This window comes from Actinoplanes couchii (genome assembly GCF_016862075.1).
Lineage (GTDB): Bacteria > Actinomycetota > Actinomycetes > Mycobacteriales > Micromonosporaceae > Actinoplanes > Actinoplanes couchii.
Map to the genome: position 1 here is coordinate 114,224 of NZ_BOMG01000023.1, position 57,671 is coordinate 171,894.

A 57,671-nucleotide genomic window follows, 5' to 3' on the forward strand; every position below is an offset into this window, starting at 1 on the left:
GGCGACAAGCTGCGCGGCCTCGCTCTCGCCTCGCTGATCGCCAACATCGGGATCATCGTCACCGGCGCCGCGGTCCGCCTGACCGCCTCCGGTCTCGGCTGCCCCACCTGGCCCCGGTGCACCGACGAGTCCTACACGACCACCCCCGAGATGGGCATCAACGGCGCCATCGAATTCGGCAACCGGCTGCTCACCTTCGTGCTCATCGCGATCGCGGTGCTCTGTTTCCTGGGCGCGCTGGCCCGCCGCCGCCGCTCGCTGATCGTGCTCACCGTCGCGATCGGGCTCGGCATCCCCGGGCAGGGTGTCATCGGTGGCATCACGGTGCTCACCAACCTCAACCCGTGGGTCGTCGGCCTGCACTTCATCCTGTCCGTCGGGCTGATCGCCTGGGCCTTCGCGCTGTGGCGCCGGGTCGACCAGGGCGACGGCGAGCCGATCACACTGGTCCCGGCCCCGATCCGGCAGCTCGCGCTGGTCAACGTCGCGGTCAGCTTCGCGGTCATCGCCGCCGGGGTGGTCGTCACCGGCAGCGGGCCGCACTCCGGCGACCACGGGGCCAAGCGCAACGGGCTCGACCCGGACCGGCTCTCCCAGCTGCACGCCGACCTGGTGTTCCTGCTGATCGGGCTGACCGTGGCGCTGTGGTTCGCGCTGCGCGCGGTGGACGCGCCGCCGGCCGCGGTCAAGGCCGCCGCGACGCTGTTCTGGGTGGAGATGGCGCAGGGCCTGATCGGCTTCGTGCAGTACTTCACGCATCTGCCGGTCGCGCTGGTGGCCGCGCACATGCTCGGTTCCGGTCTGGTCTGGACCGCCACCCTGGCCGTCCTCTGGTCGCTGCGCACCCGCCCGGTCGTCCCCGCCCCGGCGACTCCGGCTCCCGAGGAGATCCCGGTCTCCGCCTAGCAAGCAAAAAGGCCGCCCCGGTTCGGGGCGGCCTTTTTCGTGGATCAGAGACGGGCGAGGATCGCGTCGGCGAGACGGTCGGCGGAGCCCGGAGCGGTTCGCAGGAACAGCGAGGGCTCGGTCAGCTCCAGCTCGATCAGTGTCGGAGCGCCGTCCGGTCCCGGAATCATGTCGACCCGGGCGTACAACAACTGCTTGGTCCCTCCGGGGATCGCGGCGAGAACCCGGACGGCGAGGTCCAGCTCGGCGATCGACGGCTGCCGTGGGGTGATCTGCTCGGAGCCGACGTCGACCCGGCCGCCGCCGGGGACGGTGAGCATCGCCGACTTGCGGATGCCGTGGCTGAAGGTGAGTTCACCGGTGGCGTCCGGGGTGCAGAGCACCGCGGTCTCCCCCTCGGTGTCCACCGCGGACAGGTACGGCTGGATCATCGCGGTCCGCCCGGCGGCGGTGAGCCGCTCCACGTGCGCCACGGCCTGCTCGGTGTGCCCGGGCAGCTGATAACGGCCGGTGTCCCGGCTGCCGGCGCTGACGGTCGGCTTGACCACCCATTCGCCGTCGGCCGCCGGGGTCCAGGTCTCCCCCGGGCCGACGAACTCGGTCGGGATGATCGGGACGCCGGCCTCGGCGAGTTCACCGAGGTACCGCTTGTCGGTGTTCCACACGACGATGTCGGCGGGGTTGGCCAGCCGGGGCACCGACCGGGCCCACGTCACGAACTCCTCGCGGCGGCCCGGGTAGTCCCACGGCGAGCGGAGGACGACGAGGTCGTAGGCGGCCCACTCGGCCACCGGGTCGTCCCACCGGACCGCGTCGGCGACCACCCCGCGCTGCCGCAGGGCGTCCCGCAGAGGGTGGTCGTCGAGCCAGAGGTCGGGCAGGTCCGCCGAGGTCACCAGGGCGACCCGGGTCTCGGCCGCCATCAGCGGGCCATGCTCCGGCGCGACATCGACCGCCAGAGGTCGTTGCTGGGGCGCATCTGCTCCATCAGCTCGCGCTCCCATTCGTTCTCCACCTTGACTCCCGCGTGGTCACAGGCCTCACGGGCGACACCGGTGTCCGGGGCGAACTGGTCGGACCACTCGCCGTCCTCTCCGACGAGGACGATGCGGGCGCCGCGCTTACCGACGTACTCGATCACCGCCTTGGCACCGCCGTGTCCGGCGGCGAAGGACTTGATGTCGGAAGTCAGTGTCGTAACGGAACCTTCTGCCATGGTCCGCAGCCTAAGCACCCGAAGACGCCGCCGGGGGCATGCCGACCCGCTTTTGTGACTCCAATTACCAGCAGGTTTCAAACTCCGGCGCATTGTTTTGCGGTGATTTCGCCGCCTTTGTCCCCCGGCCGATTATCCGCCCATCGAGTGACGGACAGTAACCGACACTACCGGCAATCCGGGCATCCTGTGCGATCGGCCGGATCAGCGCACGACGGCTCAGATCAGCGCGTCGGCCGCGACGGCCATGAAGAGGATCGTCAGGTACGTGATCGAGAGGTGGAACAGGCGCATCGGTTTGACCGCCGCCCCACCACCGCTCTGGCGCACCAGCCGGATCGACTCCCCGAGGAACACCGCGCCCATCACGACCGCCGTCACGCCGTAGATCGGCCCGAGGCCGAGCGGCCACGCGGCGAGCGAGGACACCACGGTGAGTACGGAGTAGAGGATGATCTCGAAGTTGACCCGCTTCATCGAGCGGACCACCGGAAGCATCGGGATGCCGGCGCGCGCGTAATCGTCCCGGTATTTGATCGCGAGCGCATAGAAATGCGGCATCTGCCAAAAGAAGACAACCGCGAAAAGCGCCCACGACATCGGCGGCAGGGAGTCGGTGACCGCGGCCCAGCCGATCAGCACCGGCGCCGCGCCGCACACCCCGCCCCAGAACGTGTTCGCCGGGGTACGCCGCTTCAGCCAGAGCGTGTAGATCACGTCGTAGTAGAAGATCGACGCGGCGGTGAGCACAGTGGCCAACCAGTTGGTGAGAACCGCCATCAGCGCGACCGAGATCACAGCCAGGGTCAGGCCAAAGATCAGCACGGCCCGCGGGGTGATCTGGTTCGCCGGGATCGGGCGCCGCTTGGTGCGCCGCATCAACTGGTCGATGTCGCGATCGATGTAGCAGTTCAGCGCACTCGCCGCGCCACCCGCCATCGAGCCCCCGACCAGCACCGCGGCGAACGTGACCGGGTCCGGCCAGCCCTGCGCCGCCAGCATCATGGTGGGCACCGTGGTGACCAGCAGCAGTTCCACGATCTGCGGTTTGGTGAGCGAGAGATAGGCCCGGAACACCGCGGCCCAGCGCTGGAAGCGTGACTCCCGGACAGGCTGCTCAGCCACTCCGGACGTCCGCCGTTGCAGGGGACGCTCGGTGATCATGCTCACGGACAGCCACCTTCCGGCTTCAGCTTTATTACGCGGCCGTTGCCGGGCAGCAACCCGTCGGCTCGCCGGGACAGCCTACGCGCCGCCGTCTCCGCTGCTCGGGGCACCCGGCGCAGGTGCAGGCGATCACACCCCTTGAACCGGCATGTCCGCTCACAGCGTATGTGCCTAGGGCGTTCGCTGCGCGGACGTTTAGCCCTACTGGATAGGGTCAAGCCGAAAAGGGTTCCATAATTTTGCCCGAGGAGCACAACCGACGTGGCTGCCACAGATCCCGCTCTCAACTGGTCCGACCTCGACCGCAAGGCGGTGGACACCACCCGCGTGCTTGCCATGGACGCCGTGGAGAAGGCCGGTAACGGCCACCCCGGCACCGCCATGAGCCTGGCCCCGGCCGCCTACCTTCTGTTCAACCGCGTGCTGCGGCACGACCCCACGGACCCGGAGTGGGCGGGGCGCGACCGCTTCGTTCTCTCCTGCGGTCACTCCAGCCTCACCCTCTACATTCAGCTGTTCCTCAATGGCTACAGCCTGTCACTCGATGACCTGAAGGCGCTGCGCCAGTGGGACTCGCTGACCCCCGGTCACCCGGAGTACGGCCACACCCCCGGTGTCGAGATCACCACCGGCCCGCTGGGCCAGGGCATCGGCAACGCGGTCGGCATGGCCATGTCGGCCCGCCGTGAGCGCGGCCTGTTCGACCCGGACACCGCGGCCGGCGAGTCGCCGTTCGATCACTTCGTCTACTCGATCGCCTCCGACGGCGACATCGAGGAGGGCGTCAGCCACGAGTCCAGCGCCATCGCGTCGGTGCAGAAGCTCGGCAACCTCGTGGTGATCTACGACGACAACGAGATCTCCATCGAGGACGACACCCGGATCGCCAAGAACGAGGACGTCGGCGCCCGCTACGAGGCGTACGGCTGGCACGTCCAGACCGTGAACTGGCGCAAGGGCGAGACGTACACCGAGGACGTCGAAGAGCTCTGGAACGCGATCCAGACCGCGAAGTCGGTGACCGACAAGCCGTCCTTCATCGTCCTCAAGACGATCATCGGCTTCCCCGCGCCGAAGAAGAAGGACACCGGCAAGATCCACGGCTCCGCCCTGGGCGCCGCCGAGATCACCGCCACCAAGGAGCTGCTCGGCTTCGCCGACGAGCCGTTCGCCATCGACGACGAGGTCGTCAAGCACGCCCAGCAGGTCGTGGAGCGGGGCAAGGCGGCCCGCGCCGAGTGGCAGAAGGCGTTCGACGCCTGGGCCGCCGGCAACGCCGAGGGCAAGGCGCTGTTCGAGCGTCTCGCCACCCGGACCCTGCCGGAGGGCTGGCACGCGGCCCTGCCCGAGTTCCCCGCGGACGAGAAGGGCCTGGCCACCCGCGCCGCGTCCGGCAAGATCCTGAAGGCGCTCGCGCCGGTCCTGCCCGAGCTGTGGGGCGGTTCCGCCGACCTGGCGGAGAGCAACAACACCACCATGGAGGGCGAGCCGTCCTTCATCCCGTCGGAGTACGCCACCAAGGCGTTCCCCGGCAACGAGTACGGCCGCACGCTGCACTTCGGCATCCGTGAGCACGGCATGGGCTCGATCCTGAACGGCATCGCCGTGCACGGTGGCACCCGGCCGTACGGCGGCACCTTCCTGGTGTTCTCCGACTACATGCGGGGTTCGGTCCGCCTCTCCGCGCTGATGAAGCTGCCGGTCACCTTCGTGTGGACGCACGACTCGATCGGTCTCGGCGAGGACGGCCCGACGCACCAGCCGATCGAGACGCTGACCGCGCTGCGTGCCATCGTCGGCCTCGACGTGGTCCGCCCGGCCGACGCCAACGAGACCGCGTACGCGTGGCGGGGCGCCCTGGAGCACACCGACCGCCCGACCGCGCTCGCGCTGTCCCGGCAGAACCTGCCGACCCTGGACCGCTCGAAGTACGCGTCGGCCGAGGGCACCCTCAAGGGCGGCTACATCCTCTCCGAGGCGTCGAACAGCGCTCCGCAGGTGATCCTGATCGCCAGTGGCTCCGAGGTCGCGATCGCGCTCACCGCGCAGGAGCGCCTGGAGGCCGACGGCACCCCCACCCGGGTCGTGTCGATGCCCTGCCAGGAGTGGTTCTTCCAGCAGGACACGGCGTACCAGCAGCAGGTCCTGCCGCACGGCGTGAAGGCCCGCGTCTCGGTCGAGGCCGGCATCCGGATGAGCTGGGACCGTCTGATCGGCGACGCCGGCGAGGCCGTCAGCATCGAGCACTACGGCGCCAGCGCCCCGGCGAAGGTCCTGTTCGAGCAGTTCGGCTTCACCGCTGACAACGTCGTCGCGAAGGCCCACGCCTCCCTCGCCAAGGTCGGCGAGATCACCGGTCACAAGACCGGCAACTGACTCTTTTCGTTCCGCCACTTTCAGGAGTTGAGGGAAATGACCGACAGACTGGCCGAGTTGTCCGCGCAAGGTGTCGCGGTGTGGCTCGACGACCTGTCCCGGGTGCGCCTGACCAGCGGTTCGCTGGACAAGCTGCGCACCGAGCAGCACGTGGTCGGCGTGACCACGAACCCGAGCATCTTCCAGAAGGCGCTGTCCGACGCGGACGCGTACGACGAGCAGCTGCGTGACCTCGCGGTCCAGGGCGTGACCGTCGAAGAGGCGATCCGCCTGATGACCGCCAAGGACGTGCGCTGGGCGACGGACATCTTCCGTCCGGCGTACGACGCGTCGAACGGTGTCGACGGCCGGGTGTCCATCGAGGTGGACCCGCGCAAGGCGCACGAGACCGAGTCCACCATCGCCGAGGCGAAGACGCTGTGGTGGCTGGTCGACCGGCCGAACCTGTACATCAAGATCCCGGCCACCCTGGCCGGCCTGCCCGCCATCACCGAGGTGCTCGGCGCCGGCATCAGCGTCAACGTCACGCTGATCTTCTCGGTCGAGCGGTACCAGGCCGTGATGGAGGCGTTCCTGGCGGGTCTGGAGCTGGCCAAGGCCAACGGTCACGACCTCGCCAAGATCGGTTCGGTGGCGTCGTTCTTCGTCTCCCGCGTGGACAGCGAGATCGACAAGCGCCTGGACAAGATCGGTTCGGACTCGGCGAAGGCGCTCAAGGGCAAGGCGGCCATCGCCAACGCCCGCCTGGCGTACGAGGCCTACACCGAGGTCTTCGGCGGCGAGCGCTGGAAGGCCCTGGCCTCGGCCGGCGCCCACCCGCAGCGCCCGCTCTGGGCGTCGACCGGCACCAAGAACCCGGACTTCCTGGACACCATCTACGTCGAGGAGCTGATCGCGCACGGCACGGTGAACACCATGCCGGAGCCGGTGATCTTCGCGTACGAGGACCACGGCACCACCCGTGGTGACACCATCACCGGCAACTTCGCCGACGCCCACCAGGTCTTCACCGACCTGGCGGCGGCCGGCATCGACTTCGCCGACGTCTTCAAGGTCCTCGAGGACGAGGGCGTGGAGAAGTTCGAGCAGAGCTGGACCGAACTGCTCGAGGGTGTCTCCAAGTCCCTCAAGGCCGCCGGCTCCGGGGCGAAGAACCCCAGCGACGCTGCCTGACGCGCACCATCAGCGGCCTGTCACGGGGAGTCCCGTGACAGGCCGCTCCGTCATCAAAAAACCTGGCAGGATGACATCGTGGGTAATCCGCTGCGTACCGCACAGGACCGTCGGCTTCCACGGATCCCGGAGCCCTGTGCTCTGGTGATCTTCGGGGTCACCGGTGACCTGTCCCGAAAGAAGCTCATCCCGGCCGTGTACGACCTGGCCAACCGCGGTCTGCTTCCCCCCGGTTTCGTGGTGGTGGGCTTCGCCCGCGCCGACTGGGGCGACGGCAGCTTCGAGTCCCTGGCCTACGCGGCAGCCAAGAAGGGCGCCCGCACGCCCTGGCGTGACGACGTCTGGCAACGGCTCTCCGAGCGTTTCCACTTCATTCCCGGCTCGTTCGACGACGACGACGCCTTCGACAAACTCGCCGAGACCCTGGACGAGCTGAAGGAGCGCAACGGCATCGCCGGCAACGCGGCCTTCTACTTCTCCATCCCGCCGGCCGCCTTCCCGCTGGTGCTCAACCAGCTCAACCGCACCGGCATGGCCGACCCGTCGAAGACCGGCGGCTGGCGCCGGGTCGTCGTGGAGAAGCCGTTCGGTCACGACTTCCAGAGCGCGGTGCAGCTCAACGAGCTGGTCGACGACGTGTTCATCCCGGAGGACGTCTTCCGGATCGACCACTACCTCGGCAAAGAGACCGTGCAGAACATCATGGCTCTGCGCTTCGCGAACAGCCTCTTCGAGCCGGTGTGGAACTCGAAGTACGTCGACAGCGTGCAGATCACCATGGCCGAGGACGTCGGCATCGGCACCCGGGCGGCGTTCTACGACGCCTCCGGCGCGGCCCGCGACGTGCTCCAGAACCACCTGCTCCAGCTCCTGGCGATGATCGCGATGGAGGAGCCGACCAGCTTCGATCCGCAGGAGGTCCGGGCCGAGAAGCTCAAGGTCCTCAAGGCGATCAGTCTGCCGGCCGACATCAGCTCCGGCTCGGTCCGCGGGCAGTACCTCCCCGGCTGGGTGGCCGGCGAGCGCGCCGTGGGCTACCTGGAGGAGCCGAACATCCCGGCCACCTCCACCACCGAGACATACGCCGCGGTCCGGCTCGGCATCCAGAACCGGCGCTGGGCCGGCGTCCCGTTCTACGTGCGGGTCGGCAAGCGGATGCCCCGGCGGGTCACCGAGATCGCGATCCTGTTCAAACGGGCGCCGCACCTGCCGTTCGACCCGGCCGACGTGGAGATGCTGGGCCACAACCAGCTGGTCGTCCGCGTTCAGCCGGACGAGGGCGTGGTCCTCAAGTTCGGGTCCAAGGTGCCCGGCACGTCCATGGAGGTCCGCGACATCGCGATGGACTTCCAGTACGGCGAGGCGTTCACCGAGTCCAGCCCGGAGGCGTACGAACGCCTGGTCCTGGATGTCCTGATCGGCGACCGGACGCTCTTCCCGGACGCCGCCGAGATCGAGCAGTCCTGGCGGGTCATCGACCCGCTCGAGGCGGCCTGGGCGAACACCAAACCGGAACCGTACCGGGCCGGCGAGTGGGGCCCGCGGGCCGCCGACGAGATGCTGGCACGCGAAGGCCGTACCTGGAGGCGGGCATGATCGGTCTGTGGGACACCACCGGCAACGAGGTCGTCAAGGCCCTGGCCGCGGAACGGCGCAGCGCCGGTGGCGTGGCGTCCGGCCTGGCCCTCACCCTGATCGCGGTGGTCGAGGAGAAGAAGGTCCGGGAGGCCGAGGCGGCGGCCACCATCGCCGCCGCCGCGCACCCCTGCCGGCTTCTCATCGTCGTACGGTCGGACATGGAAGGCCGTAGCCGGCTGGACGCGGAGATCGTGGTCGGCGGGCGTCTCGGCCCGGCCGAGGCGGTCGTGATGCGGATGTACGGCCGTCTCGCGCTGCACGCCGAGTCGGTCGTGATGCCGCTGCTCGCCCCGGACGTCCCGGTGGTCACCTGGTGGCACGAGGAGCCGCCGAACATGATCGCCAACGACTTCCTGGGTGTCGTGTCGGAGCGCCGGATCACCGACAGCGCGCAGTCGCCGGACCCGGTGGCCGCGCTCAAGCAGCGGGCCGTCGACTACGCGCCGGGTGACACCGACCTCACCTGGACCCGGATCACGCTGTGGCGGACCCTGGTCGCTGGCGCTTTCGACAGCACCGAGGCCCGGGTCATCGGCGCGAAGATCGTGGCGCCGGACCGGGATCCCACCGCCTGGCTGATGCTGGGCTGGCTGAAGTCCCGGCTCGGCATCGAGCCGGTGCTGGAGCACACCGACCGGGCCCCGCGCCTGCACTCGGTGGAGCTGCAGTGCGAGAACGGCGACTGTGTCCGGGTCACCCGTGAGGAGGGCACCGCCCTGTTCAGCCGGACCGGCCAGGACGACAGGTACATGCCGCTGCCGAAGCGGGCGGTCGGCGACGAGCTGGCCGAGGAACTGCGCCGGCTCGACCCGGACCAGATCTACGCGGAGGCGCTCGGCGCCATGGCCGGCCTGTCCGGTCTGGATCACCGCAACCCGGCACGTGTGCACGTCTGGAAGGACCCGGCGCTGGCCGCCATCGCCAGTTCCGCAGCCTGACAGTTTTTCGTTTCCGGGGCCGTCCGCCGCACTGCGGTGGGCGGCCTCGTCATAGAAGGAGACATCCCATTGAGTGAGACCGTGGTCGTGGTGGTTCCGGACGCCGACATCCTGGCGTCCACGGTGGCGGCACGGCTCGTCGTCAAGATCATCGACGCGCAGGCGGTGCACGGCACGGCGAGTGTGGTGCTGACCGGCGGCCGGGTCGCGGCGAAGGTGCTGCGCTCGGTCCGTGAACTGCCCGCCGCCGCCGCCATCGACTGGTCCCGGGTCGACCTGTGGTGGGGCGACGAGCGTTTCCTGCCCGCCGGGGATCCGGACCGCAACGAGACCCAGGCCCGTGAGGCGCTGCTGGACAAGCTGCCGCTGACCCCGTCCCGGATCCACGCCATGCCCGCGTCGGACGGCCCCGACGGCGACGACGCGAGGGCAGCCGCGGCCCGCTATGCCACCGAACTGGCAGCTGTCGCCGCTTCCACCGGTTTCGACGCCGAGTCCCCGGTCGTCACTTCCGGTGCCGCCGGGGCACTCCCCCGCTTCGACGTGCTGATGCTCGGCGTCGGCGAGGACGGCCACATCGCGTCGCTGTTCCCCGGCCACCCGGTACTCGCCGAGACCGGCACGACCGCCGCGACGTTCGACAGCCCGAAGCCGCCGCCCACCCGGGTCACCCTGACCGTGCCGACGATCCAGAGCGCCGACGAGGTGTGGCTGATCGCGGCCGGTCCGGACAAGGCCACCCCGATCGGCCGGGTCCTCTCCGGCGGCGACCTGCCGGCCGCCCACGCCAAGGGTGTGTCGAAGACCCTCTGGCTGCTCGACCAGGCAGCCGCCGCCGATCGGCCCTGACACCGCGCCGCACGTGCGGGGCCGGAGCGCGAACCGCGCTCCGGCCCCGCACGTCTTCCCGCACGTCTTCCCGCACGTCTTCCCGCACGTCTTCCCGCACGCTTCCCGCACGCCTTCCGGCAGGCCGGTGACATCGCTCCGGACTTCGGCCCCGCACGTCCGGTGGTGCCGCCGGGGTCAGCCTGCCGGGGTGGCTTCCGGCCGGCCGGCCGGGGACGTCGCTCCGGACTCCGGCTTCGAGGTCGGCGCCACTGTTTCGGCACCAGGACCGGCCGGGGTCGCCGGGGAGGCGCCGTCGGCCCCGGTGGAGTCGGCCCCGGTGGAGGCACGCGGGGACGCGTGGGCCGGGCCGGACGGGCTGGGTCGTGGCGTCGGCGTGAACGCGCTGGGGACCGGCTGCGGGACGGAGGCCGACGGTGGCGGGGCCACCGGCAGAATCGGCTCGGTGCCGGATCCGCCCTGACGCAGGGTGACGCCCAGCACCACCGCGGCGACCGCCACCGCGCTCACGCCCACCACCCAGGGCACCGACGGGAAGACGAACCGGAACGACCGGGCGGGGGCCGCCGTCGGTGGCGCCTCGAACCGCAGCCGGTCCGGGGTGATCTGGCCGGCCCGCGCGGCCAGGGCGCTCCGGAGCCGTCGTTCCATCTCGTCGGTCACCGCTCCCCCATTCTGTCCCGCAGGATCGCCAGCGCCCGGTGCGCCGTCGACTTGACCGTGCCGCGGGAGACCCGCAGCGTGTCGGCGATCTCCTCCTCGGAGAGGTCGGACCAGTACCGCAGCACCAGCACCTGCCGCTGCCGGGCGGTCAGCCCCCGCAGCGCCCGCAGCATCTCCCGGTCGCTCTCCCCCAGCAGCGCCTCGTCCTCGGCCGCCGGGATGGTCCCGGGTTCGGGCGCGACATAGGCCCGGGCGGTACGCCGCCGCCGCAGCGCCGAACGGGCCGCGTTGGTGACCCCGGTGATCAGGTACGCGTGCGGGTCGGCCACCCCGCGCAGGTCCGGCCCGTGCCGCCGGTAGAGGGCCGCGAACACGTCCTGCACCACGTCCTCGGCGGTGTGCAGGTCGTCGACCATCAGCACCGCCAGCCGGACCAGGCTGAGCCGCCTGCTGTGGTACAGCTCGTTGATCGCCGGCGGTGACCCCGAGGTGCCGCTCCCGGCGTTCCGTGGACGCGCGGACAGACCGCGCAGCCAGGCGAACAGCGACGGGAACGGCACTACGGAGATCACAGGCGCAGCCTCGGGGGTGTGAGCAGCGAGAACGAACGGTACCTGTCAGCCGGCTACTTCGCGGGCGAGGCCTTCGGCGTGCTCGCCGGCTTGACCGGCGCGGCCGTGGCGGCGGGCTTGATCGGAGAGGCGGTGGGCTTCGCCGGAGAGGCCGTCGGCTCGGCCGGCGCGGCGGTGGGCTTTACCGGCGAAGCGGTGGGCTTTACCGGCGAAGCGGTCGGCTCAGCCGGTGCGGCCGTCGGCTTGACCGGCGAAGCAGTCGGCTCGACCGGCGCCGGCGTTGCCTCACCCGCCGGCGGAGTGACCGCGACCAGCGTCGGCGACGGCTTCGGGGCGGGCGTGTTCTCCCCGGCGAACGCGGTGGCCGACACCCCACCGATGGCCAGCACGGTGAAAGCGCCGGCGGTGAGGGCCAGGCCACGGGTCGAGAAGCGCATCAGGACTCCCAGTTCGTTGGAACCTTGTCGCTGTGTAGACGCCCGGCCCGGCAAAAGGTTGGCGGCAATAGAGTGGCTTGGATCACACCCGTGGGTCTGTCAGAACTGCGGCCGGAGCAACGGCGTGGCCCCGGCCGCAAGTCGGACAGCCCCTAGACTTCGCGGATGATGATCCGCTCGTACCGCCCCGGCGACCTGGACGCGATCTACGACATCTGTGTGCGCACCGCGGCCAGCGGCGGCGACGCCCGCGGCCGGCACAGCTCGGACCGGCTGCTCGGCGACGTGTGGGCGGTCCCTTACGTGACCAAAGAGCCGGAGCACGCGCACGTCCTGGACGACGGCACCGGCACGGCGGTGGGTTACATCCTGGGCACGGCCGACACCACCGATTTTGTACGCTGGTCGCGCGCCGAGTGGGTTCCCGCGGTCGAGGCCCGTTTCGCGACGGGCGATCCCCGGGACGAGTCGCTGGCCGCCGTGCTGCACTCGCCGGAGAAGATGATCCACGCCGAGTTGGCGGATCATCCGGCGCACCTGCACATCGACCTGCTGCCGGAGTGGCAGGGCCGGGGTCAGGGCCGGGCGCTGATGGCGGCCTTCCTGAACGGGCTACGGGCCGCCGGGGTGCCCCGGGTGCACCTGGGCATGGCCGCCGACAATCACGGCGCCCACGCGTTCTATCAGCGGCTGGGATTCCACGACCTGCCGGTGGAGGTCACCGGCGCCCGCTTCATGGGCCGGGACACCAGCCCGCTCTGAAAAGAGAAATCGGTGCCCACCGGCAGAACGGTGGGCACCGATGCTCATTCGCCGCGGCGCTGCCGGAGCTTCGCGAGCGCCTCGGCGAGGATCGCTGCGGCGTCCTCGTCGGAGCGACGTTCCTTCACATAGGCCAGATGCGACTTGTACGGTTCGGCCCGCAGCCGTCCCGGAGGCGCGGAACTGTCGAGTCCGGCCGGCTGGCCGCACCGTGGACAGTCCCAGGTGTCCGGGACCGCGGCCTCGGCCGCGAACCAGATGATGCTGTCGTGACCGGCCGCGCAGAAATACGTTATCTGCCGGCGCGGTGCGGGTTCGGTGCGCTCGTCGGGTCGCATCGGGCTGGACCCGACACGGCTACCGCGGATAGCGCTGCCACTGGACACGGACGTCACTCCTGTCTCGAGGGGCCTCGGGGGCCCGGCTCACGGATCAAGGGGTGCGGAACCGGACACCAAGAAAAAACCGGATACCAAGAACAAAAACCGCACGACCGGAGAATCCGGCCGCGCGGCAGATTGTACGACTACTGAACGCCGTCAGGCGATCTGGACCTCAGCCGTCAGGCGATCTGGACCTTCAGCCAGAAGCTCAGCCCGACGATGCAGGCGAACCAGATGATTCCCACCAGGACGGTGTAGCGGTCCAGGTTCTTCTCCGCGACCGAGGAACCGGCCAGGCTGGAGGTGACACCGCCACCGAACATGCTCGACATGCCGCCGCCCTTACCCCGGTGCAGCAGGATGAGCAGGGTGAGCAGGATGCTCGTGATGACCAGCAACACGATCAACGTGTATGCGAACGCGATCGGCATCGTCGGGTTCATTCCTCTCGAGGGACAAGCAGCGGTCCCACAATAGCGGGTGCCCGGCCGCATTGTACGACCGGGCACGCACTAACTACTCTCAGGCGCTGACGTGCTCCGGAAAGCGCACGATGGCCGCGAAGCCCTCGGCGTCCAGAGCGGCACCGCCGACCAGGGCACCGTCCACGTCGGGCTTGGCCATGATCTGGGCGATGTTGTTCGCCTTGACCGACCCGCCGTACTGGATGCGCACCACGTCGGCCACCTCGGCACCGAACTTCTCGGTGAGGCGGCCACGGATCGCGCCGCAGACCTCCTGGGCGTCCTCCGGCGTCGCGGTCTTGCCGGTGCCGATCGCCCAGACCGGCTCGTACGCGATCACGATCTGCTTGAGCTGCTCGGTCTTGAGCCCCTCGAGCCCGGCGTCGACCTGGGCCAGCACGTGCTCGACCTGGTTGCCGGCCTCGCGGACCGACAGGCCCTCGCCGACGCAGAAGATCGGAACCAGACCGGCCTCGAAGGCGGCCTTGTTCTTCGCGTTGACGGTCGCGTCGTCCTCGTTGTGGTACTCACGCCGCTCGGAGTGACCGACCACCACGTAGGTGGCGCCGAGCTTGGCGAGCATGCCACCGGAGATCTCACCGGTGTAGGCGCCGGACGCGAACTTCGAGATGTCCTGCGCGCCGTACCCGATGTTGAGCTTGTCGTCCTTGATCGCACCCTCGACGCTGCGCAGATCGGTGAACGGCGGCAGCACCACGGTCTCGACCGCGTCGAGCTGCTCGGCGGTCAGGTTCGCCGCCAGTTTCCGGACCAGGAGAATCGCCTCGAAGTGGTTGAGGTTCATCTTCCAGTTGCCGGCGATGATCGGCTTGCGGGTCACGTCACCCATCACTTCTCCAGAGCGGCGACGCCCGGCAGCGTCTTGCCTTCGAGGTACTCCAGGGACGCGCCCCCACCGGTGGAGATGTGGCCGAAATCGGACTCGTCGAGTCCGAGAGTGCGCACGGCAGCCGCGGAGTCACCGCCGCCGACGACCGAGAAGCCGTCGATCTTGGTGATCGCCTCGGCCACGCCACGGGTGCCCGCGGCGAACGGCGCCAGCTCGAAGACGCCCATCGGGCCGTTCCAGAACACGGTCTTCGCACCGGCGATCGCCGACGCGAAGAGTTCCGTCGAGCGCGGACCGATGTCGAGACCCAGCCGGTCACCGGGAATGTCGGCAATGTCGACCACGGAATGCTCAGCGGAGGCCGAGAACTCGGTGGCGGCGACGACATCCACCGGCAGCACGATGCGGCCCTCAGCAGCGGCCAGCAGCTCCTTGCAGGTGTCGATCATCTCGGTTTCCAGCAGCGACTTCCCGACCTCGTGGCCCTGGGCCTTGAGGAACGTGAAGCACATGCCGCCACCGACGAGGAGCTTGTCCACCTTCGGCAGTAGCGCCTTGATGACGGCCAGCTTGTCGGAGACCTTGGAGCCGCCGAGCACGACCACGTAGGGCTGCTCGGGCGTCTCCGACACCTTGCGCAGGACCTCGACCTCCTTGAGGACGAGTCCGCCGGCGTAGGCCGGGAGCCGAGCCGGAACGTCGTACACCGAAGCGTGCTTGCGGTGCACGGCGCCGAAGGCGTCGTCGACGTAGAAGTCGGCGAACGCCGCCAGCTGGTCCGCGAAGGCGCCACGCTCGGCGTCGTCCTTCGCGGTCTCACCGGCGTTGAAGCGCAGGTTCTCCAGCAGGAGCACCTGGCCGTCCGCCAGCCCCTGCACAGCGGCGGAGGCGGAGGGACCGACGGTGTCGGAAGCGAAGACCACCGACGAGCCGAGCAGCTCGCCCAGGCGCTCCGCGACCGGCGCAAGAGTGAACTTGGGGTCCGGCGCGCCCTTCGGGCGGCCCAGGTGGGACGCCACGATCACGCGGGCGCCCGCGTCACGCAGGGCGATCAGCGTCGGCAGGACCGCGCGGGCACGGCCGTCGTCGCTGATGGTGCCCGGGTTTGCCTTGTCGAACGGGACGTTCAGGTCGGCGCGCACGAACACGCGCCGACCCGAGACACCCTCGCCGAGCAGGTCGTCGAGAGTCTTCATCGGGAAGATCAGGCCCCGACGAGCTTGACCAGGTCGACGAGGCGGTTCGAGTAGCCCCACTCGTTGTCGTACCAGCCGACGACCTTGACCTGGTTGCCGCCGATGACCTTGGTCAGGCCGGCGTCGAAGATGCAGGAGGCCGGGTCGGTGACGATGTCGGCCGACACGATCGCGTCCTCGGTGTAGACGAGGATGCCCTTGAGCGCGCCCTCGGCGGCGGCCTTGATCGCGGCGTTGACCTCTTCGACCGTGGTGTCACGGGCGGCGGTGAAGGTCAGGTCGGTGGCCGAGCCGGTGGGGATCGGCACCCGCAGCGCGAAGCCGTCCAGCTTGCCCTTCAGCTCCGGCAGCACCAGGCTGACGGCCTTGGCGGCGCCGGTCGAGGTCGGCACGATGTTCAGCGCGGCGGCGCGGGCGCGGCGCAGGTCGCTGTGCGGGCCGTCCTGCAGGTTCTGGTCCTGGGTGTACGCGTGGATCGTGGTCATCAGACCCTTTTCGATCCCGATCGTGTCGTTCAGGACCTTCGCCATCGGGGCGAGGCAGTTGGTGGTGCAGGAGGCGTTCGAGATGATGGTGTGCTTCGCACCGTCGTAGAGGCCGTCGTTGACGCCCATCACGATGGTGATGTCCTCGTTCTTGGCCGGAGCCGAGATGATGACCTTCTTGGCACCCTTGTCGACGTGCGCCTTGGCCTTGGTGGCGTCGGTGAAGAAGCCGGTCGACTCGATGACGACGTCGACGTCCAGCTCGCCCCAGGGCAGGTTGTTCGGGTCACGCTCGGCGAACGCCTTGATGGTCTTGCCACCGACGGTGATCTCGTCCGCCGACGCCTTGACCTCCTGGCCCAGGCGGCCCAGGATGCTGTCGTACTTCAGCAGGTGAGCCAGCGTGGCGTTGTCGGTCAGGTCGTTCACGCCGACGATCTCGATGTCGGCGCCGGAGGCGAGAACCGCCCGGAAGAAGTTACGACCGATACGGCCGAAGCCGTTGATGCCAACCCGGATGGTCACAGGTGGTCTCCTCGTTTCGGTCCGCCGGATTCTGCGACCGGCGGAGGGGTCTGCATGCCGACCGATAGGGACGGCCGACACTAGGGCGTCCGGCCGGACTCATGAAGAAAAAACGCAGCTCGTCCGGACTACCGGCACCGTCGCCGTCACCAGTGACCCTATCCGAGGCCACGCGCCCGCGAAGCGGCGGGGCGCGACCTGAACGTTACCTAAACAGATCACCGGGACGTTGCCGGTTGACGCCTCAAGAGTCGCTCTTTTCATCCCGGCCGATAAGGACCAAAGGTCCCCCGGCCGGGTGATCACGATCACGTCAGCAGGCCATCATCTCCGGGGTGACGGCGGCCTCGGTGTCCGGGATACCGAGGTCCCGGGCCCGCTTGTCGGCCAGCGCCAGCAACCGCCGGATCCGCCCGGCGATCGCGTCCTTGGTCAGCGGCGGGTCGGCCAGCGCGCCCAGCTCCTCCAGGGACGCCTGCCGGTGCTCCAGCCGCAGCTGCCCGGCCGAGGTCAGGTGGTTCGGCGCGTCCTCGGAGAGGATCTCCAGCGCGCGGGTGACCCGGGCCGCGGCGGCGACCGCCGCACGGGCCGAGCGCCGCAGGTTCGCGTCGTCGAAGTTGGCCAGCCGGTTCGCGGTGGCCCGCACCTCGCGCCGGACCCGCCGCTCCTCCCAGGCCAGCACGCTGGAGTGCGCCCCGATCCGGGTGAGCAGCGCGGCGATCGCGTCACCGTCCTTGATCACCACCCGGTCGACACCCCGGACCTCGCGGTCCTTCGCGGTGATCCCGACCCGGCGGGCGGCGCCCCGCAGAGCGAGAGCCGCCTCCGGCCCCGGACAGGTGATCTCCAGGGCGCTGGAGCGGCCCGGCTCGGTGAGCGAGCCGTGCGCCATGAACGCGCCCCGCCAGGCCGCCACCGAGCAGCACACGTTGCCGCTCACCACGTGCTGCGGCAGGCCCCGGACCGGCCGGCCGCGGACGTCGAGCAGCCCGGTCTGGCGGGCCAGCACCTCGCCGTCCTTGACGATGCGGATGATGTAGTGGCTGCCCTTGCGCAACCCGCCGGAGGCCAGCACGTGCACCTCGCTGGGGTAGCCGTACACCTCGGCGATCTCCCGCCGCAGGCGCCGGGCGACCGGGCCGGTGTCCAGTTCCGCCTCGACGACCACACGGCCGGAGACGATGTGCAGGCCGCCCGCGAAACGCAGCAGCGCCGCCATCTCCGCTCGACGGCAGCACGGCTTGGGCACGTCGACCCGGGCCAGTTCTTCCTTGACCGCTAGCGTCATCGCCATCGTGTTGTCACCTCATGCGCCGGATCTTGAACAGTGTGTGCCGCACTACGTCAGTAATCAACGAGTGGCGCCCAATACTGGCACCAGGGCAGCGCCCAATGACTCAGGATCATGCCGTGGGCTGCCGTCCACAACGGCGACGGGTGCCAGAACCAGGTCGGCGCCGAGGTCCCGGGCCGCGGTCCGGACCTGATCCGGCTCGCCCACCCACTTGGCGTCGGCCAGCACGGTGTCCACCCGCAGCGCCGGAAGGTACCAGTGCAGGGCCGCCAGGTGGTCGGCGGTGGACAGCCCGGACGTCTCCTTGTCCGGGCTGAGGTTGAGGGTGACCAGCCGGCGGGCCCGGCTCGCCACGATCGCCGCCGCCAGCTCCGGGACCAGCAGGTGCGGCAGCACGCTGGTGAACCAGCTGCCCGGCCCGAAGATCAGCCAATCGGCGTCCCGGACCGCGGCGATCGTCTCCGGGCAGGCCGGCGGGTCCGCCGGGTCCAGCCGCAGCGCCTCCACCCGGCCCTCGGCGACGGCCACCGCGTGCTGGCCGCGCACCGTCTCCCGGGCGCCGTCGGCGTGCACCACGTCGGCCTCGATCCCGACCGCGTGCCGGGCCATCGGCAGCACCCGGCCGCGCGCGCCGACCATCGCGGCGGCGTGGTCCAGCGCGGCGACCGGGTCGCCGAGCATCTCGATCAGCCCGAGCAGCAGCAGGTTGCCGACCGCGTGCCCGGCCAGGCTGTCCTTGCTGCGGTCGGCGCGGCGCTCGATCATCGGGCCCCGGCCGGGCACGGTGGCCTGCGCCGGGATGTGCATGGCGGCGAACCGGTGCTGCATCAGGCTCGCGGTGAGCAGGTGCGCCGGGTCGTCGTCGGCCAGCGCGGCGAGCGCCTGCCGGAGGTCGCCGGGTGGCAGCAGCGCGTCCCGTTCCACCCGCAGCCGGCCGCTGGAGCCACCGTCGTCACCGACGGTCACTATCGCGGTGATCTCCAGCTCGAGGTCCCGCGCGGTGCGCCGCAGGGCCCGCAACGAGGCGCTCAGCCCGTGGCCGCCGCCGAAGGCGACCACCCGGATCGCCGTCACTCGCGACCCAGATCGCGGTGCGAGGCGTGGGCGGACAGGCGCATCGCGCTCAGCCGGGCGGTCAGCTCCTCGGAGATGGCGACACTGCGGTGCTTGCCGCCGGTGCAGCCGATGGCGACGGTGAGGTAGCGCTTGCCCTCGCGCTCGAAACCGGGCGCGGTGGACGCGATCAGCCCCGCGTACGTCCCGACGAAGTCGGTGGCCCCGTCCTGGCCCAGGACGTAGCTGCTCACCCCCTCCTCCAGGCCGGTGTGCTCGCGCAGCTCGGGCACCCAGAACGGGTTCGGCAGGAACCGGGCGTCCAGCACGTAGTCGGCGTCCGGCGGCAGGCCGTACTTGAACCCGAACGACAGCACGGTGATCCGCAGTTTCCGCGAGTCCTCACCGCCGAACAGTTCCTCCACCCGGCGGCGGAGCTGATTCACGTTCAGGTGACTGGTGTCGATGATCACGTCGGACTGCTCGCGGGCCTCCTCGAGCAGCTTGCGCTCGGCGGCGATGCCGTCGGCCAGCCGCCCGTCACCCTGCAGCGGGTGCGAGCGCCGGACCGACTCGAAGCGCCGGATCAGCACCTCGTCGTCGGCGTCCACGAACACCACCCGGGGCGCGAATCCGCGCTCCTTCAGGGCCCGCACCGCGCCGGTCAGGTCGGTGGAGAAGGCGCGGCTGCGGACGTCGAGCACCATCGCCGTACGCCGGGCGGCCCCACCGGCGGCGAACGCCAGCTCCGCCATCTCCAGCATCAGCGCCTGGGGCAGGTTGTCGACCACGTAGAAGCCGACGTTCTCCAGTGCCCGCGCCACCGTGCTGCGCCCGCCACCGGAGAGCCCGGTGACCACCACCAGGTCGGTGCCGGCCTCATCGGATTCCATAGCTTCGGTCACGCACGCCTCCTGCGTCTCTTTCGGGGAACACAACATGTTAGGCCGGGGAGTCTCACCGCTCCCCAGTCTTCCCCGTCTCGGGTGAACGCAGAGCCGTGAGCACGGATTCCGCGGTCCGCAGACCGATTCCGGGCACCGCGGCGATCTCCTCCGGGCTGGCCTCGGCGATCCGCTTCAGCGAGCCGAAGTGCCGCAGCAGGGCCTTGCGGCGCACCTCACCCAGGCCGGCCACCTGATCCAGGGCGGACTCGGTCATCCGCTTGGACCGCCGCTGCCGGTGGAACGTGATGGCGAACCGGTGCGCCTCGTCGCGGACCCGCTGCAGCAGGTAGAGCGCCTCGGACGTGCGCGGCAGGATCACCGGGAAGTCGTCGGCGGGCAGCCACACCTCCTCCAGCCGCTTGGCCAGCCCGCAGAGCGCCACATCGGTCACGCCCATCTCGGCGAGGACCTCGGCGGTCGCGTTGACCTGCGGCTGCCCGCCGTCCACCACGATCAGCTGCGGCGGGTACGCGAACCGGCGGGCCTTACCGGTCAGCGGGTCGATGCCGGGCAGCTCGCCCGTCGGGAGCGGCTCGGCGGGCTGGTCGGTCTTCACCCGGGCGAACCGGCGCCGCATCACCTCGGCCATCGCGGACAGGTCGTCCATGCCGCTGCCGTCCGGGTTGCCGCGGATGATGAACCGGCGGTACTCGCTCTTGCGCTCCAGCCCGTCCTCGAACACCACCATCGACGCGACCACGTCGGTGCCCTGGATCTGCGACACGTCGAAACACTCGATGCGCAGCGGGACGCCGTCCATCCCCAGGTTCTCGGCGATCTCCTCGAGCGCCTTGTTCCGGGTGGTCAGGTCGCCGGCCCGGCGCAGCTTGTGCCGCTGGAGCACCTCGGAGGCGTTGCGGGACACCGTCTCCATCAGCGATTTCTTGTCGCCGCGCTGGGGCACCCGCAGGCTCACCCGGCTGCCGCGCCGCTCGGAGAGCCAGTCGGCGAGCGCGTCGGCGTCGTCGGGCAGCGCCGGGACCAGCAGCTCGCGCGGGACGTCGGTCTCGCCCTCCTGCTCCCCGTACATCTGCCGGCAGAAGTGGTGCACCAGGTCGCCGGTGGTCAGGTCCTCGACCTTCTCCACCACCCAGCCGCGCTGGCCACGGACCCGGCCGCCGCGCACGTGGAAGACCTGGACGGCCGCCTCGAGGGGGTCCTCGGCGAACGCGACCAGGTCGGCGTCGGTGCCGTCGCCGAGCACGACGGTCTGTTTCTCCAGCGCCCGGCGCAGGGCCACCAGGTCGTCGCGGAGCCGGGCGGCACGCTCGAACTCCAGCTCCTCGGAGGCCTGGAGCATCTCCCGTTCCACCCGTTTGAGGAACTGCTCGGTGCGCCCGCCCATGAAGTCGCAGAAGTCGTCGACGATCGCCCGGTGCTCCTCGGGGCTGACCCGGCCGACACACGGGGCCGAGCACTTGCCGATGTCACCGAGCAGGCAGGGCCGGCCGATCTGGTGCGCCCGTTTGAAGACGCCGGCCGAGCAGGTGCGGGACGGGAAGACCCGCAGCAGCAGGTCGAGGGTCTCGCGGATGGCCCAGGCGTGCGAGTAGGGGCCGAAGTAGCGCACACCCTTGCGCTTGGCGCCGCGCATCACCTGCAGGCGGGGGAACTCCTCGTCCAGGGTGACGGCGAGGAACGGGTACGACTTGTCGTCCCGGTACTTCACGTTGAACCGGGGGTCGAACTCCTTGATCCAGGAGAACTCCAGCTGGAGCGCCTCGACCTCGGTGCCGACGGTCACCCAGTCCACCCCGGCGGCGGTGGTGACCATCTGCTGGGTGCGCGCGTGCAGCGACCAGACGTCGGCGAAGTACGAGTTCAGCCGGTTGCGGAGATTCTTCGCCTTGCCGACGTAGATGACCCGGCCGGCCGGGTCGCGGAAGCGGTAGACCCCCGGGGAGTCCGGAATGGTACCCGGAGCCGGGCGATAAGTGGACGGGTCTGGCACAGCTCCAGCCTAGTGCGGGCCTCCGACAGAAACGTCTGTGCGGAGGCCCGGTGGCATCAGGTGCTAGGCGGTGACGATGTTGTCGCCGTCCACGGTGACCTCGGTCGCGGCGAGGGCCTGCTTGGCCGGGCCGGACGTCGGCGAGCCGTCCTCGAGCGAGTACTTGGCGCCGTGGCACTTGCAGTTGATCGAGCCGCCGGCGATCTCGGTCACCTTGCAGCCCTGGTGGGTGCAGACGTTGCTGAAGGCCTTGAAGGTGCCCTCCTTCGGCTGGGTTACGACGACCTCGTCGAGGATGACACCACCACCAACCTCGACCTTGGACGCGGCCACCAGCACGGTGCCGCCGCCACCGGTCGAGCCACCACCGGTGGAGCCGGAACCGGCGCCCTCGCTGCCGGCCGGGGCGGGCTCGGCGGCGAAGTCGGACCCGTTCGGGTTGGTGCCGCTGGCGTCGGTGCCGCAGGCCGCGAGAGCCGCGGTGGCGCCGAGCGCGCCGGCGGTCAGCAGGACGCCGCGACGTGACGAGGCGGTGCCCGGTCGGTCCTGCGGGGTCTCGGCCTCGGTCCGCTGCTGCACGTCAGTCATCAGTTGTCCTCCACTACCTGTTCCTACCGCCAAAAAAGTCACGCGGAGTCGCCCCGGGATACGGATCAGGTGCCGTGATCAGTTCAAAGGGCGGCGGCAAGATTTCTCCCGCTTCCTCCACGTTCGCCCGGCCGGTCTGCCAGCTGAGACAAACACAACCGCGCCGGGGAGACCTTAAAAGACCAACCTGGCGCGGTTGCTGAGAGTTGTCTAAGAACTTGCTAAGTCAGACGGCGGCGGCCTTCGTACGCGAACGGGTGGTCTTGATCCCGTTGGCCTTCGCCGCCCGCGCGGTGGCCTCCTTGGCGCCCTTGGCCTTGCCGGCGAGCCCCAGCATCGGCCGCAGGAACTGCCCGGTGTGGCTCTCCGCCACCTCGGCCAGCTCCTCGGGACGGCCGGCGGCCAGCACCACACCACCCTTGCTGCCGCCCTCCGGGCCCATGTCGATCAGCCAGTCCGCAGTCTTGATCACATCGAGGTTGTGCTCGATGGTGATCACCGTGTTGCCCTTGTCGACCAGGCCGTTGAGCACCAGCAGCAGCTTGCGGATGTCCTCGAAGTGCAGGCCGGTGGTCGGCTCGTCGAGCACGTAGACGGTCCGCCCGGTGGAGCGTTTCTGCAGCTCGGAGGCGAGCTTGACACGCTGCGCCTCACCGCCGGACAGGGTGGTCGCGGGCTGGCCCAGCCGGACGTAACCCAGGCCCACCTCGACCAGGGTGCGCAGGTGCCGGTGGATCGCCGGGAGCGCCGAGAAGAAGTCCGCGGCCTCCTCGATCGGCATGTTCAGGATCTCGGCGATCGTCTTGCCCTTGTACCGCACCTCCAGGGTCTCCCGGTTGTACCGGGCGCCCTTGCACACCTCGCACGGGACGTACACGTCGGGCAGGAAGTTCATCTCGATCTTGATCGTGCCGTCGCCGGAGCAGTTCTCGCAGCGCCCGCCCTTGACGTTGAACGAGAACCGGCCCGGCCCGTACCCCCGCACCTTGGCCTCGGTCGTCTCGGCGAACAGCTTCCGGACGTGGTCGAAGACGCCGGTGTAGGTCGCCGGGTTGGACCGCGGCGTCCGCCCGATCGGGGACTGGTCGACACCGACCACCTTGTCCACGTTCTCCAGGCCGGTGACCTTGGTGTGCCGGCCGGGGACCTGGCGCGCGCCGTTGATCTGGTTCGCCATCACGGTGTGCAGGATGTCGTTGACCAGCGTCGACTTGCCGGAGCCGGAGACCCCGGTGACGGCGATGAACTGGCCCAGCGGGAACGGCACGGTCAGGTTGCGCAGGTTGTGCTCGCGCGCCCCGTGCACGACGACCTCCCGGCCGGCCGTCAGCGGGCGGCGGGTGGCCGGCAGCGGGATCGATCTCCGGCCCGACAGGTAGGCCCCGGTCGGCGACTTCTCGCTGGCCAGCAGGCCCTCGACGGTGCCGCTGTGGACGATCTCGCCACCGTGCTCGCCGGCGCCGGGACCGATGTCGACGATCCAGTCGGCGGTCCGGATGGTGTCCTCGTCGTGCTCCACCACGATCAGCGTGTTGCCCAGGTTGCGCAGCCGCACCAGGGTCTCGATCAGCCGGTGGTTGTCCCGCTGGTGCAGGCCGATCGACGGCTCGTCCAGCACGTACAACACGCCGACCAGGCCGGACCCGATCTGGGTGGCCAGCCGGATGCGCTGCGCCTCACCACCGGAGAGGGTGCCCGCACCGCGGTCCAGCGACAGGTAGTCCAGGCCGACGTCGAGCAGGAACCGCAGCCGGGCGTTGATCTCCTTGAGCACCCGCTCGGCGATCATCTTCTGCCGGTCGTCCAGCTCGATGCCGGCCAGCAGCTCCGCGCACTCGCCGACGGACAGGTTGCAGACCTCGGCGATGTTCTTCCCGGCCACGGTCACCGCGAGGACCTCGGGCTTGAGCCGGGCGCCGCCGCAGACCGAGCAGGGCACGTCGCGCATGTACCCCTCGTACTTCTCGCGCGACCAGTCGCTCTCGGTGTCGTTGTGCCGGCGCTCGATCCACTGCACCACACCCTCGAAACCGGTGTAGTACGAGCGCTCCCGGCCGTACTTGTTCCGGTAGCGCACGTGGACCTGGTCGTCGGCCCCGTACATCACGATCTTCTGCACCCGGGTGGGCAGCGCCCGCCACGGGGTGTCCAGGGAGAACTTCTCCGCGTCGGCGAGCGCCTCCAGGAGCCGGGTGAAGTACTCCTGGGTGGTGCCGCCGGCCCACGGCTGGATCGCGCCCTGGCCGAGGCCCTTCTCCTCGTCCGGGATGATCAGCTCCGGGTCGACCTCCTTCTTCGTACCGAGGCCGGAGCACTCGGGACACGCGCCGTACGGAGCGTTGAAGGAGAAGACCCGTGGTTCCAGGTCCTCGATGGCGAGGGGGTGGTCGTTGGGGCAGGCCAGGTGCTCGGAGAACCGGCGCTCCCGGTCCGGGGCGTCCTCCGGCAGGTCCACGAAGTCGAGCAGCAGGATGCCGCCGGCCAGCCCGAGCGCGGCCTCCACCGAATCGGTCAGGCGCTGCTTGCTGGACGCTTTCACGCTGAGGCGGTCGATGACCACCTCGATCGTGTGCTTCTCCTGCTTCTTCAGCTTCGGCGGCTCGGTCAGCGGGTGCACCACCCCGTTCACCCGGGCGCGGGCGTAGCCCTTGGCCTGCAGGTCGGCGAAGAGGTCGACATACTCCCCCTTGCGGCCGCGGACCACCGGGGCGAGGACCATGAAACGGGTGCCCTCGGGCATCTCCAGCACCCGGTCGACGATCTGCTGCGGGGTCTGCCTGCTGATCCGCTCCTTGCAGACCGGGCAGTGCGGGATGCCGGTGCGGGCGAACAGCAGCCGGAGGTAGTCGTACACCTCGGTGATGGTCCCGACGGTCGAGCGCGGGTTCCGGTTCGTCGACTTCTGGTCGATCGACACCGCCGGGGACAGGCCCTCGATGAAGTCGACGTCCGGCTTGTCCATCTGGCCGAGGAACTGCCGCGCGTACGACGACAGCGACTCGACGTACCGCCGCTGCCCCTCCGCGAAGATCGTGTCGAAGGCGAGGCTGGACTTGCCCGAACCGGAGAGCCCGGTGAACACGATCAGAGCGTCGCGGGGCAGATCGAGGTTGACGTCACGCAGGTTGTGCTCGCGGGCGCCACGGATAGTCAGTCGGTCGGCCACTGCCAGCCTCTCCGTACAGGTGTATGAGTCGAGCAGACACTCTAGCCCTGGGGTATGACAAGTCGGGGCACCCGGTCGATCATCCGTTCGAGGGAATCGGCCAGATCTCCACGCCGCCCACGCTCTGGGGCTCGCCCAGGACCTCCACCAGAACCGACTTGAGCATCGCCTCATTCCGGCTACCCGGAATCAGCACGACCACACCGGCCCGCCAGTAATCGAGATCGGCCAGGAAGCGTTCCCGGTCCACCACCGGCAGGTAGCCGTACTCCCGCACGCTCCACAGCAGTTCCGACGCGTAACGGTGCGGGGCCTGCCACGAGCCGGTGTCGTCGTACGGCGGATCGGCGGGCCCCATGAAGTAGCCGCGCGGCGTCGGGTAGTCCAGGTTGTTGAGGGTCGCCCAGCGCTGCCCGGTCCGCCCGGTGGTGACATCCGGCAGCGGTACCGTGACCAGGGTCTTCCCCTCGGCGACGTACCGCTTCCAGGTCCCCTCGGTGAGGAACGGCGGCATCGGGTCGCCCTGCACCACCGGCAGCGGCTTGGGGATCAGCGGCACCAGCGCCAGGACCATGCCGATCCAGAAGATCTTCTTCTTCGGCGCGGGCACCCGGTCGGCCGCGAACGCCAGCAGCACCCCGGCCACCGCGGCCGGCACCATCGCGAACCGGGTCACACTCACCAGGTCGATCACCGGGATGTGGCTGATCAGCCCGAACGGCAGCGGGATCCCGGTGTCGTACCCGAAGATCCGCACCTGCGGCCCGAACGACATGACCAGCAGGAACAGCCCGGCGAGCGCGGTCGCCCGCAACGGCACCGACTTCCACAGCATCACGATCGCCACGATGATCATCACCAGGCCGATCGGGCCGAAGAACGTGTTGTCCTCGGTCGCGCTGACACTCAAGTGCCTGGTCAGCGCGGCGTTTCCGGCCAGCGCCTGCCGGGAGAACCAGCCCAGCGACGCCACGTCGGTGACGTAGGCGGTCGGCTCGAACGGCTGCCCGTGATAGTTGCCGGGGGCGAAGAACTGGTACCACAGCGGGTACGCCAGCAGCACGCCCGAGGTGAGCGCGGCCACCCCGATCCCGGCGCTGAAGTGCTTCCACACCAGACGGGCCTGCGGCCGGGCCATCGCCGCGTACAGGACCGCGATCAGGCCCATCGTCATCGCGGTGAAGAGCAGCGCCTCCTCGTTGATGAACACCTGCAGCACGATCAGCAGGCCGAGGATGACACCGCCGCGCACGATCCGGCCCGGTTCCCGCAGCCGCAGCACCTGCCACACGATGAACGGCAGAACGAAATTGCTGACGAAGTTCACGTGCCCGTTGGCGTGCGAGATCATCGTCGGCCCGAACCCGCACCAGGCGCCACCGATCCAGGCCGCCAGCCTGCTGTTCACCAGATGCCGGGACAGCACCCAGTACCAGGCGAACGCGGTCCCGGCCAGCCCACCGGTCACCAGCAGCGCCACCGTGACGCCGCCACCGAGGAAATGCGTGACCGGCGCCAGCGGAATGGCCAGCGCCAGAATCGACGTGTTCGCCATCATGTTCACGCCGACCGGCACGTTGAACCGGTCGCTGAAGAACGGCGCCGCCCCGTCGAACACCACCCGCTCGGCGTGCGCGAGCATGAACAGGAAGATCCCGTGATCGTCGTCGTTCCCGTCGAGCACCCGCCCGTTCGGATCGATCCACAGCTGGCTCAACACCAACGTGGCAAACGCGACGAACCCGACAGCGATCCAGGTGTCAACCGCCCGCCACCTGCCGGAACGCTCGCCGGATTCATGGGTGGCGACGTCCGCCGCCGCCTCTTCGGTCACCTCGTCAGCCGCACGCACCGGCCGAATTCTGCCAGAACGCCCCGCCCCCACCACACGGCGTCGGTCACCCATAGACGATCACTGACGGCCAATTCCACAGACCCCACGCCGCCGGTACGCCACACACCTCCCGCAAAACCCACAGGTCACGTGCCTACCACGCGAGGCAGGCGCCGGGTCACCACCGACCCGCGCCCGCCGGGCGTATGCGGTGTTCCAGGCGTTCGAGCCGGTCCCCCACCTCAGCCGTGGCACGAACCGGCATCGATTAAGGTGCATGTCGACCGGTCCGGGCGCCGCAGCACGCTCCGAGAATGAAGGCAGGGCCCGCATGACCGACCCGGCACAGCACGACCTCGGCAATCGACGCCCCAGCCGATGGCTGATCCTCGGTGCGGCAGTGGCCGTCACCACCATCGCGGCGACGATCGCCGCTGTCACTGCCACCAGATCCCCTGAATCCGGGCCCTCAGCTACAGGTCCCGGTTCGCCGCCGTCAGGTTCGCTGCCGTCAGATCCGCTGCCGTCAGATTCGTCGCCCTCTGATTCGTCTCCCTCAGCGGACGTGGACGTGCCGGAGGCGGCATCGGCCGGCCCCTCGGACACGTCGGCCGGCCCTTCGAACGCCGCCGGAGAACCGGCCGGGACATCCGTCTCCCCACCCGCCGTAACCTGGGAAACCCGGGGAAACCGCCGCCTCCCCGTAAGCAAAGCCGCCGGCCCGAAAGTGCTGACCGACACGAACTCCGCCGGTTTCGCCCACACCCCCGAGGGCGCACTGATCGCCGCGGTGCACATCATCCGCAGGCTCACCACAATCGCGGGCGACGAGAATCGCATCCGTTACATCGAGGAGCACTACCTCCCCGGAGACAACCGCGACTTCCTGGTGCAGCGCTTCACCGGCCCCGGCTACGCCTCTTCAGCGCCCGGAGTCCCCCAGCCCTTGGTGGGTTACGTCTACCGGTCCTACACCGAGGACGAGGCCGTCGTCGACCTGGTGGTCGCCAACACGGGCCCCGGCTCCGGAACGGTTCCCTTCATCGCCGTCACCTACACCCTGCTCTGGAACAACGGCGACTGGCGGATGGAGGCGCCACCCGGCGGACTGCTCACATCGAACATGACAACGCCCGAGACCCCGATGACCCGCTGGTCCGATCAGTAGCTGCCGGACACCCCTGCCACGGAGGCCACCGCATACGCCCGGCGGGCGCGGGTCGGTGGTGACCCGGCGCCTGCCTTGCGTTGTGGCCACGGGAGTGTGGTCGGTTCGTATCAGAAAAGCTTTTAGAAACGACTGCTGCTCGGGGGCGCGGGGGAACGTCGTTGGCGGGACAGCCTGGCGGATTTTCGGCCGCTCTCCACCTCTACCTCGTGGTGTAGTTTGCGCCAGCTCGCCAGGCGTCTGGCGGTCAGTGAACCGTCGGCCACCGCGGCCTGGACTGCGCAGCCCGGTTCGGTTTCGTGGGCGCAGTCGTCGAAACGGCAGCGGGACGCCAGGTCCGTGACGTCGGCGAATGCCCTGGCCAGGCCGTCTCCGGTGTCGAGCAGGCCCACGCCTCGGATGCCGGGGGTGTCGATGACGGCGCCGCCGCCGGGGATCGGGACCAGGTTGCGGTACGCCGTGGTGTGCCGGCCCTTGCCGTCGGCGTCGCGGATCTCCTGGACCGGCATGACGCTCGTGCCGGCCAGGGCGTTGACCAGGGTCGACTTGCCGGCCCCGGAGCGCCCCAACAACGCTAAAGTCCGATTTTTCGTGAAATAGGATCTAAGCTCGTCCACGCCCCGGCCCTGACGGACACTGACCGGGAGCACCGGCACTCCGGGCGCCAGCGCACCCAACTGACGGGCCACCGCGGCCGGATCACGAGTGGTGTCGCTCTTGGTCAGGACCAGCAGCGGATCGGCGCCCGACTCCCACGCCAGAGCGAGCAGCCGCTCGACCCGGGCGTCGTCGGGCTCCGGATGGATCGGTTCGACGACCGCCACCACGTCCATGTTGGCGGCGAGGACCTGCCCGGACGAGTCCTTGTCGGCGGTACGCCGGATCAGCATGGTGGTGCGGGGCAGCACCAGCTCGAGCGTGGTGCGCCGGTCCGGCCAGTGCCGCAGCACCACCCAGTCGCCGGCGCTGGGAAGCGCGGCCGGATCACGGGCGGCTTCGATCATCACGGCACCGCCGAGGGTGGCCCGGGTCACGCCGGACCCGGTGAGGACGGTGCAGACGCCCCGGTCGGCCCGGAGCACCCGGCCGGGGGCGGAGTCGGGCCGGTCGAACCGGCGGAACTCGGAGACGAGACGGTCGTCCCAGCCCAGCTGGGACAGGTGGTACGACATGACAACCCTTTGCGATATGGGGGACGACGGGCCTGACACTCAGGCGAAGGCCCCCGGGTGAAGGGACGCGGTGACTGCAGACAGCACGCTCCTCACCTCCTTCGCTCACATCGATAGCCACGGTGATCGTTCGGCGCGTCTGCCACGACGGTAGTGGCGTCGTCACCGCCGCGAAAGCGAATTCCGTTAGGGTCGGTGCGTGACGATCGATCCGCTCGCGCTGATGACCGACGTCGAGGCCGCCACCGACGCGCTGCTGGCCGACATCCCGGCCGACGTCGCCGCGCCGTCCCGGCTGCCCGGCTGGACCGTGGGGCACGTGCTGACCCACCTGGCCCGCAACGCGGACGCCCTGACGAACCTGCTGACCTGGGCGCGGACCGGGGTGGAGACCCCGGCGTACGCGTCACCGGAAGCCCGCGCGGCAGGCATCGAGGCGGGTGCCGCCCGTCCGCTGGCCGACCAGGTCGCCGACCTGCGGCAGGCCCACGAGAGGTTCACTGCCGCGGCCGCCGCGATGCCCGCCGAAGCATGGGCGGCGGAGCTGCCGATGGCAAGGTCCGCGGCCGCGGTCCCGTGGCTGCGGCTGTGCGAGGTGGAGATGCACCGCGCCGACCTGGGCCACGGGTACACGCCGGACGACTGGCCGGCCGCGTTCGCGCTACGGCTGCTGCGGTCGATCGCCGCCGCCCCGCCGGAGGGCACACCCCCGATGACACTGCGCCCGGATGGCCTGGAGCACACGCTGGTGATCGGCGACGGGGCCCCGGAGATCAGCGGCCCCGCCCGCACCATCGCCGGCTGGCTCACCGGCCGATCCGACGGCACCGGCCTCACCGTCTCGCCGGACGGCGAGCTCCCCCGACCCGCGAGGTTCAAATGAGCGAGTATTCCCGTGACCTGGCCGAGGGCCTGACCCTGACGAAGCTGTCGGTGGGCCCGATGGACAACAACGCGTACCTGCTGTCGGCCGGCGACGACCAGCTCCTGATCGACGCCGCCAACGACGCGAGCCGCCTGCTGGACCTGATCGGCCCGGCGGGCCTGCGCACGGTGGTGACGACACACCGCCACGGCGACCATTGGCAGGCGCTGTCCGAGGTGATCCGCACAACGGGCGCCGAGTCGCTGGCCCACGAGGCCGACGCCGCCGAGATCCCGGTGGTAACCAGAACCCTGACCGACGGCGACACCGTCGAGGTAGGCGACCACACGCTGGAGGTGATCCACGTCGTGGGCCACACCCCAGGTTCAATCGTCCTGTCCTACCAGGGCAAACACTTGTTCACCGGAGACAGCCTGTTCCCCGGAGGAGTAGGAAACACCCGGGGCGTGAAAGAGAACTTCGACTCGTTGATCAGCGACGTGGAGCAGAAGTTGTTCGCCCGTTTCGGAGACGACACCGTCTTCTACCCGGGCCACGGCAAGGACTCCACGCTGGGCACGGAACGCCCGTCCCTCCCGGAATGGCGAGCCCGGGGTTGGTGAGATCACGCCGACTGATCCGTTGGTCACGGTCCACCCACGCGGCCAGGTAGTCGTCGTTTCTAAAAACTTTTCTGATACGAACCGGCCACACTCCCGTGGCCACAACGCAAGGCAGGCGCCGGGTCACCACCGACCCCCGCCCGCCGGGCGTATGCGGTGGCCACTCCATTTCGAGCCAACATCCCCGCCAACGCTCCAGCCGTTCCCGGACCGGGCAAGGCAGACGTTCCTTCAGGCACCCCACGCTCGTCGACCCGAATGTGCTGGTTCCACAAGACGCACGCTTGGGAAGCGTGCGTCTTGTGGAACCAGCACGAGTTCGAATATCAGTCTCACTTCCTGCCTCAGTTCGGCCGAGCCCAACCCTGCCAGCCGTCACCTCCCCTCTCCGATCTCCTCGACTCGACGCACTCCGCTGTCCTCCCGAGAAGCTAGTCAGCCGTAGCCATGCCTCGGTGCATGATTGACACGCTGGCCTCGTAGCGAAAGAAGACTTGATGACCTCTGAGGGTGATCTCCGCCGATATAGGGCGGATGCCAACAGGTACCGCTCCGACATCAGCAAGGCTTCAGGCACTGTGGCGACACAGCGCAAAAAGGCTGCTGATGCCATGACAGCGGCAAGCAAGTCGAAAAGCTCAGGAACTATCCGGATGAAGCAGGCCGAGGCCGATCGGGCAACCAAAGCTGCAAACGACGCCGAGAAGAAGCGCGCGGACCTCGAAGCTAAGCTGGCGGCGACAGAAGTGAAGATCACCAAAGCCCAAGAGACGATCGACAAGAATCAGCGCATCATGCATGAAAAGGCGATGCGCGATCTCCGCTCGAAAATTGAGCAGGCATCTTCCCAGTTCAAGCCGACACTAATGGCAAGGCAAGGAAACCCCTTCCCTGGACCTTCACGTCAATTTCCGAACAGAAACGGATCAATGCCCTCGCCAACCGCAGACGTCTTCCTCTCCCACGCCAGCGAAGATAAGGATGAAATCGCTCGCCCTCTGAAGGATGCCCTTGAAGCGCGAGGGGTAAGCGTTTGGTTCGACGAAATCCGGATCACGGTAGGAAAAAGCATCCGACGTGAGATCGAGAGCGGCATCGCAGGATGCCGATTCGCTTTCGTCATCATTTCACCCCACTTTTTCAGAAAGCAGTGGACACAAGCCGAACTGGACGCACTATTTGGCAAGAAGATGGACTCCGGCGACGACTCAGTACTTCCCGTATGGCACCACATCTCTAAGGATGAGGTAAAACTCCACTCCCCTTTGCTCGCCGGAATCCTCGCACTCAACTCTGCGACGATGACGGTCGAGGAGATTGCAGAAGGCCTGGCCGAGGCGGTTAAATCCTAGTAAGCGGATTTCGATTAATGTTCGCGGAATAACATCGAGGACCGCTCTCCAAGCTCGTTGCTGTCCGCCGCCCGGCTCCCACCGTTTCAGTTTCCGTCTCGGTCGCTGTCGTTCGTGGCCGTTCATGTCCCATCTGACTCGCACGACCTGCGCGGGTCAAAGGCGGTGGCGAACGACTGGTCGCAGACTTGGAAAGCGTGCTGGGAAACCCCTCATGGGTTCGAGGCCCGTGCCGCCGGCATCGTCGCGGAAGGATGCCGGCGGTGTCAGGCGGTATCGTGCGGCATCTGGCTTGCCGGATGGTTCGGGCGTGGTGGGCCGGATGAGGCGCGGGAGACCGGGACGCTTTCCCCGTTCCGGTCTCCCGTTTTTTGGTCAGCCGTGGCCGGGCTGGGCGTCCTCGGTCACGTGGATTCCCTCGGCGAATCCGAGGACGTCGGTCTTGCTCCAGCCCAGGCCGTCCCAGACCTGGACCTGCATGCGCGGGCCGCTGGGCTGGTCGACGTACAGCCACCAACCCGTCGTCATGCCTTCGGCCTTGCCCAGCACGCCGGGGTTGCCGGCCACCTGCACCTTGTCGCCTTTGGGGGTGCCGGTCTCGTCGACCGACTGGAGCATGACCACAACCTTGTCCTCGAAGTTGTGGATGTTCTTGTCCTTGGCGTTCTTCGGGGCGATGGTGAGCACGCCCGCGTCGACGCCCTGGATCTCCCAGCCGTCCGGAACCTTGTCGAGGGTGAAGCCTTCCGGCTGCTTGCCGGTGTAGGCGACCAGCTTCACGGTCGGCGCGACGCTGCCGCCGGCGACGGTGCCCTGGGCGAGCGGGCTGGTCGAGGCGGCAGGGGCGCCGCCGGTGGTGGCGAAGGCGACGGCCGCGGCCAGGGCGGCGACGGCGAACGCGGAGCCGCCTCCGGCCTGGACGAGACGGCGGCGGCGCAGGGCCCTCTGGCCGCGGGCGATGTCGGCGGCGACCTGGTCGGTGGTGGGTTCGACGGCCGGTCCGGCGATGCCCGCCAGCCCGTCCTGCAGGTTCATCATTTCATTTCTCCTGGTCACAGCGTTGCAAGGGAGGCGTTGACGCCCAGGACCGTCCGGAGGCGGTCGAGCGCCCGGGCGGTCTGGCTCTTCACCGTTCCCTCGGAACATCCGAGGGCGTCGGCGGTGTCGGCGACGTCGAGGTCGTAGAAGTAGCGGAACACCAGCGCCGCCCGCATCCGGGGCGGCAGTTCCTTCAGGGCCACGCGCAGCCCGTCGGAGACGTCCCCCTCGTGATGTGCCGCGGCCACCCGGTCCGGGACCTCGGCCATCGACCGTTCGCTACGCCGCCACCACCGCCGCCGCTCGTCGGTCAGCGCGTTCACCAGCACCCGCCGGACGTAGCCGTCCGGGTTGTCGGCACGCTGGAACGCCGGCCAGGCGACGTACAGTTTGGTCAGCGCGGACTGGACGAGGTCTTCGGCCAGGTGGGCGTCGCCCGCCGTGAGCAGAGTCGCCGTACGCACCAGTGCGGCCCTCCGGCTGACCACGAACTGATGGAATTGCTCGTCTCGCTCGGTCTTCACACGATCCCCTCCTTCACTCTCACGCCTCCCTGACGACTGCCACCTCCTCCGGGTTGCATCCCATCGCGGTCAGTCCGGCGGCCGGGCGACGACGAGCACTCCGTCCGGCAGGGTCACGGCCACCCGGCCGTGGTCGGGATTGACCGACACGGTGTTCTCCGGGAACCGCTCCCACTGCCGGCCCGGCCCGCCCAGCAGGTGCCCCTCCGGGGTGAGCACGAGCAGATCCTCCCCGGTCATCCAGGTCAGGCGGTAGATGTCGGTCAGTTCACTGAGCACCTGAGGTTTCCCGGGGCCGGCATGTTCGACCGGAAGGCGGACAGCGCGCACCACTTGCCCCAGCGCCTGCTTCCGGGTGGTGATGGTGAGCGTCTTGGAGGAATTCGCCGCGGTGGGAAAAGATAGACCGATGTCACTTGATGGCGAAACCGGCGAGGAGGCCGGTGAAGGGCTTGGGCGGCGGTACGGCGTACTCGTCGCGCCGTGACGTTCGCAACCCGAGGCCGACCAGGGACTGCACCAGCAGTGTGGCGGCGGTGACCCCGTCGATCACCGGGGCGCCGATGCGCTGGGACACCTCGGCGCAGAAGCCGGCCATTCCGGCGCAGCCGAGCACGATGACGTCGGAGCCGTCCCGGTCCAGGGCCTCGCGGGCGAGCGCGACGACCCGGGGCAGCACCGCCGGGTCGGTCTCCAGTTCCAGGACCGGGATCTCGCAGGCGTGCACTCCCCGGCAGGCCCCGGCGGGGGCGTACCGCTGGGCCAGGTCTCGCGCCCGTCCGGCCGTACGGCCGAGGGTTGTGACCACGCTGAAACCGCGACCGACGAGCATCGCCGCATGCATCGCCGCCTCCGCGATGCCGACCACGGGACCGGTCGCGATCTCCCGGGCGGCATCGAGTCCGGGGTCGCCGAAGCAGGCGACCACGTAGCCGTCCGCGCCGGCCCGCTCCCCCGCGATGATCTCGGCGAGCAGGCCGGGAACGGCGAGGGCCTCGTCGTAGTGGCTCTCGATGGAGGCCGGCCCCATGTCCGGGTTGACCGCCTCGACGGTGACGCCCGGACCGGCGACGGCCCGGGCGCTGGTCCCGATCAGGGCGGTCATCGACGCCGTGGTGTTGGGGTTGACGACCCGGATCAGTGTCATCTCTTCTTGGCGAGGCCGAGGTAGATGACGAACCCGAGGGCGCAGCCGATGAACCAGCTGTACTTGGCCACCTCGGTCATCGTGCCGAGCACCGGGATCACCGCGATGAGCGCGCCGGCCACGGTGGCGATGATCGCCGGCGGGTTGTAGCCGTTCTTGTAGAAGTACCTGCCGCCGGGCGACATGGTGAACATCGCGTCCACGTCCACCCGCTGTTTCCGGATCAGGTAGTAGTCGGCGATCAGGACCCCGAACAGCGGCCCGATGAAGGCGCCCAGCGTCTCCAGCGTGTAATGGATGACCTCCGGGTTGTTGTAGAGGTTCCACGGTGTGAGCAGCACCGACCCGACCGCGGCGATCATGCCGCCGGCCCGCCAGGAGATCCGCTGCGGGCTGACGTTGGAGAAGTCGAACGCCGGCGAGATGAAGTTGGCGACGATGTTGATGCCGATCGTGGCGATGGTGAAGGTGAGCGCGCCGAGCACGATCGCGAACGTGCTGTCGATCCGCGCCACGGTCGCGACCGGGTCGGTGAGCAGCTCACCGAAGACCGGCACGGTGAGCGAGGCGGTCACCACCGTCAGGATCGAGAACATCAGGAAGTTGACCGGCAACCCCAGAAAATTCCCGACCTTCACTTTCTGGTACGTGGATCCATAGCGCGAGAAGTCCCCGAAGTTGAGCATGGGGCCGGAGAAGTAGGACACGACGAGTGCGATCGCGCCGAGCATGACCGGGATCGCGTCCAGGCCGGTGACCGTGACCTCGCCCAGGTTCAGGTCGATGGCGCCCCAGCCGGCCCGGGAGATCAGGTATCCGGCGAGGACGAACATGACCACGTAGACGGCCGGGCCGCAGAAGTCGATGAACCGGCGGATCGTCTCCATGCCGGTCCAGAAGACGGCCGCCTGCAGGACCCAGAGCAGGGCGTACGTGCACCAGCCCAGCAACGGCAGGCCGAGGAACCCGTACTGGCCGACGTCGGCGTACGGCATCAGCGACGGCCACAGTTTGAGGATGACCACGTCCAGGGCCGCCGAGGCGAGGTAGGTCTGGATGCCGTACCAGGCGACCGCGATCGCCCCGCGGATGATCGCCGGCACGTTCGCGCCGAGCACCCCGAAGGCCACCCGGTTGATCACCGGATAGGGCACGCCTGTCACCTGGGACGGCTTGGCCACCAGATTGCAGAAGAAGTAGACGATGGTGATGCCGACGACCAGCGACACCAGCACCTGCCAGCTGGACAGCCCCAGCGCGAAGAGGCTGCCCGCGGTGACGTAGCCGCCGACGCTGTGCACGTCGGACATCCAGAACGCGAAGATGTTGTACGACCCCCACCGCTGTTGTTTGAGCGGCGCCAGGTCCTCGTTGGTGAGTCGCGGATCGTAATCGGGTTTCGTGACGCCGCTACCGACCGGCATGCCGGCGGCTTCGACCAGGTCCTCGTGCGGTCTGCCGGGGATGGTGGACATGGACGTCACGCTATGAATCCGCTGTTTCACCGGGATGTGCGGAACTGTATATCTTCCGGTACCGGATAGAGCTGACGCTGGTTCACCACGGTCCGCCGGACGTGCGGCGGGTTGACCAGCGGGGCGGTCGGCGCCCGCCGTTCGGCCATCATCCCGATGATCGCGCGGGACGCCTGGTCGTAGCCGGTCCGGTACGCCTCGTCCCGGTCCCGTCCGTGCCGGTGCCACTGGTGGATGCGCCCGACCGCGTACCCGCTGGACACCACGATGGCGAGGGTCAGCAGGAGGTAGAGGACACCGTTGCCGGGCGCGGTCACGACCGGTCCGTCCCGGTGGGGCACGCCCGGCTGCGCGGCGCGCCCGGGCGGGGCCGGGAGAACTCCCGGCGGGGTGGCCGGCCCACCGGCGCCGGGGTGACCGGCCGGCGCCGCCCGGTGGGTATCCGGCCGGCGAACCCGGCCGACGCGTGCCGGTACCCGTCCCGGAAAGCGGCCCGGCGCCGATGCTGCTCACGCTGCCGCTGATGCACCCGGCCGCCGGCGTAGGCGCTGAGGCACGCCACCACGAGAGCGCACAGCGACTCCACCAGAATGACCCGGGCCGGTGTCATCGGCGGATCGCCTTCACTGTTTCCTCCGGCATGGTCCCGTCCTTCGAATGCCGCTGGTTTCATGACGGCAAACTCACGTCCGGCGACGAAGGAAGTCAGTCACACGAGCGGTCCCGGCTGGCCGATCGGCCGATTGCCTCCGTGGCCGCGGGCACTGGGCCGCACGGTCCACCCGCCGGCCCCGAACGGACGGCACCGCAGGCCGTGTGACGGAGTCCCCAGGGGTGAGAACCAGCCTGATTCACGCGAACGGGAACCCAGGGTATTTGACTTGTCTGTCCGTTTTGCCAACATCCCCCTCGCGGCCTCCCACCCGGCCGGACCCCGCCGCCGAGGGAAAGGCACCCGCGCATGCTGCAGTCCCGGACCACTCGGCGTGCGCTGGCCGCGGCCGCCGTGCTCCTGGCGGTGACCGCCGCGACCGGGTACGTCCACCGGGAGGTCGACTCGCTCGCCCTGTTCGCCTGCTGGTGCGCCGGGTACGGCACGCTGCTCGTCCGGGCCTGGTCGTTCGTCCGCAACGGCCGGGTTCCGCGCCCGGCGGCGGCGACCGCCCGGATCGTGGCGATCGTCCCGGCCTGCGCCCCGGACGACGCGGACCTGCGCGCCTGCGTCTGGTCGCTGCTCAACCAGCACGGTGTGGTCGTCGGTGAGGTGCACGTCGTCGACGACGGCCCGGTCAACCGCCCGGTGCGCCCGTTCGCCCATCCCCGGGTGCACTGGCACCACCGGCTGGACGGCGGCTCCCGCCCGGCCGCGCTGCACGTCCTGGACCGGCTCGAACCCGCCGACTGGGACTTCGTGCTGACCCTGGACGGCGACTGCGTCCTGGACGACCACGCGCTGGAACACCTGCTGGAGGTGTTCACCGACCCGCGGGTGACGGTGGCCAAGCCGATGATCGCGGCCCGCAACGCCGGGCAGAACATGCTCACCCGGATCGCCGACGTGCATCTGGGCACCGCCCGCGGGCTGCGGATGAGCCGGCCGCTGCCGGGCGCGGGCCTGTGCCGGGCCGGGGTGGCCTTCCAGGACCGGGACCACCACCGGGGCGGGTCCGCGGCCTTCGAGGGCGAGGTGCTCGTGGTGCCGGCGGCGACCGTCTGGACCCGGGCGCCGGCCGACCGGGACGCCGCCTACCGCCAGTGGCTGCGCTGGTCCACGACGTGGTGGCGGACGTTCGGCCGGGTGGTGCCGGCGGCCCGGATGCTGGCCGGGTCACTGGCCGTCGGGTACGCATCGGTCGCCCTGGTCACCGGGCCGGTCCGGAGCGGACCGGCCGCTTTGTACGCCACGTTGTATCTGCTGGTTCGTTACGCCATGACGGGTCTGTATCTGGTCGACCGGCCCCGGACGAGCGGACCTGACAGGTTCTGGACGTGGCTGCTGCTCACCCCGGCCGAAGCCGCCCTCAACCTGCTGTTCGTCGTCCCGGTCAGATACATCGCCCTGCTCAGGCTCTGCCGGAGCCGTTCCAGATCGTCGACGGCCGGTCCCGGCACGGTCTACCACAGCGCACACCTGCTTGAAGGGAACCGAACGTGAACACCGACACCGAGGTGATGTTCTCCGGCGGTCTCGACGGCGTGATTGTCCCGGCGATGCCCCCCACACAGCGCACGACGTCCATGCCGGCCGGAGCGGGAGAGACCCTGGTCCTGCCGGACGGGGCACTCCAGCTGCTCGCACTGGCCCAGCGCACCGCCGACGACCACATCGCCGCGGTGAACCGGCACGCGCACCAGGTGCGCGCCGAGGCGCAGGCCCTGGCCGAACAGATCCACCGCGACGCCCATGCGTACGCCGACGAGGCGCGCGCCGAGACCGACCGGATGCTGGCGCAGACCCGGGCCGAGTCCGACCGGATGCTGACCGCGGCGCGGGCCGAGGCGGAGCGGATCGTGGCCGAGGGCAACGACCACGCCGACCAGATGAAGGCCCAGGCCGAGCAGCGTTACCAGGACGCCGTCGGCGGGCTGGCGAAGCAGCGTGAGGCGCTGCAGAAGCAGATCGAGGCGCTGGCCAGCTTCGACAACGACTACCGGCAGCGGATCACGGTGTTCCTGCAGAGTCAGCTGCGGGCGCTCTGGGCCGAGGAACCCCGGGCCGTCGATCCGCTGGACCCGGCCGCCTGAGGCCGGCGCCGCCGGTTCAGGCGTCGTCCCCGGCTTCAGGCGTTGTCCCCGGCGGACGGGGCGCGGTTGCGGCGCCGCCGCCGGAAGTCGATCTCCCGCCAGTCGTCCGGGATCTGTGCGACGAAGAAGCGCTGGACCGGGGAGAGTTCGCCGACCGAGGCGAGTGTCTTCTGGGCCCGGATCCACCGGCGGGTGTCGGTGCGGGCGCGCTGTGCCCGGGCCCGGGCGATCGGATCCGAGGGGTCGCTGTACGGCTGATCGCTGTCCAGCAGCGCCAGCGCCGCGTTGTAGGCCGCCCGCCACCGCGCGGGCAGGTTCGTCCTGTCGTCTTTTGCCACGGTCAAGTCCCTGTTCTGGTCGCCGTCCGGTTCTTCTTAACTTGCCAGAAATGCCGCGCGGTGCCGGAGCGGCCCGATCCGGTGCGGTGACCCGCGCTAACAGCCCGGACAAGGTGCCTCAATACCCCTGCGCGAACTATTTCGAGGGATAACCGACGATTCCGTACTACATGCGGCCAAGGTCCGGTCGGGAGTTCAGCCGATCACCATCGGCCGAACGGCGGGCCGGGCCGGGTGAACGGACGGTCGCTAACAACCGGACGCACGACACCGGGCGGGCGATCACCACGCCGCGCCGGAGCCGGCCGGACCGCCGGAGGCGAAGTCCTCTCGTAACGGCCCGCAGTTCCACTGAACGGTCAGCATCGGCAGTCGTTCAGGCACCCGGGAATGGACACAGGAGCGACAACCGACGTCGCGGAAATGGTGTTCTCCATTCCGAAAGGCTCGACCAGTGAAACAAATCCGAAAGGAACCGCGATGAAAAAGCTCACCCGCGTTATCTCCACGGGTGGACTCGGCTTGCTCGCCGCGCTTGCGGTGGCTGCCGGGCCGGCTCAGGCCGTCAATGCGAATAACGTCGCGCACACCAAGCCCGCGCGGCAGCCGATCCACCTGAACGACGGCGTCCAGGTGGCCGGGTTCTACTCGTCGCTGCAGCAGTGCAGCCTGGCCGGTCGTTTCGGTCAGCAGCGGGGTTACTGGGACGCCTACAGCTGCAGCCCGGTCCGCGTCGGTGCCCGTGGCGGCGCCTGGGCGCTCCAGGTCGCCAGCTACGACAACTGGGACCGGCGCGGTTTCGACATCGCGCTGCGCGCCGTCTGCGCCTTCCCGAACCAGTACCGCCCGGTCTGGGTGGGGCAGTACTCCCCGAGCCGTCCGGCGCGGGTCATCGTCAAGAGCCCGGGCCGCGTGATCTACGGCCACCCGGGCCGGGTCATCTACGGCAAGCCCGGCTGGGGCTGGGGCGGTAAGGGCTACGGCGGCGGCTGGGGCCACGGCGGCGGCAACGGTGGTGGCAGCCACGGTGGCGGCGGTTACGGCAACGGTGGTGGTCACGGCAACGGTGGTGGCTACGGCAACGGCGGTGGCGGCAACCACGGCGGTGGTGGCGGCAACCACGGTGGCGGTAACGGCCACGGCGGCGGTGGCGGCGGTGGCAACCACGGCGGTGGCGGTGGCGGTGGTAACCACGGCGGTGGCGGTGGCGGCAACTACGGTGGCGGCGGCCGCAACTGATCACCGGAGGCCCCGCGTGACGGCGCGGGTGCTCCGGGCCGGCCGGGCGACCGCGCTCCGGCCGGCGACCGGATGATCCACACCGGTGCCACCGGGCCACGCGCCTGATCCGGTGGCACCGGCGCCGGGCCCTCCTGGACAGGGGCCCGGAAAAGCGGAACGGAAAAGGCGGGCCCGTCGGGGCCCGCCTTTTTCACTGCTTTCTCTGATCCCCGTGAATGCCCCGGGAGGCCATCACGAAGAATGCTCGGTACCCGTGCTGATAACCGTCCCGGAACGACCTGTCGCGTTCGAGCCCGAGCCGGTACCACTGATGGATCCGCCCGCCGAGATAGGCGATCAGGGCCGAGATCATGATGCAGGCGACGATCTCGGTGACGTTGTCGGTCGGCATTGTTCGAGCTTAAAGTCGCCGCACCGCGCGGACAAAACGCCGGCCGCCTCATCACCCCGGTGGATCCGGTGGTACCGACCGCATCCGGAGCACGAACGTCGATCCGCCGTTCTCCCCCGGGTGATGGTCGACGTCGCCGCCGTTGGCCCGCGCCAACTCCCGGACGATGTAGAGGCCCAGCCCGGTGCCGGTCACCGTCCCGGCGGTGGACTCGGCCCGGGCGAACCGGTCGAAGAGCCGGTCCCGGAACTCCGGCGGCACACCCGGCCCCTCGTCGCGGACCTCGACGGTGACGTCCGGGCCCCGGCGCCGGGCGACGATCGCGGTGACCCCGCCGCCGTACTTGGCCGCGTTGCTGATCAGGTTGGTGAGGATCTGGTCGAGGTGACCGGGCTGCACCATCGCCTCCAGATCCGGCGGGCAGACCACCGGCACCCGGCCGGTGGCGGTGGCCACTAGCGCGGCGTCGACGTGCTCGGCGACCCGCACCGGGACCGGCGCCGCCATCAGCCGCCCGGCGTCCAGGCTGACCAGGTCGAGGACCTCCTGGACGATGACCGCCAGCCGCTGGGTGGTCCGGTGCACCTTGCCGACGATCTGCCGGGTGCCGCCGGGCAGGTCGTCCTCGGCCAGGGCCAGGTCGAGGTTGCCGAGCATCATCGCCAGCGGGTTGTTGATCTCGTGGCCGAGCATGCCGATCAGGTCGGCCTTGAGCTGGTTGGCGGCCTCCAGCTCACGGTGCCGGTCGGCCAGGTCCGCGGTCCGGACCCGGACGGTGTCCTCCAGCGAGTCGTAGAGCAGGGCGTTGTCCAGGGAGACCGCGAGCTGCCCGGCGATCAGCCGGACCGCTTCCAGCCGGTCGGTGGCGAACACCCCGTCCTGCCGGTGGTTCTCCAGCAGCAGCACCGCGCCGCCGGCGTCCCGGCTCGGGATCGGCACCGCCAGCAGCGCGCAGGTGCCCAGCCCGGCCAGGTACGGCTCCCCGGCGAACCGGGCGTCCCGGGTCGCGTCGGCCACCAGCAGCGGTTTGCCGGTGCGCAGCACGTACCGGACGGCCGACGCCAGCCGGTCCGTACCGGCGCCGGTGTGGTTCGGCAGCACCAGGCGCACGTGGGTGGCCCCGGTCATCGCGCTGAGCACGTCGCCGACCTGGTCCTCCAGCCCGGACAGCGAGGTCGCCGAGCTGAGCGCCCGGGTCGCCCGCAGGATCGCCACCAGGTCGATCCGGTCCGCGCCGGCGCCGCTGCCGGACTCCCCGGCGGTGGCCCGCAGGAACGGGTGGCCGGTCTCCAGCCGGGACAGCGGCCCGCCCGCGCCCCAGTCCCGGTACGTGTCCCGGGCCTCGATCAGCAGCCGGTGCCCGGTGTGCGCCATCCCGCGTTCCAGGTGGAACCGCGCGGCCCGTTCGGCCAGCAGCGCCCGGTGCCAGGGCCGGCCGGTCACCTCGTCCAGGCCGGCGTCGAAGTGCCGGGCCGCGGTGTCCGGGTCGCCGCGTGCCCAGGACCGTTCGGCGTCGACCAGGTGCAGCAGCGGCCGGAAGTTGCGGGGCGCGTCACCGGCCCGGGCGGCGAGCCAGTCCCGGAGTTCGCCGAGTTCGCCGGTGACGGTGTGGTCGCCGTCCCGCAGCCGGGCGGTCAGGCTCAGGCAGCGGACCAGCCGGGCCAGCGCGGAGACGTAGAACCCGCGGATCGCGCCGTGGTGCCGCATAGCCGCGGCGGAGTGCTCGTCCAGGGCCGCCGGATCGTCGCGGAGCAGGGCGGCGAGCGCCCGGTTGACGTGGTGCCCGGCCAGCGCCGGCGGGTAGGTGTGCAGTCCCTCCGGTTCCGGCGGCTCCGGTTCCGGCTCGGGTTCACGCAGGCCGCGGACCAGGTCGCGGTAGCCGATCAGGCTGAGCGCGGCGGTCCGGTTGCCGGTGTGCTCGGCGGCGGCCAGGGCGGCGGTGATCTCCTCGGCGACCGTCTCCAGCGAGTCCGCGGTGTCGAACAACGCGGCCGCCTGCCGGACGCTGCTCAGCCCGGCGACCAGGCCGTCCCCGGCGGCGAGCAGGTCGTCGCGGGCCTGCGGGCCGGCGTCGGCGATCTCCTCCAGCGGTTCGAACCAGTGCGCGGCCAGGTAGAGGTACATGTACCGGGCGACCGCGGTCTCGGCCCGGTAGCCGTGCGCCCGGCCGGTCTCGGCCACGTACCGGCTCAGCCGGTAACCGGTGCGGTAGTCGTCGAGCTGGTCGATGGTGGTGCAGATCACCGCTCCGGCGGCGCCGATCACCGGCGGGCAGACCCCTTCCCGCTGCCACAGCCGGTACGCCTGCAGCACCACCCAGGCGTGGTGCAGCGGCCCGAGCCGGTAGGCGGGCACCAGCAGCCGGTTCAGCAGCCGCCCGGCCGCCAGCACCCGGGGGTCGGTGGTCTCGCCGGCCAGGTCCAGGTCGTCGAGCCGATCGCGCAGGCCGGCCGTCTCGGCGCGCACGTACGACGCCAGATCGTCAGGCGGTTCGACACCGAACCGGCGCAGCATGTCCAGGCCGAGCTCCCACGAGGACCGCGAGTCGCCGCGCTGGGCCAGCAGGTTCACCTGGACCGCGGCGGCCCCGGCCAGGACGAGCAGGTCCGCGGGCCGGGCGGCCAGGTCCTGGTGGATCCGGTCGGCCTCGTCCAGCCGGCCCAGGCAGTAGAGGGTGGCGTGCCGGTCCGCGGCGATCACGTCGGACAGCGGATCCGGATCCGCCACCAGCCGGGCCGCCGCGTCGAACAGTTCGGCGGCCACCCCGTGATTGGTGAGCCGGGCGGTGCGCCGGCCGGCCGCGTGCAGCAGCACCGCCGCGGCCCGCCGCTCGGCCGGATCGGTGACCAGATCGGCCGCCGCCAGGTACTGCTCGGCCGCCTCCTGCTCGTACCCGGGCCGGCCGGCCAGACGGCGGGCCATGTCGAGGTGGGTCTGCTCGCGTTCGGCCGCGGTCCACAGCTCCCGGGCCGTCTGGTGCACCAGGTCGAGGCGGAACCGGACGGTCCCGCCGGTGATCAGAATCAGTCCCCCGTCGGCGGCCGGGGTCAGGTCGCGGGTCAGCGCCGGTTCGGCGGTCCCGGTCGCGGCGGCCAGCAGCCCGGTGGCGACGTCACCGCCGAGACCGGACAGGGCGGCCAGGTGGTGACGGGCCGGGGCGGGCAGCTGCTCCACGCGTACCGACAGCAATCGGGGAACCTGGTGGGCCGCGACGAAGGACCGGACCGCCTCCGGCTCCCACCGCCAGCCCTCCGCCGACAGGCTCAGCAGCCGCTCCGACCGCAGACCGTTGAGCAGTTCCACCATCGTGTACGGGCTGCCGCCGGCACCGTCCCGGACCGCTTCGGCGAGCCCGGCCGCGGCCGGCGGGCGCAGTCGCAGCACCGCACCGACCAGCGCGGCCGCACCGTCCGGGCCGAGTCCGCCGAGCCGGATCTCCGGCGCGATCCGGCCGGCCCGCTGTCCGCGTTCGATCAGCGCCCGCAGCTCCGGTTCCGCGTCCCGGTAGGTCCCGGTGATCAACAGGCCGGGGATCGGCCCGGCGTTCAGGATCGCCTCCAGCACCCGCAGCGACCCGTCGCCGGCCCACTGCAGGTCGTCCAGGACCAGCACGATCCGGTGCCGGGCGGCGAACCCCCGCAGCACCGCGACGGCGGCCGCCCCGGCCCGGTCCCGGTCCTGGTCGGACAGCGGATCCGCCGCCACCGGCCGGTCCGGGAGCCCGAGCAGGCCGGCCATCTCCGGGATCGCGGCGTGCACCACCTCGGTGTCGCCGCCCAGCTCGGCGGCGAGCCGGCGGCGGTCCTCGGCGATCTCCGGCTCCGGCTCGGCCAGCGCCGCCTGGACCAGCGCCCGCAGCGCCCGGGTGATGCCGCCGGTGCCGGTGCCGGTGCGGAACCGGTCGAACCGGCCCGGCGCGAACCAGCCGCCGCGGGCGGTGACCAGCGGGCGCAGGGTCCGCAGCAGCGTGCTCTTGCCGATCCCCGGCGGCCCGGTGACCAGCAGCGCCGGGCCGCCGCCGCGCAGCGACCGGTCCAGAGCTTCGGTGAGCGGGCCGATCTCGGTGTCCCGGCCGACCGGGTGGGCCGGCGGCACCAGGAAGGCCGGGAAGTCCCGGTCGCCGAGCGGCCCGCGCCCGTCCGGATCGTCCCGGCCGCGGGCCAGGTCGTGGGCCAGCCCCTCGGCGCTCTGGTAACGACGGGCCGGATCCTTCTCCAGCAGCCGCATGACGATCGCGGCGAACCGGGACGGCAGCCCGGCCCGGCACCGCTCCGGCGGGACCGGCGGCCGGACCAGGGTGTCCCGGACCAGGGCCAGGGTGTCCGTCCCGGCGATCGGCGGGACGCCGGTGGCCAGCGCGTACAGGGTGGCGCCCAGGCCGTACAGGTCGGCGCGGGAGTCCACCGCCGTCCCGATCCGGCCGGTCTGCTCCGGCGCCAGGAAACCCAGCGTGCCGATCGGGCCGTCACTCGGCGCGCCACGGTCCGGCCCGCGCAGCGCCAGGTCGAAATCGATCAGCAGCGGGGTGCCGTCGCCGGTCAGCAGGACGTTGGCCGGGGTGATGTCGCGGTGGATCACCCCGGCGCGGTGCACGGCGGCCAGGGTCCAGGCCAGATCAACTGCCAGATCCCACAGCTGCGGTACGGCTAACGGGGCCCCGTCCAGGGCCCGGGCGTCGTCGTCCGCCAGGATCAGCACCCGGCGGGAGCGGTCGTCGGCCAGCCGGGGCACACCCCGGATCCCGGCCAGCCCGCGCAGTACCGCCTGCTCGTGTCCGGTGCGGTGGGTCGCGCCGGGGCCGGTGGCCCGTTTGTGGATCACGCTCCGGCCGTCGGGCGCGGTCCGGCGAAAGACCTGCGTTCTCTCGCTGCGGTAGAGCACTACCCGATTTTGCTTGTTTTCGGCGCCTTTGTAGGCGTACCGCAGCAATCCTGGTCCTTCCTGTTTTTCAGTCCTCCTCCGCGAACAGGCCGATGTCGCGCGGCAGCACCGAGACGAACCGCTGCAGCCGGCCGTGATGAGCGGCACACACCCCGGCCAGCGCCTCCTCGTCCCGGCGCAGGAACGCGGCGAGCATCCCGGCATGGTCGGCGTGCAGCAACTCCCGATCAGAACCGGTCAGATGGGACATCGGGCGCAACGGCTCGGTCATGTTCCAGGCCGACTCCAGCATGTTCAGCAGCCGCCGCATCCGGCACGGGGTGATCAGCGCCAGATGGAACCGGCGGCTCTCCCGGTGATATGCGGCACCCCCGTCGCCGGCCTCGATCGCCTGGTCCAGCGCCCGCAGGGCGGCCCGCGCCGTCCGGTCGTCGGCCTCGGTCGCACCGGCCACCGCCGCCCGCAACGCGGCCGTCTCCAGCGCCTCCCGGACCAGGTAGATCTCGCCGAACTCGCGGGCCGTCATCATCGCCACCCGGTAGCCGCCGTTGGCCCGATGGTCGACCAGGCCCTCCCCGATCAGGGTCATCAACGCCTCCCGGACCGGGATCCGGCTCACCCCGAACACCGCCGCCACCGCGTCCACCGGAATCGCCGACCCGGGCGGCACCTGACCGTGCAGGATCACCGCCCGCAACTCGTCCACGATCGCGCTCCGCAGACCCCCGGGCTCGCCACCGGCCGGCCGGTCGGCCAGCCGGGCGAGCAGGGCCGAGCGGCGCCGGGGTCCGGACATGCCCGGACCCTAGCCCTCCGCGGTTATCGGCACGTTTCACACGGCTCGCGTCTTTCCCGGCTCTTCTCCGCCCGCGCCCGCATGTCCTTCCGGGCTCTTCTCCGCCCGCGCCGCATGTCTTTCCGGCTGGCGGCGCCCCTCCGCGCGGATAGTCTGGAATCCACAGTGCGCTCAGCCGGGAGGTCGCCGTGCCCCTGTTCCCCCAGCCGAACCACCCGCCGGAATGGCAGCCGCCGCACCCGCCCGGCCTCACCCCCGGTTTCCCCGGCTGGCTGGAGGAGCGCCTGTTCGACCAGCGCATCGTCATGCTGCGCGGCCAGCTCAACGCCGAGACCGCGTCCGGCATCGTGGCCGCCCTGCTCACCCTCGACTCGGCCGGCCCGGAGGCCATCCACCTGCACGTGTCCAGCTCCGGCGGGGACCTGAGCGCCGCCCTGTCGGTGGTCGACGTGCTCGACGCGCTCGCCGCCCCGGTGCACGCCCTGGTCACCGCGGAGGCCGGCGGCGCCGCCCTGGCCGTGCTCGCGGCCGCCGGCGAGCGCGCGGCGTACCGGCACGCCCGGTTCAAACTGTCCGAGCCCCGCACCGCCGGGGTGACCGGCACCGCCGACGAGGTGGCCGCCGCGGCCGGGCAGCACCTGCGGGAGCTCGAGGAAGTGGTGCTCCGGCTGGCCGAGCTCACCGGGAAACCCCGCAGCCGGATCGAGGACGACCTGTCCACCGGGCGCAGCCTGAGCGCGACCGAGGCCGTCGAATACGGACTGATCGACGAGGTCGTGGTGCCGAAAAAGAACGGGCCCCGGTGAGATCACCGGGGCCCGTTCTCAAGTGCTAATTCAGCTGGCGACCTTCACGCCCATGGAGCGCGCGGTGCCGGCCACGATCTTGATCGCGGCGTCGAGGTCGTTCGCGTTGAGGTCGGGCAGCTTGCGCTCCGCGATCTCCTTGACCTGGGTCGCCGACAGCGTCCCGACGGTCGTGGTGAGCGGGTTGGCCGCGCCGGACTGGATGCCCAGGGACTTCCGGATGAGGAAGCTGGTCGGCGGCGTCTTGTAGGCCAGCGTGTGGCTGCGGTCCTCGTAGACCGAGACGATGACCGGGATGATCTCGCCCCGGTTCTTCGACGTGGCCTCGTCGTACTCGACCTTGACGGCGCGCATGTTGGCACCGGTCGGGCCGAGCATCTTACCGAGGTCGACCATCGCGGCGTTACCCGCCTCAAGCGCGAGGGTTACCTCATGAGTCTTTTTCTTGGGCGGCATTGAGTAGGGCTCCTTAGGGTGAGCTGCACGGGCCGAACTCGCAGCTCGCCAGCTTCAACGACACACGACTAACCCCGAGACAGTACTGGACCGCCGGGGCGGGCTCCAAATCACGGTCTCGGGCGCAAACAACAGTGTATCCCGCCTGACCTGCGGCCCTTCGGTGGGGCGGCTCGCAGCGCAAAAGGGACAGAAGGACTTAACTCTCGGGTCTTGACCCCGTGTCACATTCCGCAACCTTCGCCGGGAACAATAGACGCCATGCAGACCCGCACCGACCTACGCAACGTCGCCATCATCGCTCACGTCGACCATGGCAAAACCACCCTGGTCGACGCCATGCTGCGCCAGGGCAGCCAGTCCCACGCGCGTGGCGAGATGGCCGACCGCGTCATGGACTCCATGGACCTGGAGCGGGAAAAGGGCATCACCATCCTCGCCAAGAACACGGCGATCAGCTACCAGCCCGCCGAGGGCGACCCGGTCACCATCAACATCATCGACACCCCCGGCCACGCCGACTTCGGCGGTGAGGTCGAGCGCGGCCTCACCATGGTCGACGGTGTCGCCCTGCTCGTCGACGCGTCCGAGGGCCCGCTCCCGCAGACCCGCTTCGTGCTCCGCAAGGCCCTCGCCGCCAAGCTGCCGATCATCCTGATCATCAACAAGGTGGACCGGCCCGACGCCCGCATCAAAGAGGTCGTCGACGAGACCTACGAGCTGTTCCTCGACCTCGACGCCGACGAGCACCAGATCGAGTTCCCGATCGTCTACGCGTGTGCCCGTGACGGCATCGCCTCGCTGACCCAGCCCAAGGACGGCACCGTCCCCGAGGACAGCACCGACCTGGAGTCGCTGTTCAGCACCATCCTCAGCACCATCCCGGCGCCGAAGTACACCGAGGGCGCCCCGCTCCAGGCGCACGTGGTCAACCTCGACGCCTCGCCGTTCCTCGGCCGTCTCGCGCTCTGCCGCGTGCACGAGGGCACCATCCGCAAGGGCCAGACCGTGGCCTGGTGCAAGACCGACGGCACCATCAGCAACGTGCGCATCTCCGAGCTGCTGATCACCGAGGGCCTGGAGCGCAAGCCCGCCGAGAGCGCCGGCCCCGGCGACATCATCGCCCTCGCCGGCATCGCCGACATCATGATCGGTGAGACCCTCGCCGACGCGGAGAACCCGGTTCCGCTCCCCCTGATCCAGGTCGACGAGCCCGCCATCAGCATGGTCATCGGCACCAACACGTCGCCGATGGTCGGCAAGGTCAAGGGCGCCAAGGTCACCGCGCGCATGGTCAAGGACCGCCTCGACAAGGAGCTCATCGGCAACGTGTCGCTCCGCGTGCTGAACACCGACCGTCCCGACGCCTGGGAGGTCCAGGGTCGTGGCGAGCTGGCCCTGGCCATCCTGGTCGAGCAGATGCGCCGGGAGAACTACGAGCTGACCGTCGGCAAGCCGCAGGTCGTCACCAAAACCATCGACGGCAAGGTGCACGAGCCGGTCGAGCGTCTCACCATCGACGCCCCCGACGAGTACATGGGCGCCATCACCCAGCTCCTCTCCACCCGCAAGGGCCGGATGGAAGAGCTGATCAACCACGGCACCGGCTGGCTCCGCATGGAGTGGCTCGTCCCGGCCCGTGGCCTGATCGGTTTCCGCACCGAGTTCCTCACCGAGACCCGCGGCACCGGCATCATGCACCACCTGTTCGAGGCCTACGAGCCGTGGGTCGGCGAGCTGCGCACCCGCCAGAACGGTTCGCTCGTCGCCGACCGGGCCGGGGCCGTCACCGCCTTCGCGATGATCAACATCCAGGAGCGCGGCCAGCTCTTCGTCGAGCCCGCCACCGAGGTCTACGAAGGCATGATCATCGGCGAGAACTCCCGTGACGACGACATGGACGTCAACATCACCAAGGAGAAGAAGCTCACCAACATGCGCGCCGCCAGCGCGGACAACACCGAAAAGGTGATCCCGCCGCGGAAGCTGTCGCTCGAGCAGTCGCTGGAGTTCTGCCGCGAGGACGAGTGCGTGGAGGTCACGCCGGCTGCGGTCCGCATCCGGAAGGTCGTCCTGGACCAGAACGCTCGTGGCCGGGCTGCTGCTCGGCGTAAGCACCAGTAGGTTTTTCTCTGTTCGGCCCGTCCCTTTCTTTGGGGCGGGCCGAATTTTTGTCTCTCGGTTGTTGTGGGGACGGTTTTGGGCGGGCGTGGGTCACTCCGGGCGGTCAGGCTTGATCCCTCCGTGACCCACGCCCGCCCAAAACCTTGAGTTCAACCATTCGTGGTTCGGGTCGGCCTTTTTCTTGAGGTTCATTTATTTTTCTGGTACGTCGGGGGCAGCGCTCGTGGCCCGTCCGCCTGTTCAGGTCGTCCCGTGGCAGCGTCGGCTGGGGTGGGCGGTGATCTCACTTACCAAAGCAGGTAGGCCCTGTCTCCACCGAAAGCCCCACCTCCACAGCGACCACCGTCGCCCCCAGCAGCCCCGCCCCCTGGTAGCCCCGCCTCCACAACAGCCGCCACCGTCTCCGTTAGTCGCGCCTTCACAGCAGCCGCCGCCACCGTCTCCGTAGCCCCGCCCGACACGGCCACCGCCGTCTCCAGTGGCCCGCATGCGCCCAGCCGCGGCCCCGCAATGCGCCCTGCAGATCCGCGATGTGCCCAGCAACGCCCGCAATGCGCCCAGCCCGGACCGGCCAGCTCACCCCTGCTCACACCGCATCCGTCTTTCTTTCGCCTCCCGGCCCTTCTCCTTCTTCTCCCTCCCTTTCTTCTCCTTCGCCTTCTCTTCCTCCTTCGCCTTCGCTCCTGCCTTATTCACCGTTCGCCCCCTTCCTTCGCTGGGCGTTCGCCAGTCTTCCCGCCCGACGTTGACCGGCGGCTTTCCTCGCCTCGCCGGTATCGACCGCCCGCCGCTTCTCCTTCTCTCGCTGGGCGCTCGCCGACCTTCCCGGCCGTTGTCGCCCGCCCCACCTTTTTCACTTCGCCCGGCGTCCGCCAACCCTCTTGCCCGCCGTCAGCCGTCGCCCGACCTTCCCTCTCTCGCTTCGCCCGGCGCCCGCCAACCCTTCGGGCCGCCGCCCGGCCGCCCGTCTCCCCCTTCTCGTCCAGCCGGCGCCCACCAACCCTCCCGGCCCAGCGCGCGGCCACCACCGTGATCGTGTGACCGCTTCCGATCAGCTCGGCCCGGCAGCGCTCCAGGCTGCGACGGCGGATCAGGGCCACGACCGTGAGCGGCCGCCGCCCGGCCCCCACCGCCCGGCCGCCCACCTCCCCTTTCCCGCCTCGCCCGGCGCCCGCCAACCCTCCCGGCCGCCGTCAGGCCGCCCACCTCCCCCCTCTCGCCTCGCCCGACGCCCGCCAACCTCCCGGCCGCCCCGCCTCCTCTTTCCCGCCTCGCACGGCGCTCGCTGGCCCTCTTGGCCGCCGTCGTTCGCCGTCGCTCCCGGCCCGTCGCCGTTGTCCTCTCGTGGCTTCTGGCTGGCTGATGGGATCTCGCCTCGCCTGGTCACCGCGGGCTCGCCCGCTCGCCGCGACGGGATCGCCGGGCATCACTCGCCCGCCGGGGGCCGGATTGCCAGCGCTGGCGAGTCCGGGGCGCTCCGCCTCGGCCCGCTATCGGCTGCCCGGCTGTCGTCCTCGTCCTCGTCCTCGTCCTCGCCTTGCTGGTCTGGTCTGGCTGGTCTGGTCTGGCTGGTGGGGGTGGGGTGGGACGGCGAAAGGCCCGGGCGGCTGCTGCCGTCCGGGCCTTTCGCGGGGTTTTGGTTAGTTTGGCGGGGTGGTGACTACCAGGTCCCTTTTTCGGTCTCGGGAGGTTTTGATCAGGCTGGCTACTGTGGCTACCGCCAGCGTGCCGAGGATCACCAGGAGGGAGAGCCAGATCGGGATCTCCGGTGCCCAGTGGAAGCCTTCGCCGCCGTTGATGAAGGAGATGTTGTTGGTGTGCAGGGCCTCCAGGACCAGCTTCACACCGATGAAGGCGAGCACCACGGCCAGGCCGATGTTGAGGTAGACGAGGCGTTCGAGCAGTCCGCCGAGCAGGAAGAACAGCTGGCGCAGGCCCATCAGCGCGAAGACGTTCGCGGTGAAGACCAGGTACGGCTCCTTGGTGATGCCGAAGATCGCCGGGATCGAGTCGAGCGCGAAGATCAGGTCCGTGGTGCCGATCGCGATCATCACGATGAGCATCGGGGTGAACAGGCGCTTGCCGGTGTCGGAGACGGTGCTGAACCGGCCGTCGCCGAAGGACGAGGAGAGCGGCAGCGCCCGCTTCGCCCACCGGATCAGGATGTTCTCCTTGAACTCGTCGGACTCGTCTTCGCCCTTGACCAGCGTGAACGCCGTGTAGACGAGGAACGCGCCGAAGATGTAGAAGACCCAGGAGAACTGGGAGATCAGCGCGGCGCCGGCGGCGATGAACGCGCCGCGCATGACGAGCGCGAGCACGATGCCGATCAGCAGCACCTTCTGCTGAAGATGTCTCGGCACCGCGAAGCGGGCCATGATGATCACGAAGACGAACAGGTTGTCGACGCTCAGCGAGTACTCGGTGAGCCAGCCGGTGTAGAACTCACCGGCGGCCTGCCCGCCCGCGGTGAACCAGAGCCCGATGCCGAAGAGCACGGCGAGCCCGACGTAGAAGGTGACCCATCCGCCGGCCTCTTTCATGCTGGGTTCGTGCGGGCGGCGGCCGATGATGAGCAGATCGACGGCCATGACCACGATGAGCGCGACGAGAGTGGCAGCCCACACCCAGGGTGAAACGATCAAAACAGGACCTCCGGCAGACACGAGTCGTCGCTGCGCCCACCCATGATCGGCTGAGAACAGCGACGTGCGACTGTCGGAGGTCTCTTCCGCCGCGGTGACGTCCGCAACGCGACGTCCGCGACCACCGGTCCCGGGCCCACCGTGAGGTGTTCCGTGCTGACGAGGCCGATGCGGGGGAATACTCCCCTCCCACAGCGCCATTGTTACGCATACTCGGCGCGAACGGCACACCGGGAGACCAAGGAGTGGTACGGCTCGCGGCCAAACCGCCCATCCGGCCGGTATCGACCTACGCCGTTTCCGCCCGGTCAGGGCCGGACGTCACCCGTGGAGCCGCCGCTCATACTCAGCGTACGCGCCGGCAGGCGGATTTCCCCTTTGTTCAGAGTGTGCACGTCCCCGTCGGGCGTCCTAGTACGCTGCCGATTTGGACACGTATGCGACGCTGGCCGACATGGTTCTCGAAGTCACGCTGATCGACGTTCTCCCCGGCCGCGAGCACGAGTTCGTGAACGCCTACGAGGTGGCCCGCCCCGTGGTCGCCGAGGCCCCCGGCTGCCGGTCGATCCGCTTGCGGCGCGGCGTGGAGGCCCCCACCAGGTTCGTCCTGATGACCGAGTGGGACAGCATCGAGGCCCACGAGCACAATTTCCGCCGCACCGACCGCCTGGCCCAGTGGCGCGCCCTGATCGGCGGCGCACTCGCCCAGCCCCCCATGGCCGAATACTTCACCGACATCCACTGAAGCCGGAACCCCGAAGATCAACCCCCGATTGCCGCCGTACGACGGATCAGGCGCAGCCCCGATTCATTCGACAGTGGGATCACCTCGGGTGAGGCAGTAGACGCCCCCGGCCGGATCACGCATCGTCGTCCAGGCCGGCCACTCCCCCACGAAGACAGCCCCCAGAGTCTCGTGCCAACCCCGGGTAGCAGGCCGGTCGGCGGACGCCACGTCCAGATGCGCCGAAGCCGCCCGCTCCTCCCCGAGCCGTTGGAAGAGAACCCGGACGGGCACCGGCACCACCGGCCAGAGCCGGGAGAACACCGGCAGCCCACTGACGTCCCGCTCCCACCCGGTGATCGAGGCCCAGAAGTCCACCTCGGCATCGAACCGTGACGGCGGAACGTCGAGGCACACCTGATGCACCCGGCTGACCCCACCAGCGGGGTCACGGAAGGGCCGAGGCCGCCGGGATTCCCCTTTCCAGGGCGCCACACAGAACAGCAGCCCCGCCGGCGAAGCGAGAACCCGCCACACCCCGTGGTCAGCGACAACCGAGGCACCGGCGGCCACGGCCCGCTCCGAGAACACCCGCACGTCATCAACGGACAGATCCAGGTGCACCCCGCCACTCCCGGAGTGGACCCCTTGGATCTCCAGCCACTCATCCGAGTCCGAGCTGGTGAGCCCGACGAACCCGGCCACGTTCTCGGCCCGGATCCCACACCCGGTGACCGCACTCCAGAACTCGGCGGCCACCCCCAGCTCACCCACCGGCCGATCGATACACGCGCTGACCCAGCGAATCACGCTCACACCTCCTGAAACCGCCCCCGCCGCCCACGATCCCGGAACCCGATCCGCCGATAGAGCTCCGAGGCCGGATTGTCGACGTTGACGCAGAGCCACGACTCACGCATCCCGGAGGCCGAGGCCCGCCGCAACGACTCCCGGATCAGAGCGGCCCCCACTCCCCGCCCCCGAGCCGAGGGCACCACCCCGACCTGCACGATCCACCCCTCAGTGGCGGTGACAAACCCGGCGTCCCCTACCCCAGGCAGGGAGACCAGCAGAGACCAGTCCTCCCGGAAGTCGTCCTCCTCCACAGTCTCCGAGATCCACTCCTCAGCCGAGGGATCCGGAAACCCAGGACGTTCCCGAAACGAGTCCACATAAACGGCATGAAACCGCTCAGCCACGTCCGGCCCCCACTCCACGACGGAGGCCCTCTCCGGCAGCCCCGACTCACTGGAGAAGTCCGCGGCGGCAAGGTCGAAGCTCATGACGTCCTCAGCAAAGACCTGCCGGAACCCACGGCCGGCGAACAGACCCAGAACCCCGTCCGAGACCCCTTCACTCTCCAGAGTCACGCCCCCACCAAGATCCCGGGCAGCCGCAAGAGCCGTATCCAGAAGCCGCCCCCCGATCCCCCGCTCCCGAAACCCCGGATCCACCAGCCCGACAACCGAGGCCCCGTCGCGCCCAGGCCGAACAGCAGCCGCCGCGACAACCTGATCCCCGTCCCGCACGACAAAGGCCCGCCCGTCATCCCGAAGCCACCGGCTACGCACAAACCAGGGCTCAGCAGCCAGCGGAAGCCCACCATCAGCCGAAAGACACCGCCGAACCAGTCGAACAACCGCGTCTTCAGAAGGCGAGGCCCAGGGCTCGACAGCAGGAAAGCCAGAGGAGGTCATGCCGCAACCCTAGGGAGACCGCTCCGAGCAGGCGAACGGTTATCACCGCACGTTCGAACAAAAGGTTTTCGGGCGGGCATGGTTCACGGAGGGATCAAGCCTGACCGCCCGGAGTGAGCCATGCCCGCCCGAAAACCGTCCCTCCGGCGAACCCCGGAGAGAACTACTTGACCCCAGCCGCGTCCATCCCCCGAAGCTCCTTCTTGAGCTCGGAAACCTCATCCCGAATCCGGGCGGCAAGCTCGAACTGAAGATCCCGGGCAGCCCCCAGCATCTGCTCACTGAGGTCCTGAATCAACTGAGCAAGCTCAGCCCGGGCCATCCCCGCACGAGCCGGAACAGCAGCGGCCTTCCCGCGGGACCGGGTCTCCGGAACCGGAGCCTTCCCCCGGGACATCTGCCGCCCCGCCCCACCGACGAGCGCCCCGGAAACGGCCTCGTCGGTGTCCTCGGCCTCCTTGTAGATGTCGTCGAGAATGTCGTGGATCTTCTTACGCAGAGCCTGCGGCTGGATCCCGTGGGCCTCGTTGTGAGCGATCTGCTTGGCCCGCCGGCGATCGGTCTCGTCGATGGCGTTCCGCATCGAGGGCGTGATCTTGTCCGCGTACATGTGGACCTCGCCGGACACGTTACGGGCGGCACGCCCGATGGTCTGGATCAGCGATCGTCCACTGCGCAGGAACCCCTCCTTGTCGGCGTCGAGGATCGCGACCAGCGACACCTCGGGAAGGTCGAGGCCCTCCCGGAGCAGGTTGATGCCGACGAGGACGTCGTAGTCGCCCTTACGCAGCTCCTTGAGCAGCTCGACCCGGCGCAGGGTGTCCACCTCGGAGTGCAGGTAGCGAACCCGGATCCCGTTCTCCAGGAGATAGTCGGTGAGGTCCTCGGCCATCTTCTTGGTTAGCGTGGTGACCAGGACCCGCTCGTCGCGATCGGTGCGCAGCTGGATCTCGTGCATCAGGTCGTCGATCTGGCCCTTGGTGGGTTTGACGACGACCTGCGGGTCGACCAGCCCGGTGGGCCGGATGACCTGCTCGACGAACTCGCCCTGGGCCTGCTCCATCTCCCAGTTTCCCGGGGTGGCGGAGAGGAAGACCATCTGCCCGACGCGCTCCAGGAACTCGTCGAACCGCAGCGGCCGGTTGTCGGCGGCGCTGGGCAGCCGGAACCCGTGCTCGATCAGGATCCGTTTGCGGGAGGCGTCCCCCTCATACATCCCGCCGATCTGCGGGATGCTGACGTGCGACTCGTCGATGACGGTGACGAAGTCGTCGGGGAAGTAGTCGAGCAGCGTGTACGCCGGCTCGCCGAAGGTCCGCCCGTCCATGTGCATCGAGTAGTTCTCGATGCCGTTGCAGAAGCCGACCTGGCGCATCATCTCGATGTCGTAGGTGGTCCGCATCCGCAGACGCTGGGCCTCGAGGAGCTTGCCCTGGCGCTCGAACTCGGCGAGCCGCTCGGCCAGCTCGGCCTCGATGTCGTTGATCGCCCGTTCCATCCGCTCCGGGCCCGCGCCGTAGTGCGTCGCCGGGAAGATGATCAGCTCGTCGACCTCGCGGACCACCTCGCCGGTGAGCGGGTGCAGGTAGTAGAGCTTCTCCACCTCGTCGCCGAACAGCTCGATGCGGATCGCGAGCTCTTCGTACGCCGGGATGATCTCCAGGGTGTCGCCGCGCACCCGGAACGTGCCGCGCTGGAAGGACATGTCGTTCCGCGCGTACTGGATGTCGACCAGACGGCGGAGCAGCTTGTCGCGGTTGACGTCCTCGCCGACCTTGACCCGGACGGCGCGATCCACATATTCCTGCGGGGTGCCGAGACCGTAGATCGCGCTGACGGTGGCGACCACGATCGTGTCGCGCCGGGTCAGCAGGGACATGGTGGCCGAGTGCCGCAGCCGCTCGACCTCCTCGTTGACCGACGAGTCCTTCTCGATGTAGGTGTCGGTCTGCGCGATGTAGGCCTCTGGCTGGTAATAGTCGTAGTAACTGACGAAATATTCGACGGCGTTGTTGGGCAGCAGCTCCCG

The 57,671-nt window shown here is 69.7% G+C and carries 52 protein-coding genes (2 of these 52 running past the window's edge); 17 read left to right on the plus strand and 35 right to left on the minus strand.

Annotated elements, in window-relative coordinates; translation table 11 throughout:
• Positions 1–906 carry the 3' portion of a COX15/CtaA family protein gene (locus Aco03nite_RS05620; protein WP_239144936.1) on the plus strand. Its footprint begins 45 nt before the window's first position, so only the last 906 of its 951 coding nucleotides appear in the window; its start codon lies beyond the left edge, outside the window; the stop codon is at positions 904–906.
• Between the two features lie 44 nt (positions 907–950).
• On the opposite strand, the gene Aco03nite_RS05625 is transcribed toward Aco03nite_RS05620, so the two are convergent.
• The 3 genes from Aco03nite_RS05625 to Aco03nite_RS05635 all read right to left on the minus strand — a co-directional run bounded on the left by Aco03nite_RS05625 (position 951) and on the right by Aco03nite_RS05635 (position 3,292).
• Positions 951–1,829 carry an ATP-grasp domain-containing protein gene (locus Aco03nite_RS05625; protein ID WP_203793670.1) on the minus strand — a complete coding sequence of 293 codons (879 nt, stop codon included), beginning with the start codon at positions 1,827–1,829 and terminating at the stop codon, positions 951–953.
• Entirely contained in the window at positions 1,829–2,122 is a 294-nt protein-coding gene (locus tag Aco03nite_RS05630; protein ID WP_092546789.1) for a hypothetical protein, read from the minus strand. The genes Aco03nite_RS05625 and Aco03nite_RS05630 overlap by 1 nt, the downstream gene beginning before the upstream one ends.
• Before the next feature lie 219 nt (positions 2,123–2,341).
• The gene (locus Aco03nite_RS05635) at positions 2,342–3,292 is read right to left on the minus strand and encodes a heme o synthase (protein ID WP_373872570.1); all 951 of its coding nucleotides are present in this window, start codon (positions 3,290–3,292) and stop codon (positions 2,342–2,344) included.
• 258 nt (positions 3,293–3,550) lie between these two features.
• Between Aco03nite_RS05635 and tkt the strand changes: the two genes are divergently transcribed.
• From tkt to pgl, 5 genes are all read left to right on the plus strand, one after another.
• Positions 3,551–5,665 (plus strand): transketolase, encoded by a 2,115-nt coding sequence (gene tkt / locus Aco03nite_RS05640; RefSeq protein ID WP_203793671.1) that lies wholly within the window; start codon positions 3,551–3,553, stop codon positions 5,663–5,665.
• Positions 5,666–5,701: 36 nt separating this feature from the next.
• Entirely contained in the window at positions 5,702–6,838 is a 1,137-nt protein-coding gene (gene tal, locus Aco03nite_RS05645; RefSeq protein WP_203793672.1) for a transaldolase, read from the plus strand.
• A gap of 78 nt (positions 6,839–6,916) precedes the next feature.
• On the plus strand, positions 6,917–8,434 hold the full coding sequence (zwf, locus tag Aco03nite_RS05650) for a glucose-6-phosphate dehydrogenase (protein ID WP_203793673.1): 1,518 nt from the start codon (positions 6,917–6,919) through the stop codon (positions 8,432–8,434).
• Entirely contained in the window at positions 8,431–9,414 is a 984-nt protein-coding gene (locus Aco03nite_RS05655; protein WP_203793674.1) for a glucose-6-phosphate dehydrogenase assembly protein OpcA, read from the plus strand. Before zwf ends, Aco03nite_RS05655 begins: the two co-directional genes overlap by 4 nt.
• Before the next feature lie 69 nt (positions 9,415–9,483).
• Positions 9,484–10,263, plus strand: coding sequence for a 6-phosphogluconolactonase (pgl, locus tag Aco03nite_RS05660; protein ID WP_203793675.1), 780 nt, complete (start codon positions 9,484–9,486; stop codon positions 10,261–10,263).
• Positions 10,264–10,440: 177 nt separating this feature from the next.
• Here the strand turns inward: pgl and Aco03nite_RS05665 are convergent, their stop codons facing one another.
• Genes Aco03nite_RS05665 through Aco03nite_RS05675 form a run of 3 tightly spaced genes read right to left on the minus strand, consistent with a single transcriptional unit; the run spans position 10,441 to position 11,935 of the window.
• Positions 10,441–10,926 carry a hypothetical protein gene (locus tag Aco03nite_RS05665; protein WP_203793676.1) on the minus strand — a complete coding sequence of 162 codons (486 nt, stop codon included), beginning with the start codon at positions 10,924–10,926 and terminating at the stop codon, positions 10,441–10,443.
• On the minus strand, positions 10,923–11,498 hold the full coding sequence (locus tag Aco03nite_RS05670) for an RNA polymerase sigma factor (RefSeq protein ID WP_239144937.1): 576 nt from the start codon (positions 11,496–11,498) through the stop codon (positions 10,923–10,925). The genes Aco03nite_RS05665 and Aco03nite_RS05670 overlap by 4 nt, the downstream gene beginning before the upstream one ends.
• Before the next feature lie 53 nt (positions 11,499–11,551).
• Positions 11,552–11,935, minus strand: a complete 384-nt coding sequence (locus Aco03nite_RS05675) for a hypothetical protein (RefSeq protein WP_203793677.1) — start codon at positions 11,933–11,935, stop codon at positions 11,552–11,554.
• 165 nt (positions 11,936–12,100) lie between these two features.
• Here Aco03nite_RS05675 and Aco03nite_RS05680 point away from each other — a divergent pair, with 165 nt between their 5' ends.
• Entirely contained in the window at positions 12,101–12,697 is a 597-nt protein-coding gene (locus Aco03nite_RS05680; RefSeq protein WP_307837630.1) for a GNAT family N-acetyltransferase, read from the plus strand.
• Positions 12,698–12,741: 44 nt separating this feature from the next.
• Here the strand turns inward: Aco03nite_RS05680 and Aco03nite_RS05685 are convergent, their stop codons facing one another.
• The 12 genes from Aco03nite_RS05685 to Aco03nite_RS05740 all read right to left on the minus strand — a co-directional run bounded on the left by Aco03nite_RS05685 (position 12,742) and on the right by Aco03nite_RS05740 (position 27,451).
• Positions 12,742–13,083 carry an RNA polymerase-binding protein RbpA gene (locus tag Aco03nite_RS05685; protein ID WP_203793678.1) on the minus strand — a complete coding sequence of 114 codons (342 nt, stop codon included), beginning with the start codon at positions 13,081–13,083 and terminating at the stop codon, positions 12,742–12,744.
• Between the two features lie 176 nt (positions 13,084–13,259).
• Entirely contained in the window at positions 13,260–13,511 is a 252-nt protein-coding gene (gene secG, locus Aco03nite_RS05690; RefSeq protein ID WP_203793679.1) for a preprotein translocase subunit SecG, read from the minus strand.
• Between the two features lie 91 nt (positions 13,512–13,602).
• Complete coding sequence (tpiA, locus tag Aco03nite_RS05695; protein WP_203793680.1) at positions 13,603–14,394, minus strand: triose-phosphate isomerase; 792 nt, start codon at positions 14,392–14,394, stop codon at positions 13,603–13,605.
• The gene (locus Aco03nite_RS05700; RefSeq protein WP_203793681.1) at positions 14,394–15,590 is read right to left on the minus strand and encodes a phosphoglycerate kinase; all 1,197 of its coding nucleotides are present in this window, start codon (positions 15,588–15,590) and stop codon (positions 14,394–14,396) included. The genes tpiA and Aco03nite_RS05700 overlap by 1 nt, the downstream gene beginning before the upstream one ends.
• A gap of 8 nt (positions 15,591–15,598) precedes the next feature.
• Positions 15,599–16,600 (minus strand): type I glyceraldehyde-3-phosphate dehydrogenase, encoded by a 1,002-nt coding sequence (gap, locus tag Aco03nite_RS05705; protein WP_203793682.1) that lies wholly within the window; start codon positions 16,598–16,600, stop codon positions 15,599–15,601.
• A 313-nt stretch (positions 16,601–16,913) separates the two neighbouring features.
• Positions 16,914–17,894: a DNA-binding protein WhiA gene (whiA, locus tag Aco03nite_RS05710; RefSeq protein ID WP_203793683.1), complete on the minus strand. Its 981-nt coding sequence runs from the start codon at positions 17,892–17,894 to the stop codon at positions 16,914–16,916.
• Positions 17,895–17,951: 57 nt separating this feature from the next.
• Positions 17,952–18,968, minus strand: coding sequence for a gluconeogenesis factor YvcK family protein (locus Aco03nite_RS05715; protein WP_203793684.1), 1,017 nt, complete (start codon positions 18,966–18,968; stop codon positions 17,952–17,954).
• Positions 18,965–19,840: an RNase adapter RapZ gene (gene rapZ, locus Aco03nite_RS05720; RefSeq protein WP_203793729.1), complete on the minus strand. Its 876-nt coding sequence runs from the start codon at positions 19,838–19,840 to the stop codon at positions 18,965–18,967. Before rapZ ends, Aco03nite_RS05715 begins: the two co-directional genes overlap by 4 nt.
• Before the next feature lie 64 nt (positions 19,841–19,904).
• Positions 19,905–21,845: an excinuclease ABC subunit UvrC gene (uvrC, locus tag Aco03nite_RS05725; protein ID WP_203793685.1), complete on the minus strand. Its 1,941-nt coding sequence runs from the start codon at positions 21,843–21,845 to the stop codon at positions 19,905–19,907.
• A gap of 63 nt (positions 21,846–21,908) precedes the next feature.
• Positions 21,909–22,433 (minus strand): Rieske (2Fe-2S) protein, encoded by a 525-nt coding sequence (locus Aco03nite_RS05730; RefSeq protein ID WP_203793686.1) that lies wholly within the window; start codon positions 22,431–22,433, stop codon positions 21,909–21,911.
• A 226-nt stretch (positions 22,434–22,659) separates the two neighbouring features.
• The gene (gene uvrA / locus Aco03nite_RS05735; RefSeq protein WP_203793687.1) at positions 22,660–25,599 is read right to left on the minus strand and encodes an excinuclease ABC subunit UvrA; all 2,940 of its coding nucleotides are present in this window, start codon (positions 25,597–25,599) and stop codon (positions 22,660–22,662) included.
• A gap of 79 nt (positions 25,600–25,678) precedes the next feature.
• Complete coding sequence (locus Aco03nite_RS05740) at positions 25,679–27,451, minus strand: hypothetical protein (protein WP_203793688.1); 1,773 nt, start codon at positions 27,449–27,451, stop codon at positions 25,679–25,681.
• Positions 27,452–27,764: 313 nt separating this feature from the next.
• Here Aco03nite_RS05740 and Aco03nite_RS55115 point away from each other — a divergent pair, with 313 nt between their 5' ends.
• Complete coding sequence (locus Aco03nite_RS55115; RefSeq protein ID WP_507762609.1) at positions 27,765–28,601, plus strand: DUF8175 domain-containg protein; 837 nt, start codon at positions 27,765–27,767, stop codon at positions 28,599–28,601.
• A gap of 122 nt (positions 28,602–28,723) precedes the next feature.
• Here Aco03nite_RS55115 and rsgA read toward each other — a convergent pair whose 3' ends face one another.
• Positions 28,724–29,773: a ribosome small subunit-dependent GTPase A gene (rsgA, locus tag Aco03nite_RS05750; RefSeq protein ID WP_203793690.1), complete on the minus strand. Its 1,050-nt coding sequence runs from the start codon at positions 29,771–29,773 to the stop codon at positions 28,724–28,726.
• A 199-nt stretch (positions 29,774–29,972) separates the two neighbouring features.
• On the opposite strand from rsgA, the gene Aco03nite_RS05755 reads away from it, so the two are divergent.
• From Aco03nite_RS05755 to Aco03nite_RS05765, 3 genes are all read left to right on the plus strand, one after another.
• A complete protein-coding gene (locus tag Aco03nite_RS05755; protein WP_203793691.1) occupies positions 29,973–30,656 on the plus strand; it encodes a maleylpyruvate isomerase family mycothiol-dependent enzyme in 684 nt (227 codons plus the stop codon).
• Positions 30,653–31,261, plus strand: coding sequence for an MBL fold metallo-hydrolase (locus tag Aco03nite_RS05760; protein WP_203793692.1), 609 nt, complete (start codon positions 30,653–30,655; stop codon positions 31,259–31,261). Before Aco03nite_RS05755 ends, Aco03nite_RS05760 begins: the two co-directional genes overlap by 4 nt.
• A gap of 497 nt (positions 31,262–31,758) precedes the next feature.
• Positions 31,759–32,613 (plus strand): toll/interleukin-1 receptor domain-containing protein, encoded by an 855-nt coding sequence (locus tag Aco03nite_RS05765; protein WP_203793693.1) that lies wholly within the window; start codon positions 31,759–31,761, stop codon positions 32,611–32,613.
• Between the two features lie 375 nt (positions 32,614–32,988).
• On the opposite strand, the gene Aco03nite_RS05770 is transcribed toward Aco03nite_RS05765, so the two are convergent.
• The 7 genes from Aco03nite_RS05770 to Aco03nite_RS05800 form a co-directional block, all read right to left on the minus strand.
• Positions 32,989–33,651, minus strand: a complete 663-nt coding sequence (locus tag Aco03nite_RS05770; RefSeq protein ID WP_203793694.1) for a hypothetical protein — start codon at positions 33,649–33,651, stop codon at positions 32,989–32,991.
• A gap of 14 nt (positions 33,652–33,665) precedes the next feature.
• Complete coding sequence (locus Aco03nite_RS05775) at positions 33,666–34,175, minus strand: SigE family RNA polymerase sigma factor (RefSeq protein ID WP_203793695.1); 510 nt, start codon at positions 34,173–34,175, stop codon at positions 33,666–33,668.
• A gap of 69 nt (positions 34,176–34,244) precedes the next feature.
• Positions 34,245–34,454 (minus strand): hypothetical protein, encoded by a 210-nt coding sequence (locus Aco03nite_RS05780; protein ID WP_203793696.1) that lies wholly within the window; start codon positions 34,452–34,454, stop codon positions 34,245–34,247.
• 133 nt (positions 34,455–34,587) lie between these two features.
• Positions 34,588–35,322 carry an aspartate/glutamate racemase family protein gene (locus Aco03nite_RS05785; protein ID WP_203793697.1) on the minus strand — a complete coding sequence of 245 codons (735 nt, stop codon included), beginning with the start codon at positions 35,320–35,322 and terminating at the stop codon, positions 34,588–34,590.
• Positions 35,319–36,797, minus strand: a complete 1,479-nt coding sequence (locus Aco03nite_RS05790; RefSeq protein ID WP_203793698.1) for an NCS1 family nucleobase:cation symporter-1 — start codon at positions 36,795–36,797, stop codon at positions 35,319–35,321. Before Aco03nite_RS05790 ends, Aco03nite_RS05785 begins: the two co-directional genes overlap by 4 nt.
• A 26-nt stretch (positions 36,798–36,823) precedes the next feature.
• Complete coding sequence (locus Aco03nite_RS05795; protein ID WP_203793699.1) at positions 36,824–37,114, minus strand: hypothetical protein; 291 nt, start codon at positions 37,112–37,114, stop codon at positions 36,824–36,826.
• Positions 37,111–37,407 carry a hypothetical protein gene (locus Aco03nite_RS05800; RefSeq protein WP_203793700.1) on the minus strand — a complete coding sequence of 99 codons (297 nt, stop codon included), beginning with the start codon at positions 37,405–37,407 and terminating at the stop codon, positions 37,111–37,113. The genes Aco03nite_RS05795 and Aco03nite_RS05800 overlap by 4 nt, the downstream gene beginning before the upstream one ends.
• 351 nt (positions 37,408–37,758) lie before the next feature.
• On the opposite strand from Aco03nite_RS05800, the gene Aco03nite_RS05805 reads away from it, so the two are divergent.
• The gene (locus tag Aco03nite_RS05805) at positions 37,759–38,952 is read left to right on the plus strand and encodes a glycosyltransferase family 2 protein (protein WP_203793701.1); all 1,194 of its coding nucleotides are present in this window, start codon (positions 37,759–37,761) and stop codon (positions 38,950–38,952) included.
• The gene (locus Aco03nite_RS05810; RefSeq protein ID WP_203793702.1) at positions 38,949–39,542 is read left to right on the plus strand and encodes a hypothetical protein; all 594 of its coding nucleotides are present in this window, start codon (positions 38,949–38,951) and stop codon (positions 39,540–39,542) included. Before Aco03nite_RS05805 ends, Aco03nite_RS05810 begins: the two co-directional genes overlap by 4 nt.
• A 35-nt stretch (positions 39,543–39,577) precedes the next feature.
• Here Aco03nite_RS05810 and Aco03nite_RS05815 read toward each other — a convergent pair whose 3' ends face one another.
• Entirely contained in the window at positions 39,578–39,880 is a 303-nt protein-coding gene (locus Aco03nite_RS05815) for a hypothetical protein (protein WP_203793703.1), read from the minus strand.
• Positions 39,881–40,360: 480 nt separating this feature from the next.
• Here Aco03nite_RS05815 and Aco03nite_RS52675 point away from each other — a divergent pair, with 480 nt between their 5' ends.
• A complete protein-coding gene (locus Aco03nite_RS52675) occupies positions 40,361–41,119 on the plus strand; it encodes a hypothetical protein (protein ID WP_239144938.1) in 759 nt (252 codons plus the stop codon).
• 193 nt (positions 41,120–41,312) lie between these two features.
• Here the strand turns inward: Aco03nite_RS52675 and Aco03nite_RS05825 are convergent, their stop codons facing one another.
• The 3 genes from Aco03nite_RS05825 to Aco03nite_RS05835 all read right to left on the minus strand — a co-directional run bounded on the left by Aco03nite_RS05825 (position 41,313) and on the right by Aco03nite_RS05835 (position 47,190).
• Positions 41,313–41,513 (minus strand): hypothetical protein, encoded by a 201-nt coding sequence (locus tag Aco03nite_RS05825; RefSeq protein WP_203793704.1) that lies wholly within the window; start codon positions 41,511–41,513, stop codon positions 41,313–41,315.
• A gap of 51 nt (positions 41,514–41,564) precedes the next feature.
• Complete coding sequence (locus tag Aco03nite_RS05830) at positions 41,565–46,334, minus strand: GAF domain-containing sensor histidine kinase (RefSeq protein WP_203793733.1); 4,770 nt, start codon at positions 46,332–46,334, stop codon at positions 41,565–41,567.
• 127 nt (positions 46,335–46,461) lie between these two features.
• Positions 46,462–47,190 carry a GntR family transcriptional regulator gene (locus Aco03nite_RS05835; protein WP_203793705.1) on the minus strand — a complete coding sequence of 243 codons (729 nt, stop codon included), beginning with the start codon at positions 47,188–47,190 and terminating at the stop codon, positions 46,462–46,464.
• Positions 47,191–47,378: 188 nt separating this feature from the next.
• Here Aco03nite_RS05835 and Aco03nite_RS05840 point away from each other — a divergent pair, with 188 nt between their 5' ends.
• Complete coding sequence (locus Aco03nite_RS05840) at positions 47,379–47,996, plus strand: ATP-dependent Clp protease proteolytic subunit (RefSeq protein ID WP_203793706.1); 618 nt, start codon at positions 47,379–47,381, stop codon at positions 47,994–47,996.
• A gap of 30 nt (positions 47,997–48,026) precedes the next feature.
• Here Aco03nite_RS05840 and Aco03nite_RS05845 read toward each other — a convergent pair whose 3' ends face one another.
• Positions 48,027–48,452, minus strand: coding sequence for an uL11 family ribosomal protein (locus Aco03nite_RS05845; RefSeq protein ID WP_045741284.1), 426 nt, complete (start codon positions 48,450–48,452; stop codon positions 48,027–48,029).
• 261 nt (positions 48,453–48,713) lie between these two features.
• Here Aco03nite_RS05845 and typA point away from each other — a divergent pair, with 261 nt between their 5' ends.
• Positions 48,714–50,576, plus strand: a complete 1,863-nt coding sequence (gene typA, locus Aco03nite_RS05850) for a translational GTPase TypA (protein WP_203793707.1) — start codon at positions 48,714–48,716, stop codon at positions 50,574–50,576.
• Between the two features lie 1,640 nt (positions 50,577–52,216).
• Here the strand turns inward: typA and Aco03nite_RS05855 are convergent.
• On the minus strand, positions 52,217–53,167 hold the full coding sequence (locus Aco03nite_RS05855) for a TerC family protein (RefSeq protein WP_373872575.1): 951 nt from the start codon (positions 53,165–53,167) through the stop codon (positions 52,217–52,219).
• 508 nt (positions 53,168–53,675) lie between these two features.
• On the opposite strand from Aco03nite_RS05855, the gene Aco03nite_RS05860 reads away from it, so the two are divergent.
• Positions 53,676–53,966, plus strand: a complete 291-nt coding sequence (locus tag Aco03nite_RS05860; RefSeq protein WP_203793730.1) for an antibiotic biosynthesis monooxygenase family protein — start codon at positions 53,676–53,678, stop codon at positions 53,964–53,966.
• 63 nt (positions 53,967–54,029) lie between these two features.
• Here the strand turns inward: Aco03nite_RS05860 and Aco03nite_RS05865 are convergent, their stop codons facing one another.
• The 3 genes from Aco03nite_RS05865 to uvrB form a co-directional block, all read right to left on the minus strand.
• The gene (locus Aco03nite_RS05865) at positions 54,030–54,854 is read right to left on the minus strand and encodes a VOC family protein (RefSeq protein ID WP_373872571.1); all 825 of its coding nucleotides are present in this window, start codon (positions 54,852–54,854) and stop codon (positions 54,030–54,032) included.
• Positions 54,758–55,642, minus strand: a complete 885-nt coding sequence (locus Aco03nite_RS53995) for a GNAT family N-acetyltransferase (protein ID WP_203793710.1) — start codon at positions 55,640–55,642, stop codon at positions 54,758–54,760. The genes Aco03nite_RS05865 and Aco03nite_RS53995 overlap by 97 nt, the downstream gene beginning before the upstream one ends.
• A gap of 163 nt (positions 55,643–55,805) precedes the next feature.
• A protein-coding gene (gene uvrB / locus Aco03nite_RS05875; protein WP_203793711.1) for an excinuclease ABC subunit UvrB crosses the window boundary here: on the minus strand, positions 55,806–57,671 show its 3' portion. It continues 252 nt past the right edge of the window; only the last 1,866 of its 2,118 coding nucleotides appear in the window; the start codon falls outside the window, past its right edge; the stop codon is at positions 55,806–55,808.

Coding starts and splice junctions, on each gene's coding strand:
- Aco03nite_RS05625 (WP_203793670.1), bottom strand. CDS start 1,829: ATGGCGGCCGAGACCCGGGTCGCCCTGGTGACCTCGGCGGACCTGCCC.
- Aco03nite_RS05630 (WP_092546789.1), bottom strand. CDS start 2,122: ATGGCAGAAGGTTCCGTTACGACACTGACTTCCGACATCAAGTCCTTC.
- tal (WP_203793672.1), top strand. CDS start 5,702: ATGACCGACAGACTGGCCGAGTTGTCCGCGCAAGGTGTCGCGGTGTGG.
- Aco03nite_RS05655 (WP_203793674.1), top strand. CDS start 8,431: ATGATCGGTCTGTGGGACACCACCGGCAACGAGGTCGTCAAGGCCCTG.
- Aco03nite_RS05675 (WP_203793677.1), bottom strand. CDS start 11,935: ATGCGCTTCTCGACCCGTGGCCTGGCCCTCACCGCCGGCGCTTTCACC.
- Aco03nite_RS05680 (WP_307837630.1), top strand. CDS start 12,101: ATGATGATCCGCTCGTACCGCCCCGGCGACCTGGACGCGATCTACGAC.
- secG (WP_203793679.1), bottom strand. CDS start 13,511: ATGCCGATCGCGTTCGCATACACGTTGATCGTGTTGCTGGTCATCACG.
- tpiA (WP_203793680.1), bottom strand. CDS start 14,394: ATGGGTGACGTGACCCGCAAGCCGATCATCGCCGGCAACTGGAAGATG.
- Aco03nite_RS05700 (WP_203793681.1), bottom strand. CDS start 15,590: ATGAAGACTCTCGACGACCTGCTCGGCGAGGGTGTCTCGGGTCGGCGC.
- whiA (WP_203793683.1), bottom strand. CDS start 17,894: ATGGCGATGACGCTAGCGGTCAAGGAAGAACTGGCCCGGGTCGACGTG.
- rapZ (WP_203793729.1), bottom strand. CDS start 19,840: ATGGAATCCGATGAGGCCGGCACCGACCTGGTGGTGGTCACCGGGCTC.
- Aco03nite_RS05730 (WP_203793686.1), bottom strand. CDS start 22,433: ATGACTGACGTGCAGCAGCGGACCGAGGCCGAGACCCCGCAGGACCGA.
- Aco03nite_RS55115 (WP_507762609.1), top strand. CDS start 27,765: ATGACCGACCCGGCACAGCACGACCTCGGCAATCGACGCCCCAGCCGA.
- rsgA (WP_203793690.1), bottom strand. CDS start 29,773: ATGTCGTACCACCTGTCCCAGCTGGGCTGGGACGACCGTCTCGTCTCC.
- Aco03nite_RS05760 (WP_203793692.1), top strand. CDS start 30,653: ATGAGCGAGTATTCCCGTGACCTGGCCGAGGGCCTGACCCTGACGAAG.
- Aco03nite_RS05765 (WP_203793693.1), top strand. CDS start 31,759: ATGACCTCTGAGGGTGATCTCCGCCGATATAGGGCGGATGCCAACAGG.
- Aco03nite_RS05770 (WP_203793694.1), bottom strand. CDS start 33,651: ATGATGAACCTGCAGGACGGGCTGGCGGGCATCGCCGGACCGGCCGTC.
- Aco03nite_RS05785 (WP_203793697.1), bottom strand. CDS start 35,322: ATGACACTGATCCGGGTCGTCAACCCCAACACCACGGCGTCGATGACC.
- Aco03nite_RS05790 (WP_203793698.1), bottom strand. CDS start 36,797: ATGTCCACCATCCCCGGCAGACCGCACGAGGACCTGGTCGAAGCCGCC.
- Aco03nite_RS05800 (WP_203793700.1), bottom strand. CDS start 37,407: ATGACACCGGCCCGGGTCATTCTGGTGGAGTCGCTGTGCGCTCTCGTG.
- Aco03nite_RS05805 (WP_203793701.1), top strand. CDS start 37,759: ATGCTGCAGTCCCGGACCACTCGGCGTGCGCTGGCCGCGGCCGCCGTG.
- Aco03nite_RS52675 (WP_239144938.1), top strand. CDS start 40,361: ATGAAAAAGCTCACCCGCGTTATCTCCACGGGTGGACTCGGCTTGCTC.
- Aco03nite_RS05825 (WP_203793704.1), bottom strand. CDS start 41,513: ATGCCGACCGACAACGTCACCGAGATCGTCGCCTGCATCATGATCTCG.
- Aco03nite_RS05835 (WP_203793705.1), bottom strand. CDS start 47,190: ATGTCCGGACCCCGGCGCCGCTCGGCCCTGCTCGCCCGGCTGGCCGAC.
- Aco03nite_RS05845 (WP_045741284.1), bottom strand. CDS start 48,452: ATGCCGCCCAAGAAAAAGACTCATGAGGTAACCCTCGCGCTTGAGGCG.
- typA (WP_203793707.1), top strand. CDS start 48,714: ATGCAGACCCGCACCGACCTACGCAACGTCGCCATCATCGCTCACGTC.
- Aco03nite_RS05855 (WP_373872575.1), bottom strand. CDS start 53,167: ATGGCCGTCGATCTGCTCATCATCGGCCGCCGCCCGCACGAACCCAGC.
- Aco03nite_RS05860 (WP_203793730.1), top strand. CDS start 53,676: ATGGTTCTCGAAGTCACGCTGATCGACGTTCTCCCCGGCCGCGAGCAC.
- Aco03nite_RS53995 (WP_203793710.1), bottom strand. CDS start 55,642: ATGACCTCCTCTGGCTTTCCTGCTGTCGAGCCCTGGGCCTCGCCTTCT.